Origin of the sequence: Streptomyces gilvus, assembly GCF_022513565.1 — a bacterium.
Taxonomy (GTDB): domain Bacteria; phylum Actinomycetota; class Actinomycetes; order Streptomycetales; family Streptomycetaceae; genus Streptomyces; species Streptomyces gilvus.
Window position 1 is genome coordinate 799,313 of the sequence record NZ_JAKWBE010000001.1, and the last position, 56,044, is coordinate 855,356.

Annotated in this window: 54 protein-coding genes and 1 pseudogene (1 of these 55 only partly in view); 31 read left to right on the top strand and 24 right to left on the bottom strand. The window is 71.4% G+C overall.

The window, feature by feature from the left end; translation table 11 throughout:
- Positions 1–15: 15 nt before the first annotated feature.
- Together MKW14_RS03620 and MKW14_RS03625 are read left to right on the top strand one after the other, a co-directional pair.
- Complete coding sequence (locus tag MKW14_RS03620; protein WP_240858947.1) at positions 16–240, top strand: hypothetical protein; 225 nt, start codon at positions 16–18, stop codon at positions 238–240.
- A gap of 59 nt (positions 241–299) precedes the next feature.
- Positions 300–782, top strand: a complete 483-nt coding sequence (locus MKW14_RS03625; protein ID WP_240858731.1) for a GNAT family N-acetyltransferase — start codon at positions 300–302, stop codon at positions 780–782.
- An 18-nt stretch (positions 783–800) separates the two neighbouring features.
- Here the strand turns inward: MKW14_RS03625 and MKW14_RS03630 are convergent, their stop codons facing one another.
- Positions 801–1,442 carry a LysE family translocator gene (locus MKW14_RS03630; protein ID WP_240858732.1) on the bottom strand — a complete coding sequence of 214 codons (642 nt, stop codon included), beginning with the start codon at positions 1,440–1,442 and terminating at the stop codon, positions 801–803.
- Positions 1,443–1,497: 55 nt separating this feature from the next.
- Positions 1,498–2,484, bottom strand: a complete 987-nt coding sequence (locus tag MKW14_RS03635; RefSeq protein WP_240858733.1) for a helix-turn-helix transcriptional regulator — start codon at positions 2,482–2,484, stop codon at positions 1,498–1,500.
- 98 nt (positions 2,485–2,582) lie between these two features.
- On the opposite strand from MKW14_RS03635, the gene MKW14_RS03640 reads away from it, so the two are divergent.
- Positions 2,583–2,984 carry a VOC family protein gene (locus MKW14_RS03640; RefSeq protein ID WP_240858734.1) on the top strand — a complete coding sequence of 134 codons (402 nt, stop codon included), beginning with the start codon at positions 2,583–2,585 and terminating at the stop codon, positions 2,982–2,984.
- Positions 2,985–3,017: 33 nt separating this feature from the next.
- Here MKW14_RS03640 and MKW14_RS03645 read toward each other — a convergent pair whose 3' ends face one another.
- Both MKW14_RS03645 and MKW14_RS03650 read right to left on the bottom strand, forming a co-directional pair.
- On the bottom strand, positions 3,018–3,554 hold the full coding sequence (locus MKW14_RS03645; protein ID WP_240858735.1) for a GNAT family N-acetyltransferase: 537 nt from the start codon (positions 3,552–3,554) through the stop codon (positions 3,018–3,020).
- A gap of 22 nt (positions 3,555–3,576) precedes the next feature.
- A complete protein-coding gene (locus tag MKW14_RS03650; protein WP_240858736.1) occupies positions 3,577–4,920 on the bottom strand; it encodes an amidase in 1,344 nt (447 codons plus the stop codon).
- 347 nt (positions 4,921–5,267) lie between these two features.
- Here MKW14_RS03650 and MKW14_RS03655 point away from each other — a divergent pair, with 347 nt between their 5' ends.
- A complete protein-coding gene (locus tag MKW14_RS03655; protein WP_240858737.1) occupies positions 5,268–7,118 on the top strand; it encodes a glycoside hydrolase family 20 protein in 1,851 nt (616 codons plus the stop codon).
- Positions 7,119–7,140: 22 nt separating this feature from the next.
- Complete coding sequence (locus tag MKW14_RS03660; RefSeq protein WP_240858739.1) at positions 7,141–8,682, top strand: alpha-L-fucosidase; 1,542 nt, start codon at positions 7,141–7,143, stop codon at positions 8,680–8,682.
- Between the two features lie 56 nt (positions 8,683–8,738).
- Here MKW14_RS03660 and MKW14_RS03665 read toward each other — a convergent pair whose 3' ends face one another.
- The 5 genes from MKW14_RS03665 to MKW14_RS03685 form a co-directional block, all read right to left on the bottom strand.
- Entirely contained in the window at positions 8,739–9,350 is a 612-nt protein-coding gene (locus MKW14_RS03665) for a DedA family protein (RefSeq protein WP_240858741.1), read from the bottom strand.
- 37 nt (positions 9,351–9,387) lie between these two features.
- A complete protein-coding gene (locus tag MKW14_RS03670; protein ID WP_240858743.1) occupies positions 9,388–9,909 on the bottom strand; it encodes a MaoC family dehydratase in 522 nt (173 codons plus the stop codon).
- A 55-nt stretch (positions 9,910–9,964) separates the two neighbouring features.
- A complete protein-coding gene (locus MKW14_RS03675) occupies positions 9,965–10,354 on the bottom strand; it encodes a TopoII/MutL transducer domain-containing protein (protein WP_240858745.1) in 390 nt (129 codons plus the stop codon).
- Between the two features lie 63 nt (positions 10,355–10,417).
- Entirely contained in the window at positions 10,418–10,960 is a 543-nt protein-coding gene (locus MKW14_RS03680) for a GNAT family N-acetyltransferase (RefSeq protein ID WP_240858746.1), read from the bottom strand.
- Between the two features lie 51 nt (positions 10,961–11,011).
- Complete coding sequence (locus tag MKW14_RS03685; protein WP_240858936.1) at positions 11,012–12,019, bottom strand: LacI family DNA-binding transcriptional regulator; 1,008 nt, start codon at positions 12,017–12,019, stop codon at positions 11,012–11,014.
- 248 nt (positions 12,020–12,267) lie between these two features.
- Between MKW14_RS03685 and MKW14_RS03690 the strand changes: the two genes are divergently transcribed.
- The 6 genes from MKW14_RS03690 to MKW14_RS03715 are packed head-to-tail and all read left to right on the top strand — an operon-like array spanning position 12,268 to position 21,711.
- Positions 12,268–13,560: an ABC transporter substrate-binding protein gene (locus MKW14_RS03690; protein WP_240858748.1), complete on the top strand. Its 1,293-nt coding sequence runs from the start codon at positions 12,268–12,270 to the stop codon at positions 13,558–13,560.
- Positions 13,561–13,566: 6 nt separating this feature from the next.
- Complete coding sequence (locus tag MKW14_RS03695; protein ID WP_240858750.1) at positions 13,567–14,460, top strand: carbohydrate ABC transporter permease; 894 nt, start codon at positions 13,567–13,569, stop codon at positions 14,458–14,460.
- The gene (locus tag MKW14_RS03700) at positions 14,457–15,362 is read left to right on the top strand and encodes a carbohydrate ABC transporter permease (protein WP_240858751.1); all 906 of its coding nucleotides are present in this window, start codon (positions 14,457–14,459) and stop codon (positions 15,360–15,362) included. Before MKW14_RS03695 ends, MKW14_RS03700 begins: the two co-directional genes overlap by 4 nt.
- 29 nt (positions 15,363–15,391) lie before the next feature.
- Positions 15,392–16,648: a glycoside hydrolase 5 family protein gene (locus MKW14_RS03705; protein WP_240858752.1), complete on the top strand. Its 1,257-nt coding sequence runs from the start codon at positions 15,392–15,394 to the stop codon at positions 16,646–16,648.
- Positions 16,645–18,660 carry an endo-beta-N-acetylglucosaminidase gene (locus MKW14_RS03710; protein WP_240858753.1) on the top strand — a complete coding sequence of 672 codons (2,016 nt, stop codon included), beginning with the start codon at positions 16,645–16,647 and terminating at the stop codon, positions 18,658–18,660. The genes MKW14_RS03705 and MKW14_RS03710 overlap by 4 nt, the downstream gene beginning before the upstream one ends.
- A gap of 30 nt (positions 18,661–18,690) precedes the next feature.
- A complete protein-coding gene (locus MKW14_RS03715; RefSeq protein WP_240858754.1) occupies positions 18,691–21,711 on the top strand; it encodes an alpha-mannosidase in 3,021 nt (1,006 codons plus the stop codon).
- Between the two features lie 12 nt (positions 21,712–21,723).
- Here the strand turns inward: MKW14_RS03715 and MKW14_RS03720 are convergent.
- A pseudogene (locus MKW14_RS03720) lies at positions 21,724–21,972 on the bottom strand (TetR/AcrR family transcriptional regulator); the annotation flags it as partial.
- Between the two features lie 57 nt (positions 21,973–22,029).
- Complete coding sequence (locus MKW14_RS03725) at positions 22,030–22,731, bottom strand: FadR/GntR family transcriptional regulator (RefSeq protein WP_240858756.1); 702 nt, start codon at positions 22,729–22,731, stop codon at positions 22,030–22,032.
- Between the two features lie 164 nt (positions 22,732–22,895).
- Here MKW14_RS03725 and MKW14_RS03730 point away from each other — a divergent pair, with 164 nt between their 5' ends.
- The 8 genes from MKW14_RS03730 to MKW14_RS03765 are packed head-to-tail and all read left to right on the top strand — an operon-like array spanning position 22,896 to position 30,698.
- Positions 22,896–23,966 (top strand): sugar ABC transporter substrate-binding protein, encoded by a 1,071-nt coding sequence (locus MKW14_RS03730; protein ID WP_240858758.1) that lies wholly within the window; start codon positions 22,896–22,898, stop codon positions 23,964–23,966.
- A complete protein-coding gene (locus tag MKW14_RS03735) occupies positions 23,963–25,480 on the top strand; it encodes a sugar ABC transporter ATP-binding protein (protein WP_240858760.1) in 1,518 nt (505 codons plus the stop codon). The genes MKW14_RS03730 and MKW14_RS03735 overlap by 4 nt, the downstream gene beginning before the upstream one ends.
- Positions 25,473–26,498: an ABC transporter permease gene (locus MKW14_RS03740; RefSeq protein WP_240858762.1), complete on the top strand. Its 1,026-nt coding sequence runs from the start codon at positions 25,473–25,475 to the stop codon at positions 26,496–26,498. The genes MKW14_RS03735 and MKW14_RS03740 overlap by 8 nt, the downstream gene beginning before the upstream one ends.
- Before the next feature lie 31 nt (positions 26,499–26,529).
- Positions 26,530–27,870, top strand: a complete 1,341-nt coding sequence (locus MKW14_RS03745; RefSeq protein ID WP_240858765.1) for an L-fuconate dehydratase — start codon at positions 26,530–26,532, stop codon at positions 27,868–27,870.
- Complete coding sequence (locus MKW14_RS03750; protein ID WP_240858766.1) at positions 27,867–28,622, top strand: SDR family NAD(P)-dependent oxidoreductase; 756 nt, start codon at positions 27,867–27,869, stop codon at positions 28,620–28,622. Before MKW14_RS03745 ends, MKW14_RS03750 begins: the two co-directional genes overlap by 4 nt.
- 2 nt (positions 28,623–28,624) lie before the next feature.
- Complete coding sequence (locus MKW14_RS03755) at positions 28,625–29,566, top strand: aldo/keto reductase (protein WP_240858768.1); 942 nt, start codon at positions 28,625–28,627, stop codon at positions 29,564–29,566.
- The gene (locus MKW14_RS03760) at positions 29,563–29,877 is read left to right on the top strand and encodes an L-rhamnose mutarotase (protein ID WP_240858770.1); all 315 of its coding nucleotides are present in this window, start codon (positions 29,563–29,565) and stop codon (positions 29,875–29,877) included. The genes MKW14_RS03755 and MKW14_RS03760 overlap by 4 nt, the downstream gene beginning before the upstream one ends.
- Positions 29,874–30,698 (top strand): amidohydrolase family protein, encoded by an 825-nt coding sequence (locus MKW14_RS03765; RefSeq protein WP_240858771.1) that lies wholly within the window; start codon positions 29,874–29,876, stop codon positions 30,696–30,698. Before MKW14_RS03760 ends, MKW14_RS03765 begins: the two co-directional genes overlap by 4 nt.
- Here the strand turns inward: MKW14_RS03765 and MKW14_RS03770 are convergent.
- Positions 30,695–32,113: a lipase maturation factor family protein gene (locus MKW14_RS03770; RefSeq protein WP_240858772.1), complete on the bottom strand. Its 1,419-nt coding sequence runs from the start codon at positions 32,111–32,113 to the stop codon at positions 30,695–30,697. The genes MKW14_RS03765 and MKW14_RS03770 overlap by 4 nt on opposite strands.
- A gap of 134 nt (positions 32,114–32,247) precedes the next feature.
- Here MKW14_RS03770 and MKW14_RS03775 point away from each other — a divergent pair, with 134 nt between their 5' ends.
- From MKW14_RS03775 to MKW14_RS03785, 3 genes are all read left to right on the top strand, one after another.
- A complete protein-coding gene (locus tag MKW14_RS03775; RefSeq protein WP_240858773.1) occupies positions 32,248–33,177 on the top strand; it encodes a DUF6777 domain-containing protein in 930 nt (309 codons plus the stop codon).
- Between the two features lie 91 nt (positions 33,178–33,268).
- Positions 33,269–35,356 (top strand): SpoIIE family protein phosphatase, encoded by a 2,088-nt coding sequence (locus MKW14_RS03780; RefSeq protein WP_240858776.1) that lies wholly within the window; start codon positions 33,269–33,271, stop codon positions 35,354–35,356.
- A 41-nt stretch (positions 35,357–35,397) separates the two neighbouring features.
- Entirely contained in the window at positions 35,398–36,261 is an 864-nt protein-coding gene (locus MKW14_RS03785; protein ID WP_240858780.1) for an Fpg/Nei family DNA glycosylase, read from the top strand.
- Between the two features lie 152 nt (positions 36,262–36,413).
- Here the strand turns inward: MKW14_RS03785 and MKW14_RS03790 are convergent, their stop codons facing one another.
- The 3 genes from MKW14_RS03790 to MKW14_RS03800 all read right to left on the bottom strand — a co-directional run bounded on the left by MKW14_RS03790 (position 36,414) and on the right by MKW14_RS03800 (position 38,435).
- The gene (locus MKW14_RS03790) at positions 36,414–37,067 is read right to left on the bottom strand and encodes a zf-HC2 domain-containing protein (RefSeq protein ID WP_240858781.1); all 654 of its coding nucleotides are present in this window, start codon (positions 37,065–37,067) and stop codon (positions 36,414–36,416) included.
- Between the two features lie 149 nt (positions 37,068–37,216).
- Positions 37,217–37,732 carry a hypothetical protein gene (locus tag MKW14_RS03795; RefSeq protein ID WP_240858782.1) on the bottom strand — a complete coding sequence of 172 codons (516 nt, stop codon included), beginning with the start codon at positions 37,730–37,732 and terminating at the stop codon, positions 37,217–37,219.
- A 157-nt stretch (positions 37,733–37,889) separates the two neighbouring features.
- A complete protein-coding gene (locus tag MKW14_RS03800; protein WP_240858783.1) occupies positions 37,890–38,435 on the bottom strand; it encodes a sigma-70 family RNA polymerase sigma factor in 546 nt (181 codons plus the stop codon).
- 202 nt (positions 38,436–38,637) lie between these two features.
- On the opposite strand from MKW14_RS03800, the gene MKW14_RS03805 reads away from it, so the two are divergent.
- On the top strand, positions 38,638–39,789 hold the full coding sequence (locus tag MKW14_RS03805) for a CapA family protein (protein WP_240858784.1): 1,152 nt from the start codon (positions 38,638–38,640) through the stop codon (positions 39,787–39,789).
- A gap of 35 nt (positions 39,790–39,824) precedes the next feature.
- Here the strand turns inward: MKW14_RS03805 and MKW14_RS03810 are convergent, their stop codons facing one another.
- The gene (locus tag MKW14_RS03810; RefSeq protein ID WP_240858786.1) at positions 39,825–40,205 is read right to left on the bottom strand and encodes a VOC family protein; all 381 of its coding nucleotides are present in this window, start codon (positions 40,203–40,205) and stop codon (positions 39,825–39,827) included.
- A gap of 307 nt (positions 40,206–40,512) precedes the next feature.
- Positions 40,513–40,998 carry a MarR family winged helix-turn-helix transcriptional regulator gene (locus MKW14_RS03815; protein ID WP_374116526.1) on the bottom strand — a complete coding sequence of 162 codons (486 nt, stop codon included), beginning with the start codon at positions 40,996–40,998 and terminating at the stop codon, positions 40,513–40,515.
- 73 nt (positions 40,999–41,071) lie between these two features.
- On the opposite strand from MKW14_RS03815, the gene MKW14_RS03820 reads away from it, so the two are divergent.
- Entirely contained in the window at positions 41,072–41,890 is an 819-nt protein-coding gene (locus tag MKW14_RS03820) for an alpha/beta fold hydrolase (RefSeq protein ID WP_240858787.1), read from the top strand.
- A gap of 307 nt (positions 41,891–42,197) precedes the next feature.
- Here the strand turns inward: MKW14_RS03820 and MKW14_RS03825 are convergent, their stop codons facing one another.
- Positions 42,198–42,614, bottom strand: a complete 417-nt coding sequence (locus MKW14_RS03825) for a pyridoxamine 5'-phosphate oxidase family protein (protein ID WP_240858788.1) — start codon at positions 42,612–42,614, stop codon at positions 42,198–42,200.
- Between the two features lie 100 nt (positions 42,615–42,714).
- Here MKW14_RS03825 and MKW14_RS03830 point away from each other — a divergent pair, with 100 nt between their 5' ends.
- Complete coding sequence (locus MKW14_RS03830; RefSeq protein WP_240858789.1) at positions 42,715–43,353, top strand: class I SAM-dependent methyltransferase; 639 nt, start codon at positions 42,715–42,717, stop codon at positions 43,351–43,353.
- 3 nt (positions 43,354–43,356) lie between these two features.
- Here MKW14_RS03830 and MKW14_RS03835 read toward each other — a convergent pair whose 3' ends face one another.
- Positions 43,357–43,818, bottom strand: coding sequence for a universal stress protein (locus MKW14_RS03835; protein WP_240858790.1), 462 nt, complete (start codon positions 43,816–43,818; stop codon positions 43,357–43,359).
- Between the two features lie 90 nt (positions 43,819–43,908).
- On the opposite strand from MKW14_RS03835, the gene lysX reads away from it, so the two are divergent.
- Positions 43,909–47,187, top strand: coding sequence for a bifunctional lysylphosphatidylglycerol synthetase/lysine--tRNA ligase LysX (gene lysX / locus MKW14_RS03840; RefSeq protein WP_240858792.1), 3,279 nt, complete (start codon positions 43,909–43,911; stop codon positions 47,185–47,187).
- Here the strand turns inward: lysX and MKW14_RS03845 are convergent.
- A complete protein-coding gene (locus MKW14_RS03845; protein WP_240858793.1) occupies positions 47,123–47,953 on the bottom strand; it encodes a hypothetical protein in 831 nt (276 codons plus the stop codon). The two genes, lysX and MKW14_RS03845, sit on opposite strands and share 65 nt — an antisense overlap.
- 235 nt (positions 47,954–48,188) lie before the next feature.
- Between MKW14_RS03845 and MKW14_RS03850 the strand changes: the two genes are divergently transcribed.
- Positions 48,189–49,028 carry a polysaccharide deacetylase family protein gene (locus tag MKW14_RS03850; RefSeq protein WP_240858795.1) on the top strand — a complete coding sequence of 280 codons (840 nt, stop codon included), beginning with the start codon at positions 48,189–48,191 and terminating at the stop codon, positions 49,026–49,028.
- Between the two features lie 30 nt (positions 49,029–49,058).
- Here the strand turns inward: MKW14_RS03850 and MKW14_RS03855 are convergent, their stop codons facing one another.
- Positions 49,059–49,721 carry a class F sortase gene (locus MKW14_RS03855; RefSeq protein ID WP_240858796.1) on the bottom strand — a complete coding sequence of 221 codons (663 nt, stop codon included), beginning with the start codon at positions 49,719–49,721 and terminating at the stop codon, positions 49,059–49,061.
- A gap of 332 nt (positions 49,722–50,053) precedes the next feature.
- On the opposite strand from MKW14_RS03855, the gene MKW14_RS03860 reads away from it, so the two are divergent.
- A complete protein-coding gene (locus MKW14_RS03860; protein WP_240858797.1) occupies positions 50,054–50,542 on the top strand; it encodes a hypothetical protein in 489 nt (162 codons plus the stop codon).
- A 117-nt stretch (positions 50,543–50,659) separates the two neighbouring features.
- Here MKW14_RS03860 and MKW14_RS03865 read toward each other — a convergent pair whose 3' ends face one another.
- From MKW14_RS03865 to MKW14_RS40815, 3 genes are all read right to left on the bottom strand, one after another.
- Positions 50,660–51,178 (bottom strand): hypothetical protein, encoded by a 519-nt coding sequence (locus MKW14_RS03865; RefSeq protein ID WP_240858798.1) that lies wholly within the window; start codon positions 51,176–51,178, stop codon positions 50,660–50,662.
- 199 nt (positions 51,179–51,377) lie between these two features.
- Complete coding sequence (locus MKW14_RS03870; RefSeq protein ID WP_240858799.1) at positions 51,378–52,142, bottom strand: bestrophin-like domain; 765 nt, start codon at positions 52,140–52,142, stop codon at positions 51,378–51,380.
- A gap of 15 nt (positions 52,143–52,157) precedes the next feature.
- Positions 52,158–52,286 carry a hypothetical protein gene (locus MKW14_RS40815; RefSeq protein WP_276618151.1) on the bottom strand — a complete coding sequence of 43 codons (129 nt, stop codon included), beginning with the start codon at positions 52,284–52,286 and terminating at the stop codon, positions 52,158–52,160.
- Between the two features lie 709 nt (positions 52,287–52,995).
- Here MKW14_RS40815 and MKW14_RS03875 point away from each other — a divergent pair.
- The 3 genes from MKW14_RS03875 to MKW14_RS03885 all read left to right on the top strand — a co-directional run.
- Positions 52,996–53,976 (top strand): SCO0930 family lipoprotein, encoded by a 981-nt coding sequence (locus MKW14_RS03875; RefSeq protein ID WP_240858801.1) that lies wholly within the window; start codon positions 52,996–52,998, stop codon positions 53,974–53,976.
- A 286-nt stretch (positions 53,977–54,262) separates the two neighbouring features.
- Positions 54,263–55,075, top strand: a complete 813-nt coding sequence (locus MKW14_RS03880; RefSeq protein ID WP_240858802.1) for an SAM-dependent methyltransferase — start codon at positions 54,263–54,265, stop codon at positions 55,073–55,075.
- Positions 55,072–56,044 carry the beginning of a putative bifunctional diguanylate cyclase/phosphodiesterase gene (locus tag MKW14_RS03885; protein ID WP_240858804.1) on the top strand. Its footprint extends 1,163 nt past the window's final position, so the window shows 973 of its 2,136 coding nt (coding positions 1–973); the start codon lies at positions 55,072–55,074; its stop codon lies beyond the right edge, outside the window. Before MKW14_RS03880 ends, MKW14_RS03885 begins: the two co-directional genes overlap by 4 nt.

Genomic DNA, 56,044 nt, shown 5'->3' on the forward strand with positions numbered 1-56,044 from the left:
GTCAGGAGCCGGACCGTGAAGTGGCCGGCACGCCCCGAGGGTGACCCGACACATAAGGAGTGCGCGGTGACACCGGAGAAGACGAATCGCGAACAGCGCCCCAAGGAACGCACGGAGCGCGCAGGCCGCCGGCCCGGCGAACTCGGCAGCCTCGACGTGTGGGCCCGGTCCGCCCCCATCCGCCTGGCGGGCTACGAGGACGACCTCGCCGAGCCGCACATCCTGCCCAGCGTCGACTGACGTCGCGCGAGCAGGAACCTCGCGATCGCCGACCGCATGGGCGTGACAGACTCACGCCCATGCAGATCAGACAAGCCGCGGCCGCGGACTGGCCGCGCATCTGGCCTTTCTGGCACCGTGTCGTCGCCGCCGGCGAGACCTACACCTGGGACCGGGACACCTCCGAGGAGGTGGCCCGGTCCTTGTGGATGGGGCCCGCCAAGCGGGTCTTCGTCGTCGAGGACGAGACCGGCGCGATCGTCGCCTCGGCCTTCGTCACCCCCAACTACGGCGGCCCCGCCGCCCGCATCGCCAACGCCGGCTTCATGGTCGACCCCGCCCACGCGGGCCGCGGCATCGGCCGCGCCCTCGCCGAGCACGTCCTGGCCGAGGCCCGGGCGGACGGCTATCGCGGCATGGTCTTCAACGCGGTCGTGGAGACCAACCCCGCGGTCAAGCTGTGGCTGTCCCTCGGCTTCACGATCCTGGGCACCGTACCGGAGGCCTTCGACCACCCGAGACACGGCAGGGTGGGCCTGCACATCATGTACCGGGCGCTGTAGGACCCCCACTGCTCGCGGTCAGTCCTTGCGGCCCGTCACCGCCACGGTCACGCCCAGGCCGATCATCGTCAGGCCGCCCACCCCGCCGACCAGGGAGAGGCGGCGCGGGGAGCGGGCGAACCAGTCGCGCGCGGTGGCGGCCACCAGCCCCCAGGCGCTGTCGGACGCGAGCGCGATGGCGTTGAAGACCAGGCCGAGCAGCAGCATCTGCGGGGTGACGTGCCCGCGGTCGGGCTCGACGAACTGGGGCAGTACGGCGGCGAAGAACACGATGGTCTTGGGGTTGGTCACGCCGACCGCGAACCCCTCCCAGAAGGTGCGCGGTCCGCTGTGGGGCACCGCCTCCGCGCCCGTGAAAGCGGCCCGCAGCGAACCGCGCGCACGCCACGCCCTGACGCCGAGGTACACCAGATAAGCGGCACCGGCCAGCTTGAGCAGCGTGAAGACGAGCACCGAGCGCTCCACCACGGACCCGATCCCGACCGCCACGGCCACGACCAGCAGATAGGCGCCGAGCGTGTTGCCCACGACGGTGATCAGCGCCGCCCGGCGCCCCTGCGCGAGCGCCCGCCCGATCACGAACAGGACGCTCGGACCGGGGATCACGATCAGCAGGAAGGACAGCGCGGCGAAGGCGAACAGACGGTCGGTGGACACCATGCGGCCATGGAAGCAGGGCGGGCGCCCCGCTTTCCAGTGGGTTTCCGTCGGCACGCTAGTCGGCGCTCGCGTGCTCATGGAGGCGGTCGGCCAGCGCCTGCACGAGCACGCGCAGCTCCGTGGGACGCTCGATGACGAACGGGCGGTCCAGGGCCGCCAGGACGGGCGGAATCCACTCCAGGCGTTCCGCCCGGATCCGGACGCGGACCCAGCCCGTGTGTTCGGCGTCGGTGTCCGGGAGCGGGGACACGGTGGCGAGGTGGGCGGGGAGGTGGGCGCGGACGTGCCCGACGTCGGCGCGGACCCGCAGGGACACCTCGTGCCTCCACGGCGTCCGTGCGAGGCCCTCCTGCACGGCGGCCACCGGATCGAACGCCCTCGGGACGTCGAAGGATCCGGGCCGGACGGTCATGGCGGCGATGCGGTCCAGCCGGAAGGTACGGGTCTCCCCGTCATCGGCGCCCGGGTCGCCGGCGGTCAGGTACCAGTGTCCCAAGTGGGCGACGAGGCCGTACGGCAGCACGGTCCGCTCGCTCTCGCGGCCGTGCCGGTCGGTGTAGGTGATCTCCACCGGGTGCCGGTGCAGCGCGGCCTCGGCGAGTCCGAGCAGGACGTCCGTCTCCGGCCCGGTGCCGGGACGGGCCGGCGCGGTGAAGCCGGCCGTGTCCAGCAGCGCCGAGAGCCGCCGGCCGAGGGGCTTCGGCAGGACGCGGCGCAGTTTCGCCGCCGCGCTCTCACCGGCCGCGGCGGACGCGGGGACCAGCCCGGTGCGCCGGGCGGCCAGCAGACCGAGCAGCACGGCCAGCGCCTCCTCGTCGGTGAGCATCAGCGGCGGCATGCGGTAGCCGGGGGCGATCCGGTAGCCGCCGTAGCGGCCGCGCACCGACTCGACCGGCACGCCGAGTTCCAGCAGGTGGCCGGCGTAGCGGCGGACGGTGCGTTCGTCGACGCCGAGGCGGGCGGCCAGGTCGGGGACGGTGCGGGTGCCGCCTCCCTGAAGGATCTCCAGCAGGGCGAGCACCCGGGCGGTCGATGTCGTCACCCGGCAAGTCTGCCTCGTATACCGGGCGGAACCTGTCCGGTATCGGTCCTAGCGTTCGGGGCGTGCCCTCATCCGGCACCTTTCTGACAGGAGCACTCATGAACTTCGTCTCGATCCGAGTGATCACCCAGGACGTCGCCCGCCTCGTCGCCTTCTACGAGCAGGTCACCGCCGCCCCGGCGACCTGGTCGACGCCGGACTTCGCCGAACTCGTCACGCCGTGCTGCACCCTGGCCGTCGCGAGCGAGCGCACGGTTGCCCTCTTCGGCGCCGACACCGCCCGCCCCGCCGCCAACCACACGGTGATCACCGAGTTCCGGGTCGCCGACGTCGACGCGGAACACCGCCGACTTCAGTCACTGGGCGTCGAGTTCGTCCAGAAGCCCACGACGATGCCCTGGGGCAACCGCTCCCTCCTCTTCCGCGACCCCGACGGCAACCTGATCAACTTCTTCACCCCGGTGACGCCCGAGGCGGTACGGCGGCAGGAACGAGCGTGAGGAGCAGGAGCCGTGAGGCGCCGGGCGTGCGCCTCAACGGGAGGTGAGAGCGATCCAGTAGCGGCGCTTGAGCCCGGCCTCGGTGCTGCGTACGTCCTCCAGGACACCACCGTTGCTCTCGATGGTGCGCGCCGAGCCGACGTTGCCGTCGTCGCAGGTGAGCAGGACCCGGTCAAGACCGAGCGCCGGCGCCTCGCGGAGAACGGCTCCCAGCGCCCAGGTGGCCAGTCCGCGCCTTCTGGCGGAGGGCCGGACGCTGTAGCCGATGTGTCCGCCGCCCTTCAGGAGAAAGGCGTTCAGATAGTGCCGCAGGTCGATCGCCCCGAGGTAGGTCCCGCCGTCGACGATCCACCAGTGGCTGGCGTGCACGCGCCCTTCTCCGACCGGCAGCGACCGGTCCGCCTGCTGGCGCAGCCGCTCGACCCAGGAGGCGAACCCCTCCGGGCTGTCGAGGTCCTCGTCACCCACCAGACGGAGCCCGGCCCCGTCCTGGTGAGCACCCGGCCACTCGTCACGCGCGGCGAGCCACGAGGAGTGCAACCGTACGGTGGGAGTGATCAGTTCGGCCATGTGAGGGACCGTAACAGCACTCTCAGTCCAGCGGTGCCGTCCGCTGCCACGGATGCAGCTTCTCCAGCTGCCGCGCCACCTCCAGCAGGGTCGCCTCCGAGCCGGGGCGGCCGACGAGCTGGACGGCGGTGGGGGCGCCGGAGGGGAGGGCGCCGAAGGGGACGGACATCGCCGGCCAGCCGGTGAGGTTCCACGGGGGCGTCAGGGGCGAGTAGGTGGTGTTGGCGAGGATGTTGGCCAGCCAGCCCCGCTCGTGCCAGGCCACCGCCTTGGGGGAGCGGCGGGCCAGCGCGGGGGTCAGCAGGACGTCGTACTCCTCGAAGAACGGCTCCATGCGGCGGCGCAGACGATCCCGGCTGTCACCGCCCCGGACGGAGCTCAGGAAGCGGCGGCCGACGGCCGCGTGCACCCGGGTGCGCCGGGTCAGCAGACGCCGGTCGAGGCCCTGGGCGTCCACCGCCGTGCCCGCCGTCCAGTGCGCGAGGGAGGTCGTGCTCAGCGAGGCGGGGTAGGGCGGGTCGGCGCGGCGCACCTGGTGGCCGGCCTTGATCAGGATCCCGGCGGCGTCCCGGGCGGCGGTGGCGTACGGCCGGCTGACCGTGACGCCGACCAGGGGACTGCGCAGCGACACGGCGACCCTGCGCATGCCCGGCTCGGACGGCCGCAGCGCGTCCGGGTCCGCCAGGACCGACAGCATCAGACGCGCGTCCTCGACCGTCGTGGCGAGCGGGCCGTTCTCCGACATGCCGAACCAGTCGCCGTCGCCGATGCCCGCGGGCACCACGCCGTAGCCCGGTTTGATGGTGACCAGGCCGCAGTTGGCGGCCGGGATGCGCAGGGAGCCCATGCCGTCGTTGCCGAGGGCGATCGGCGTGAAGCCGGCGGCCACCGCCGCGCCGCTGCCGCCGGAGGAGCCGCCCGCCGTGCGGGCCAGGTCCCAGGGGTTGCGGGCGGTGCCGTGCACGCCCTCGGTGGTGCCGAAGACGCACAGCTCGGGCACGTTCGTCAGCCCCACGACCACCGCGCCCGCCGCCCGCAGCCGGGCCACCGTGACATGGTCCTCTGCGGCCGGGGTGTCCGGCGTCGCGGCCGAGCCGACGCGGTTCGACTCGCCGCGCACGGCGAGGTTGTCCTTGACCGCCACCGGCACACCGGCCAGCGGCAGTTCGGCCAGATCGCCGCGCGCGCCCACCTCGTCGGCCTCGGCGAGCGCCTCCTCGGCCCGTACGACCCGGAAGGCGCCGACGCGTCCGTCGAGCCGCCCGATGCGTTCGAGGTGTTCGGCCACCACCTCGCGCGGCGTGGCCCGCTTCTCGCGTACGGCGGCGGCGATCTCGGCGGCGGTCCGACCGACCCAGCTGGTCACGGGGGCTCCTCGGGAGTGCGGTGCGTTGGCTACTCGTGAGTATGGAGTGCACTCTGCCCCGCCGCGCGCCCGGCGTCGAGAGCACCGGCGCTTGGACATTCGGACCGGTGTTGTTGGACTTTTCACGGGCCGCCGGTCACTGACCCGCAGGTCATCGGATCAATGGCGCAACTGCCCTCCCCGCCGGTGTCATTGACAGTCTCTTGAGCCCGCCCAATGATCAGACGTCCGATGAATGGGAGCCGCTCATGAGTCCCTATCTGTCAGCAAGGGGGCGCTGGTGATCGACGTACCCGGGGCCGCCCGTAAGGCGGGACAGCACGTGTGGGTGTTCAAGGTGGAGTGGCATGGGTGAGGTCAGGAAGAGAATCCTGCGGCTGCTCGGCGTCACGGCGGCCCTGACGTTGCTCGTGGCGCCGGGCCGGGCGGTCGCGCGGGACGCACAGCCGACAGCACCGGTCACCGTGCCGGCGCTGGCCAACTGGACGGCAGCGCAGGGAAGTTACGTGTACGGCAAGGGTGTCCGGCTGGTCGCCGACAGCCCGGCCGAGCGGCGGGTCGCCGACACCCTCGCCGACGATCTGCGCGCGGCGGGCCACGGCAGCGTCCCCGTCGTCCCGGGCGGCGCCCGCACCGGGGACATCGTCGTCGACGTACAGCCCTCCCGCGGCGCGCTGGGCGCCGAGGGCTACGAACTCACCGTCGGCAAGCGGCTGTCGGTGACCGGCGCCACCGAGACCGGCGCCTTCTACGGCAGCCGCACCATCCTCCAACTCCTCGCGCAGGGCGACCGGATACCGGCGGGACGGACCGTCGACGTGCCGCGCTACAAGGAGCGGGGCGTGGGCGTGTGCGCCTGCTACGTCCACGTCACGCTGCCCTGGCTGGAGAACCTGGTGCGCGAGATGGCGTACAACAAGCTCAACCAGCTGCTCCTGGAACTGAAGGTCAAGAGCGACGCGCATCCCGAGGCGAACACCTGGGGCTACTACACCAAGGACGAGATGCGCCGGCTCGTCGCCCTCGGCGACAGGTACCACGTGGAGATCATCCCGGAGATCAACTCGCCGGGCCACATGGACCCGTGGATCGAGAACCGCCCGGACCTGCAACTCACCGACTCCGACGGCAACAAGCAGCCCGCCCGCCTCGACGTCACCCAGCAGGCCGCCTTCGACTACTACACCGGCCTGATGGACGAGTACGCGCAGGTCTTCACCGCGAAGTCCTGGCACATGGGCGCCGACGAGTACATGCTCGGCTCCGACTACGCCAAGTACCCGCAGATGCTGAAGTACGCGCGGGAGAAGTACGGGCCGAACGCCACCCCGCAGGACGCGTACGTGGACTTCGTCAACCGCGTCCAGGCCTACGCGGCGAGCAGGGGCAAGCGGCTGCGCATCTGGAACGACGGGCTGACCGGCGCCAACACCGTGCCGGTGGCGGCCGGGACGACCGTCGAGCACTGGCTGAACGTCGCCGTGAAGCCCAGCGCGCTCATCGCCCAGGGCTACCAGGTCGAGAACGCCGCCTACTCGCTGTACCTGGTCCGCGGCGGGTTCCACAGCGACACCGGGTCCCTGTACGACCAGGGATGGGACCCCCGCAGCTTCGAGGGCGAGAAGGTGGCGACCGGCAAGGGCATCACCGGAGCGAAGATCAGCCTGTGGCCGGACAACGGCAGCGGCGAGACGGAGAACGAGGTCGCCGTCGAACTCTGGCCCGCGCTGCGGCACATCGCGCAGGCCACCTGGGGCGACCCGCACCCGGACGCCACATACGCCGAGTTCACCGCACGAGGGACAGCGGTCGGGCACGCCCCCGCCTGGCGGGACCTCACGCGGCTTCCGGTGGCGGACGGCACGTACACCTTCCGTGCCGCCGGACAGACCTTCACGGCCGAACTCGCCCGCACCGCCGACGGATACGCGAGCCTGCGGTCCCCCGACGGCTGCCTGGAGATCAGCGGTGGCAGGCTCACGCTCAACGCGCCCCTGCAGCCCGGCGTCGAGGCGACCTGGAAGAGCTGTGACGCCTCGAGCACCGTGCAGCGCTGGCAGGTGAACCGTGTCGCCGGCGGCTACGAGCTCGTCAACGCGATCACGCAGATGGCACTGACCGTGAGCGACGACGGCCGGATCGTCCAGTACCCGCCGGACCAGCGTCCACCCGCCGTCTGGCACCTCACCGCCCATTGAAACCGAGGAGTCCGATCCCCCCATGGCTCTCTCCAGACGCCTCTTCGTCACCTCCGCCGTCGCGTCGGTCTCCGCGCTCGCCGCACCGGGTCCTCCCGCGTTCGCGGCGAGTGCGCCCGGTGACCGCTCCCGCATCCCCGTCAGCCCCGACGACACCCCCGAGGAGCTGGTCCGCAAGGCCTCCCAAGTCCGGCCCACCGCACGGCAGATCGCCTGGCAGGCCCTGGAACAGACCGCCTTCCTGCACTTCGGCGTGAACACCTTCACCGGCCTTGAATGGGGCACCGGCGACGAGGACCCGAACGTCTTCCAGCCCACCGGACTGGACACCGACCAGTGGGCCCGCGCCCTGCGTGACGGCGGGTTCAGGCTGGCGATCCTCACGGTCAAGCACCACGACGGCTTCGTCCTCTACCCCTCCCGCTACACCGACCACTCGGTGGCGTCGAGCAGTTGGGAGGGCGGCCACGGCGACGTGCTGCGCTCCTTCGCCGACTCCATGCGCCGCCACGGCCTCAAGGTCGGCGTCTACATCTCACCCGCCGACGAGAACCAGTACCTGCACGGCGTCTACGCCAACGGCAGCGCCCGCACCGCCCGAACCATCCCCACCCTCACCGAGGGCGACGACCGCACCCCGGACCGCTACCACACCCTCCGAGCGACCGACTACGGCGCCCACATGCTCAACACGCTCTACGAGGTGCTCACCGAGTACGGTCCGGTCGACGAGGTGTGGTTCGACGGCGCCCAGGGCCACATCCCGCCCGACAAGGTGGAGAACTACGACTGGGACAGCTGGTACGCCCTGGTCCGCGCCCTCGCCCCGGACGCCGCGATCGCCGTGACCGGGCCCGACCTGCGCTGGGTCGGCAACGAGGACGGGCTGGCGCGCGAGAACGAGTGGAGCGTCATCCCGGTCAAGGAGAACCAGTACGGGCGCACCGACTGGGCGCTGTCGTACGACACCGCCGACGAGGGCAGCCGCGACGCGCTCGTGACCGCCCAGCCGAAGACGGACTACCTGCAGTGGTGGCCCGCCGAGTGCGATGTGTCCATCCGGGACGGCTGGTTCTACCACCCCGACCAACTCCCCAAGTCCGTGGACGACTTGACGAGGATCTGGTTCGGCTCGGTGGGCCGCAACTCGGTCCTGCTGCTCAACGTCCCGCCGGACACGGCCGGCCGGCTGCACGACACGGACGTCGTCCGGCTGCGGGAGTTCCGCGCCCGCCTCGACCGCGAGCTCCCGCGCGACCTGGCCCGGGGCGCCCGCACGACCCGTACCGCGGCCGCGGTCACGGTCGATCTCGCCGCCGAGCACGAGGTGGACCGCGTCCGTCTCGCCGAGGACGTCCGGCACGGCCAGCAGGTCGAGGGCTTCGTCGTCGAGGCCTGGCACGACGGCGCCTGGGTGCGGGCGGCCGCGGCCGGAACGATCGGCGCGAGCCGCATCCTGCTCCTGCCCAAGCCCGTCACGGCCCGGCGGTGGCGGGTACGGGTGACGGGTGCGCGGGGTGCCGTAAGGATCGCGCGGTTCGGGTTGTACCGGTCCGAGGTCTGACGGGGTACTCGGTCAGGGCGGTCACCAGGGCGTCGGCGACCTGGTGGCCGCCCGCGTCACTCCTCGCGGTCGCGGCGGTGGCGGCGGACCCGCCAGACGACCAGGGCCACGACCACCAACACGGCCACGACCAGCGCCGTGGTCCTGCCGATCAGGCCCTCGGCCCGCTGATAGGCGGCGCCCGCCGCGTAGCCGAGGACGGCGTTCCCGACACCCCAGACCAGGCCGCCGAGCGCGTTGTAGAGGAAGAAGCGGCGGTACGGCATGCCGGAGGCGCCCGCCATCGCCGGGACCAGGGAGCGGAAGAGGGCGACGAACCGGCCGATGAAGACGGCCGCCGGGCCGCGCCGGCGGATCAGGTCGCGCGTCCTGTCCGCGCCGTGGGCGTGCCGGCGCAGCGGGCGGCTGTGCAGGACCGGGGGGCCGAGGCGGCGGCCGAGCTCGTATCCGACGCCGTCCCCGGCGATCGCGGCCAGGACCACGGCGACGGCCAGCCAGACCAGGTCGACCACGCCCTGCCGGGCCAGCAGCCCGCCGACGATCACCGCGGTCTCGCCGGGCAGGACGAACCCGAAGAAGAACGCGTCCTCGGCGAAGACGAGGCCCACGACCACGATGTAGACCACGGGCCCGGGCAGATGCGCGAGCCAGTGGGTGACAACGCCCATCCGCCGCCTCCCTTCCCAGCGGCCGTCGAGTACCCCGTTACGGCGCGGAGGTCTCCTCGACCGGGTCCGGGCGGCGCAGCAGGAGGTTCATCGCGGTCATGGTGAGCACCGTCTCGCCGTGCTGGTTGAGCACCTCGATGCCGGTGTGGACGAGGCCACGGTCCGGCTTGGAGCGGGAGAGGCGGGCCGATCGGACGGTCGTACGCAGGGACAGACGGTCACCCGGGCGGACCGGCCGCACCCAGCGCAGCTCGTCGACGCCGGGTGAGGCGAGGCTCGCGACCCGGCTGACGTAGTGCTCGGCGTACAGGCGCATCATCACGCCGCAGGTGTGCCAGCCGCTGGCGATCAGCCCGCCGAAGGGGCCCTGTTCGGCGGCGCCCGGGTCGGTGTGGATGCTCTGCGGGTCGAACTCGCCGGCGAAGCGGAGGATGTCCTCCTCGGTCATGGTGATGCTGCCGTACTCGTGGACCGCGCCCGGCACGTAGTCCTCGTACCAGCGGTCCTCGACGGGCGCGGCGAAGTCCGTGTCGCTCAGCGTGGTGGTCGCGTCTCCCATGCGCCGCACGATAGCCGTCGTGACTCGTGCACAGGTCGGCGCCATCGCGCACCCGTCACACCGGCGTTCCGGCGATCCGGTCGGCGATCTCCCGGGCCCGCTGCGGGTGCTCCTCGAACCAGGTGTCGAGATGCTGCCGGACAGCCTCCGCGACGCAGGCCCGCACCTCCGTGTTGCCGAGCAGTCCGCTGATGGCGCCGAGGTACTCGACGCGGTCCAGCCTCAGCGACACGACCGCCGTCAGGCCCCGGCCGATCCGGTCGGCGATCACATCGGTGCCCGCGTCCACCGGCAGTCCCCGCTTGCGCGCGTACGCGGTGACGGCGGCCGTCACCCCGTCGCGGAACCCGTCCACATGCGTGCCGCCCTCCTGGGTGAACCGGCCGTTGGCGAAGCCCCGGACGTCCTCCGCGTCCCTCCCGGCGACCCCGCCGAGGCCGCTCACGCCCCCTTAGTGAACGCCTCCCGGGCCGCTGTTTTCACGGTCCTCGGCGCGGTTGCCGGGACACTAACTCTTCGCCTTCCGCTTCCACTCCTCGACCAGGAGTCCGAGCAGGACCTCGTCCAGGAACTCGCCCATCACCCAGGCCGCGGAGCGCAGGACGCCCTCGCGGACGAAGCCGTTGCGTTCGGCGGCGCGCAGCATCGCGTGGTTGTCGGCCAGTGTCTCGATCTGGAGGCGTCGCAGGCCGCGGACGACGAAGCCGTAGTGGCACAGGACCGCGACAACGTCGGTGCCGTAGCCCTTGCCGCGCGAGGACGGCACGAGGCCCAGCCCGATGTGGGCGAGGCGGTTGTGGTTGTCGATGCCCCAGAGCGTCGCGGTGCCGACCAGCGTGCCGCCCTCCAACTCGACCACGGAGAACGGGACATGCTCCTCCTTCATGTCGTCCGGCACGAGCCGCGGATCCTTGGAGCCGGGCGAGGCCGGCCGCCACGGCCCGCCTGCCGCCCGCGAGGAGTTGACCACGTCGTCGTAGAGCTCGGCCCGCAGCACCGTCATGTCGTCCTCGTGGCGGGCCCTGAGTCCCACCTTCTCGCCCTTCAGCATGCAGGCTTCCTATCCGACGCGGCGGACTGCGGCAATCCCCTGTGCGAGCACCTACCGTCGCGCCGCCCCCGTGCTGTCCCGGACGATGACCTGGGGCACCGGTACCCGTACCGTCCGGGCCGGGCCCCCGTCCAGCAGTGCCGTCAGTTCCCGTGCCGCCGTGCGGCCGAACTCCACGCTGTCGCGGGACAGCGCCGACAGCCACGGCTTGACCATCCGGCACAGGGCCGAGTCCTCCCAGGACAGCACCGACACCTCGGCCGGTACGGAGAAGCCCAGTTCGGCGGCCGTGGCCACGCCGGCCACGGCCATCACGTCGTTGTCGTAGATCAGGGCCGTCGGGGGAGCGGGGCGTCCCAGGACCCGGCGGGTGACGGCCGCGCCCTCCGCGTCGGAGTAGTCGGTGGTCACCGACTCCACCTCGGACAGACCCCGGCGCTCCGCCTCGGCGCGCAGCGTGCGGATACGGCGCTCGGTGTGCGCCAGACCGGGCAGACCCGCGATGTGCACGATCCGGCGGTGTCCGAGCGCGTACAACTCGTCCACCACCGAGGCCATCGCGCCCGCGTCGTCCGCCCAGACCGTCGACAGACCGGGGTGGCGTTCGTCGGGGGCGCCGCCGATCACCACGGCGGGCAGGCCGAGTTCGTCCAACAGGCCGGGGCGCGGGTCGGCGGTGCGCGGGTCGACGACGAGGACGCCGTCCACGCGGTGCTCGGCCCACCAGCGCCGGTAGACCGCGCACTCGTCGTCGACGTCCTCGACCACCTGGAACAGCAGGCCCAGATGCCGCTCCGCCAGCACCTCCTGTATGCCCGAGACGAGTTGGAGGAAGAAGGAGTCGACACCGAGGGTGTCCGCGGGGCGGGCCAGTACGAAGCCGACCGTCGCCGCGCCCTCCCCGGACAGCTGGCGGGCCGCCGTGCTGGGCCGCCAGCCCAGCTCCTCGGCGACCTGGCGCACCCGGTCACGGGTCCCCTCGGACACGCCCGGCCGGCCGTTGAGCGCGAAGGAGACGGCGCTCTGGGAGACCCCGGCGTGGCGCGCGATGTCCTTCATCGTCGGCCGACGCGCGGGCGACCGCTTGCCTGACACGGTGAATCCCCAATCAGCGTTCAACATTCAGCGTGCGGATTCAGGGAGGGTAGGCACTAATGCGGTTCAGCCGCAAGAACCTAATGCGCATTAGCAACTAATGCGATTAGCTCCTCCGGTTCCATTGACGGGCCGGTGAAACGGCATGCAGGGTCTGCGTCGTTGGCCAACCCCGCAGCACCGACCCCGTTGCCCAAGGAGGCCGTTCAGCCGTGTCCGTTTCCCGCAAAACCCTTGCCACAGCCGCCTTCCTCGCCCTCGTCCTGCCGCTCAGCGCGTGCGGCTCGGGAGGCGACAACGGCGGATCGGGCGACGCCTCCGGCAAGGTCGAGGGCGACATCACCTTCCAGACCTGGAATCTGCGCGCCAACTTCAGGTCGTACTTCGACGGCGTGATCGCCGACTTCGAGAAGCAGTACCCCGGCACGCACGTGAAGTGGATCGACCAGCCCGCCGAGGGCTACGCCGACAAGATCAGCGCCGACGCGGCGGGCGGCACCCTGCCCGACGTCGTCAACGTCTCCCCGGACCTCGTCGCCCCGCTCGCCAAGGCCGGCCTCGCGCTCGACCTCGACAAGGCGGCGGCCAAGTACAAGAAGGAGTACCTGGCGGGCGCCTGGGCCAGCCACCAGATCCCCGGCACGACCGGCACCTACGCCTTCCCCTGGTACCTCAACACCGGCCCGCTCTTCTACAACAAGTCGCTGTTCAAGAAGGCCGGACTCGACCCCGACAGCCCGCCGAAGACGTACGACGACCTCTTCGCCGACGCCCTGACCATGGCGCACAAGAGCGACGGCAAGGTCGCCACCCTCGCCAACGTCCCCACCATCGAGGACTTCGGCCGCTACGGCGTGGAGCTGATGAACAAGCAGGGCACCGCCTTCACCTTCAACGACACCAAGGGCGTCCAACTGCTCAGCAAGTACAAGGAGTTGTACGACGCCAAGGCGCTGGACCCGCAGGCGCTGACCGCCACCCCGGAGTCGTCGGGCAAGAAGTTCCTCACCGAGGCCGTCGCCATGAACCCGGGCAGCGCCCTCGACCTCGGCAACTTCAAGAAGCAGGCGCCGAACCTGTACAAGAACATCGGCATCACCGACCAGATCACCAGCACCGGCCACGTCAACATGTACGTCATGGGCGTGATGGTCAACTCCAGGACCAAGCGCACCCCGGCCGCCGTCGCCTTCGCGCACTACGTCACCGACGCCGAGCACCAGATGTCCTTCGCCAGGAAGGTCGCCATCTTCCCCAGCACCGCCGGCTCCCTGGAGGACCCCTACTTCACCAAGGAGGACGGCACCGACGAGACCCGGGTGCGGATCGCCGCCGCCAAGTCCCTGAAGAACGCGGTCAATTACACGCCCGTGCTGTTCAGCGACCAGATGAAGACGGCACTGCGCAACGAGGTGGCCAAGGCGCTGCAGGGCAAGGAGAGCCCCAAGGCGGCTCTCGACAACGCTGTCAAGGCCTGCGACACACTGCTCCAGCAGCAGGGTTAGCCCGCGATGACCACCTCCACCGTGACCCGGGTACGGCGCCAACTGCCGAGCAGCCCCTGGCTGTTCGCCGCGCCCGGGCTGCTGATCACCGGCGTGTTCATCCTGTACCCGTTCGTCTCCACGGTCGTCAACGCCTTCACCGACCGTCGCACCCTCGTCCCCGGGAAGTTCGTCGGGCTCGCCAACTTCCGTGAACTGCTGCACGACGACATGTTCTGGATCGGCCTGCGCAACAGCGCGCTGTACGTCGTCTGCGTCGTCCCCGCCCTCGTCGTCCTGCCGTTGCTGCTCGCACTGCTGGTGCGGAAGAACATCCCCGGCATCACCTTCTTCCGGTCCGCGTTCTACACGCCGGTCGTCGCCTCGATCGTCGTGGTCGGCCTGATCTGGGTGTGGCTGCTGGACGAACGCGGCCTGGTCAACTCCCTGTTGGAGACCGTCGGCGTCGGCCGGGTCGGCTTCCTCAGCGACCAGTGGCTGCTGCTGTTCAGCGCCATGGCGGTGACCGTCTGGAAGGGCCTCGGCTACTACATGATCATCTATCTCGCGGCGCTGGCGAACGTCCCGCGCGAACTCCACGAGGCCGCCTCCGTCGACGGCGCGGGCGCCATCCGCCGCTTCCTCACGGTCACCGTGCCCGCCGTCCGCTCCACCATGGTCCTGGTCGCCGCGCTCTCCTCGGTCGCCGCCTTCAAGGTGTTCTCCGAGGTGTACCTGATGGCGGGCCCCAGCGGCGGCCCGGCCGGCGAGGACACCACCCTGGTCATGCTGGTCCAGCGCACCGGCACCGGCCTCACCGGCCGCGTCGGCTACGCCTCCGCGATCTCGCTGGTCGTCTTCGTCGTCACCGTCGCGCTGATGCTGCTGGTGCTGCGCGCCGACCGGAGGGACGAGTCATGAGCGTCCTGCAGAAGGCACGGCCCGTCTCCCGGACCGAGGCCCCCCGCGAGCCCCGCGTCACCGACGAACACGGCCGCCGCATCCGGGTGGGGGAACTCGTCGTGCGGTACGTGCTGTTGCTCGCCGTCCTCGCGCTGACCGTCGGCCCGTTCCTGTGGCAGCTGTCCACCTCGCTCAAGGGTCCCACGGAGGACATCTTCAGCTCACCGCCGACGTTCCTGCCCGGCCACCCCACCCTGCACAACTACGAGCGGGTCGCCGACACCATCCCGGTGTGGGACTACGCGCTGAACTCGCTCAAGGTCGCCGCCGCCAACGTCGTCACCAACTGCGTCGGTTCGGCCCTCGCCGGCTACGCCCTGGCCCGGCTGCGCTACCGGGGCCGACGCGTCGCCACTCTCGTCTTCATCCTGGCGATGCTCGTGCCGGTGGAGGGCATCATCATCGCCCAGTTCACCACCATGCGGGAGCTGGGCCTGAACAACACCCTCATCGGCGTGGTCCTGCCCGGCTGCGTCGGCGCCATGAACGTGCTGCTGATGCGCAACGCCTTCCGCAACCTGCCGTACGAGATCGAGGAGGCCGCCTATGTCGACGGCGCCAACGTCTGGCAGCGGTTCCTGCGCGTCGCGCTTCCCTCGGTACGCGGCACCGTCGCCGTCGTGGCGATCTTCGCCTTCATGGGCGCCTGGGACGACTTCCTGTGGCCGCTGATCGTGCTCAGCGACCCGTCCAAGTTCACCCTGACCATCGGCCTCAACTACCTGCACGGCACCTTCGCCAACGACGAACGCCTCGTCGCCGCGGGCACGGTCATCGCCGTCGCCCCGCTGATCGCCCTCTTCGCCTGTCTGCAGCGGTACTTCTTCCGCGGGGTGGGCGAGGGGGCCGTCAAGGGCTGATCGCCGTCTACGAGTTCCAAGGACACCGCATGCCTCCTGCCGTGCGCTTCGGCGTCAACTACACCCCCAGCGAAGGGTGGTTCCACCACTGGCTCGACTTCGACCTCGACTCCGTACGCGCCGACCTCGACTCGATCGCGGCCCTCGGCCTGGACCACGTCCGGGTTTTCCCGCTGTGGCCGTACTTCCAGCCCAACCGCACCCTGATCCGCCCACGGGCCGTCGAACAGCTCGTGGCCCTGGTGGACGCCGCCGCCGAACGCGGCCTCGACGTCAACGTGGACGGGCTCCAGGGGCACCTGAGCAGCTTCGACTTCCTGCCCGCCTGGACCCGCACCTGGCACCGGCGCAACCTCTTCACCGACCCTGACGTCCTCGACGGCCAGGCCACCTATCTCCGCACCCTCGCCGCCGCCCTCGCCGACCGCCCCAACTTCCTCGGCATGACGCTCGGCAACGAGGTCAACCAGTTCTCGGCCGGCCCGCACCCCGACCCCGACCGGGCCTCCGCGGCGCAGATCGACGCATGGCTGGAACGCATGCTGACCGCCTGCGAGAAGGGCGCCCCCGGCAAGCTGCATCTGCACGCCGAGTACGACGCCACCTGGTACCAGGACGACATGCCGTTCACCCCCTCCCAGGCCGCCCGGCACGGCGCCCTCACGGCCGTGCACTCCTGGGTCTTCAACGGCACCGCTCAGCGCCACGGCCGTACCTCCGTGCCGACCGGTCACCACGCCGCCTACCTGATCGAACTGAGCAGGGCCTGGGCCGATGACCCCCGCCGCCCCGTCTGGCTCCAGGAGGTCGGCGCCCCCGCACCCCTGATCCCGCCCGAGCACGCCGCCGCCTTCACCGCGGCCACCGTCGAGGCCGCGCTGGACTGCCCCGACCTGTGGGGCATCACCTGGTGGTGCTCCCACGACGTCTCCCGCGACCTCGCCGACTTCCCCGAACTCGAATACGGGCTCGGGCTGTTGACGAACGACCGGCACCCGAAGGACACGGCACGCGTACTGGCCGACGCGGCGGCGCGCGACCACCGGGCTCCCGCCCCGCGCGCCACCGCGCTCGTCGTCCCCGCCGACCCGGGCGTACGGTCCCGCTGCGCACCTGGCGGCCCGGTCTTCGACGCCTTCTTCCGGCTGACCGCCGACGGCGCCCGGCCCACGACCGTCCTGGACACCCGCGCGGACGACGAGGACCACCTCGCCGTACGCGGCATCACCGAAGTCGTCACTCCCGAACAGGTACTCCCCACCCCACACGGAGGCACCAGCTCGTGAACCCCACCAGACGCACCGTCCTGCTCGCCGGCGCCGCGGCCGCCCTGCTGCCGCCCCTGCCCGCCGTCGCGGCGGCCCGCGGGGCCGACGCCACCGCCACCGCCACCCCGCCGTACGCCTCCTACTGGTACCCGGACTCGCTGCCCTCGGGCACGCCCGGCAGCGGCATCACCTGGCGCAGCCTGAAGTCCTGGACGGCCGCCGGTGACGCCGACCTCGCCTTCAACGCCGCGTCGGTGCCGCTCGCGCCTCGCTTCACCCCGACCCCGGCGAACACGACCGCCCGCTCCGGGCAGGCCCGCGTCCAGTCGCTGGTGTCCTTCGGACCGACCTCCGGCAACCCCTCCCAGGGCTCGGCCACCGCCGACTACTACGCCCTCACCCACTGGGCCTACCTCGACGAACTCGTCTTCTGGGGCGGCTCGTCCGGCGAAGGACTGATCCTCGCCCCGAACGCGCCCGTCGTCGACGCCGCCCACCGCCACGGCGTACCGGTCCTCGGCAACGTCTTCCTGCCGCCCACCGCGTACGGCGGCCAACTGCGGTGGACCCGGGACCTGGTGCAGAAGGACGCCTCCGGGCACTACCCGCTCGCCGCCCAGCTGGTCGCCGTGGCGGCGGCGTACGGCTTCGACGGGTGGTTCGTCAACGCCGAGACCGGCGGAGGCGACAGCGCGCTGGGCGCGGACATGCTGGGGTTCGTCAAGGAGCTGAAGGCGCTGGCGGCGGCCCGCGGACAGCGCGTGACCTGGTACGACGCGATGACCGTGAACGGGCCGGTGAGCTGGCAGGGGGCGCTGAACAGCCAGAACCAGGCCTTCTTCCAGGCCGCCGACGACATGTTCGTCGACTTCCGCTGGACGGCGGGCACCCTCGCCTCCTCCGGGACGAAGGCCGCCCAACTCGGCCGCAGCCGGTACGAGTTGTGGGCGGGCGTCGACGTCGAGTCCAACGGGTCGGACACCTCCGTCAACTGGGACGCGATCGTGCCGACCAGCAAGGCCCAGGTGACGTCGATCGGGTTCTACCGGCCCGAGTGGACCCGCAACCACCTGCCCGCCTCGCGGACGCCGGGCGACTTCCACGCGGCGGACGACCGGTTCTGGACCGGGCGGTCCCTGGATCCGTCCCGGCCCGACGCCGCTGACCCCTGGCGGGCTCCCGCGGTGTCGGTCGCGGACCGGTCGACGGTGAGCGCGCTGCCCTTCGCGAGCACCTTCAACACCGGGCACGGGCTGCGCTGGTACGAGGACGGTGCGGTCACCTCGGACGCCCCGTGGAACCATCTCGGCCTCCAGGACCGGCTTCCGTCCCGGCGGTGGGTGGTGCGGACGGAGGGGCAGCGGCCGGCCGTGTCCTTCGACTTCGCGGACGCCTGGCGAGGCGGCAGCAGTGTGCTGGTGACGGGTGAACCGGACGAGACGGTCGTCGTCGAGTTGTACGCGACACAGCTGCCGGTGGGTGTGAACACGGTTGTCGAGCTGACCTCGCGCACGGACGTCGGCAGTGTGAACGTCGAGCTCGCGGTGGCGACGGCCGAGCCGCGCACGCCCGGGGAGGCACCCTCGTACCACTACATGCCTGTGAACTCGGTCAACAGCTGGCAGACGGTGACGATCCCGCTCACCGGTCTGGCCTCCCGGACGGTGCACACACTCGCCGTGCGCCTCACACCGAGCGACGGCGGTCCGATGGCCTGGCGCCTCGGCGCCCTCGCCGTGCGCGACGCGCCCGTGACCCCCGCCGCCCCCTCCGACCTGCGCATCACGGCGGCCTCCGGCGGTGATCTGCGGTTCGCGTGGACCGCCGCCCCCGGTGACGTACGCCAGTACACCCTGCACCGCCTCCTCCCCGACGGCACCCGGCGCTTTCTCGGCGGCACCTGCCAGAAGGCGTACTTCGTCTCCGGCCTCCAGCCCGAACAGGGCGAGCCGGCCGCGCGGTTCGAGCTGCGTGCCGTGGGGGAGCTGTACACCTCGTCGGCCCCCGTCACCGTGACCCACCCCTGGTAACCGTCCGCCCCCAGCCTTGGAGCACCCCGTATGCATGACGACCGCAGCCTGGTCGAAGCCCGTCTCAAGCGCGTCCTCGAGGAGCGCATCCGGCCCGCCGTGTACCCGGAGTCCGTACCGCTGGAGGTGGCGGTGTGGCACGCGCCCGGTGAGCCGGTGCCGGTCGCGGAAGGGCTCGCGGCCGAGCCCGAGCCGATCACGGTGGGCGCTCGGTGGGGTGCTCCCTGGGGGACGAGCTGGTTCCGCGTCACCGGAACCGTGCCCGAGGCGTGGGCGGGCCGGACCGTCGAGGCCCTGCTCGACCTCGGCTTCGACGAGAACATGCCCGGCTTCCAGTGCGAGGGCCTGGTCTACCGGCCGGACGGCACCCCGGTGAAGGGCCTCAACCCGCGCAACCAGTGGGTGCGCATCGGGGCGCCCGTCGAGGGCGGCGAGGAGGTGCGCCTGCACGTCGAGGCCGCCTCCAACCCCGTCATCCTCGACTACCACCCCTTCCTGCCCACCGAGTTGGGCGACAAGGACACTGCCGGCAGCGAGCCGCAGTACACGCTTACCCGCATGGACCTGGCCGTCTTCGACGAGACGGTCTGGCAGCTGGTGATCGACCTGGAGGTGCTCGGCGAGCTGATGGCCGAGCTGCCCGTCGAGTCGGCCCGGCGCTGGGAGATCCTGCGGGCGGTGGAGCGGGCCCTCGACGCGGTCGACCTGCAGGACGTCAACGGCACGGCGGGCGAGGCCCGTTCACGCCTGACCGGGGTCCTGTCCGAGCCGGCCGCCGCTTCCGCGCACCGCGTCAGCGCCGTCGGCCACGCGCACATCGACTCGGCGTGGCTGTGGCCGCTGCGGGAGACGGTGCGCAAGGTGGCCCGTACGGCCTCCAACATGACGGCGTTGCTGGACGACGAACCCGAGTTCGTCTTCGCCATGTCGCAGGCCCAGCAGTGGGCCTGGGTGAAGGAGCACCGGCCCGAGGTGTGGGCACGGGTGAAGAAGGCGGTGGCCGACGGGCGGTTCGTGCCGGCGGGCGGGATGTGGGTGGAGTCGGACACCAACATGCCGGGCTCGGAGGCGATGGCCCGTCAGTTCGTGCACGGCAAGCGGTTCTTCCTCGACGAGTTCGGCATCGAGAACGAGGAGGCCTGGCTGCCCGACACCTTCGGCTTCGCCGCCGGACTGCCGCAGATCATCAGGGCGGCCGGGTCCAAGTGGCTGCTGACGCAGAAGATCTCCTGGTCCCAGACGAACAAGTTCCCGCACCACACGTTCCGTTGGGAGGGCATCGACGGCACCCGCGTCTTCACGCACTTCCCGCCGGTCGACACCTACAACTGCTCGATGAAGGGCGGCGAGATCGCCCACGCGGCCCGCAACTTCAAGGACAAGGGCGTCGCCCGGCACTCCCTCGCGCCCACCGGCTGGGGTGACGGAGGCGGCGGTACGACCCGGGAGATGGTCGCGAAGGCGGCCCGCCTCAGGGACCTGGAAGGTTCGGCGACCGTCGCCTGGGAGAGCCCGCGCGAGTTCTTCGAGAAGGCCGAGGCCGAGTACCCCGAACCGCCCGTCTGGGTCGGCGAGCTCTACCTCGAACTCCACCGCGCCACCCTCACCAGCCAGGCCAGGACCAAGCAGGGCAACCGCCGCAGCGAGCACCTTCTGCGCGAGGCGGAGCTGTGGGCGGCGACGGCGGCCGTACGGACCGGATTCCCCTACCCCTACGAGGAGTTGGACCGCATCTGGAAGACGGTGCTGCTGCACCAGTTCCACGACATCCTGCCGGGATCGTCGATCGCCTGGGTCCACCGCGAGGCACGGGCGACATACGAACGCCTGGCCGCCGAGCTGAACACCATCATCACGGCGGCCCAACGCGCCCTCGCGGGCGAGGGATCGACCCCCCTCCTCTTCAACTCCGCCCCGCACACCCGCCACGGTGTCCCGGCCGGGGGCGCCGGCACACCCACCACCGAGGGCGAGACGATCCGCACCCTCCGCCCCGACGGCGGGCACATCCTCGACAACGGCCTGCTGCGCGTCGAGATCGACGCCCGGGGCCTGGTCGTGTCGGCCCTCGACATCGAGGCCGACCGCGAGACCGTCGCCCCGGGCCGAGCCGCGAACCTGCTCCAACTGCACCCCGACTTCCCGAACATGTGGGACGCCTGGGACGTCGACGAGTTCTACCGCAACACCGTCACCGACCTCATCGACGCGGACGAGGTGGCCGCCGGCGGGGACGCCGGGTCCGTGCGGATCGTCCGTACCTTCGGCGCGTCACGCGTCACACAGGTGCTGTCGCTGCCGCCGGGGGAGCGGCGGTTGCTGCTGGAGACGGAGGTGGACTGGCACGAGACGGAGAAGTTCCTGAAGCTCGCCTTTTCGCTCGACGTGCACGCCGAACGGTACGCGTCCGAGACGCAGTTCGGGCACTTCCACCGCCCGACCCACACCAACACCTCCTGGGAGGCGGCCAAGTTCGAGGCCTGCAACCACCGCTTCGTCCACCTGGAGGAACCGGGCTGGGGGGTCGCGCTCGTCAACGACTCCACGTACGGCCACGACGTGACCCGTACCGTGCGCACGGACGGCGACCGCGGTACGACCACCACCGTCCGGGTCTCCCTGCTGCGCGCCCCGCGTTTCCCGGACCCCGAGACCGACCAGGGGTTGCACCGGTTCCGGCACGCGCTGGTGCCGGGCGCCGGGATCGGGGACGCCGTGCGTGAGGGCTGGCGGATCAACCTTCCCGAGCGGCGGGTCGACGGCGCCGGCGAGGTCGCGCCGCTGGTGACGGTCGACCAGGAGGCGGTCGTCATCACGGCGGTGAAGCTCGCCGACGACGGCAGCGGTGATGTGGTGGTCCGCTTCCACGAGGCGCACGGCGGCCGGGCGCGGGCCACCCTGACGGCGGGCTTCGCGGTCGCCGACGTCACGGTCACCGACCTGCTGGAACGCCCGCTGCCCCAGGCGCCCGCGCCACGGGTCGACGGCGAGCGTGTCGCCGTACGCCTGCGTCCCTTCGAGCTGATGACACTGCGGTTGCGGCGGGCCTGAGCACAGCGCCTGTCACGGCCACGTATGGGCGGTGATCCCGGCGAGGATGAGGTCGATCCCGGCGGCGAACTCGGCCCGGTCGTCGTGCTCGCGGAGCTGACCGGCGACGCCGCGGGTGAACGCGTACTGGTCGGGATCGAGTTCCTCCCACTCGGTCGCCACCGCGTCCAGGAACTCGGTGCGGTTCGTGCCCGGTTGGTGCGTCCGGGCGTCGGCCGCGTTCTGGCCCGCCATACCGAGGATGTAGTTCAGCAGCGATGAAACCTGTGAAGCGCAGCGGACCCCGGAGCCGCAGCCCCACGCCCGCCCGTCGTTCCGCTACTCCCCGAGCTGGGTTCGTAGCCACTGTTCCACTTCGCCCACGTGGGCGGCTGCTGCCGCGCGGGCCGCTTCCGGGTCGTGGGCGAGCAGGGCGCGGTGGATCGCCGCGTGTTCGCGGCGGGTGCGGGCGAAGGCGCCCTCTTCCTGGTAGCCGCGCCAGACGCGGGCGCGGAAGGTCCGCGACGACAGGCCCTCCAGGATCGCGGCCATGGTGTCGTTGCACGCGGCCATGGCGATCTCGCGGTGGAAGGCGAGGTCGTGGGCGAGGATCTCCTCGGGGTCGTCGGTGGCGTTCATCGCGGTGAGATGCTTCTCCACCTCGGCCAGCTGGTCCGGCGTGATCCGGGCCGCCGCCAGCGCCGTGGCCGTCGACTCCAGGATGCGGCGGACCTCCAGGAGCTCCACGAGACGCGGGCCCCGGGACAGGTCGGCCACGACACCGAACGTCTCCAGCAGGTCACCGGCCTCCAACTGCGTCACGTAGATGCCGGAGCCGTGCCGGGCCTCCAGTACCCCGAGCACCGTCAGCGCCCGGATCGCCTCCCGCATCGAGCTGCGGGAGATGCCCAGTTGGGACGCGAGGTCACGCTCGGTCGGCAGCCGCTGACCGGGCTCGAGACGTCCCTCGGCGATCATCGCCTTGATCCGCTCGATGGCGCGCTGCGTCACCGTGCCCTTCTGCGGGGCGGTCTCGTCCACGCCGTTCCTCCTGTCGCCGGTGCGCCGCAGTCTAACCCCGGGGGTGGTCCGACCAATACCGTCAGAAGAGGCGAAAAAATCGCGTCGGAGGGTGTTGTTTCCCGGAAGTGGTCTGATAAATATGCGGGCATCTGCTCGAACACGCTCAACGAGGAGCCGCCCACATGCCCGGCACGACAGCGCGCAAGCAGAACAGGTCACGGATCGTCGGCGCGATGGCTGCGGTCGTCGGCGCCTCTCTCCTACTCGCCGCCTGCGGCAGCACCAAGGACACCGGCTCCGGCAGCGCCGGAGGCGGCGGGACCGGCAAGGTCGGGGTGATCCTGCCCCTGCTGACCTCGCCGTTCTGGCAGTCGTACAACGACTACGTGCCGAAGATGGCCAAGTCCGAAGGCGTCGACGCGCTGAAGACGGTCAACTCCAACAGCGACCCCTCGCAGCAGATCACCGACATCAACAACCAGCTCAACCAGGGCGTGAAGGGCCTGGTCGTCGCCCCCCTGGACAGCGCCGCCATCGAGGCCGGCCTCGACCAGGCGGACCGCAAGGGCGTGCCGGTCGTCGCCGTCGACGTGGCGCCCGACAAGGGCAAGGTGGCCATGGTGGTGCGCGCCGACAACGTCGCCTACGGCACCAAGGCCTGCGACTACCTCGGCCAGCACGTCACCAGCGGCAAGGTCGTGCAGATCATGGGCGACCTGGCCTCGGTCAACGGCCGCGACCGCTCCCAGGCCTTCCGCACCTGCGTGAAGACGAAGTACCCCAAGCTCAAGGTCCTGGAGATCCCCGCCAAGTGGGAGTCGGACACGGCCGCCTCCCAGCTGGGCACCCTGCTCAACGCCAACCCCGACATCAAGGGCATCTACATGCAGGCCGGCGGCGTCTACCTCGCGCCCACCCTGCAGACCCTGAAGTCGAAGAACCTGCTGAAGACGGCCGGCCAGAAGGGCCACATCGTCATCGTCTCCAACGACGGCATCCCGCAGGAGTTCGACGCCATCCGCAAGGGCGAGATCGACGCGACCGTCTCCCAGCCCGCCGACGCCTACGCCAAGTACGGCATGTACTACATCAAGGCGGCGATGCAGGGGAAGACCTTCCAGCCGGGCCCGACGGACCACGACTCGACCATCGTCAAGCTGCCGAGCGGCATCCTCGAGGACCAACTGCCCGCGCCCCTGGTCACCAAGTCCAACGTCGACGACCCCAAGCTCTGGGGCAACACGGTCAAATGAGCGCTTCTGACAGCCCGGTCGTACCGCTTGTCGAGGCACGCGACATCGTCAAGCGGTACGGCCCCACCACCGCCCTCGCCGACGGCCGGCTCACCGTGCTGCCCGGCGAGTCCCACGCCCTCGTCGGCCGCAACGGCGCCGGCAAGTCGACCCTGGTCCGCGTCCTCACCGGGCTGGAGGCGCCTGACGAGGGCACGGTCCGTTTCGACGGCGAGCCCGCGCCCGCCCTCACCGACCGCGACGCCTGGCGCCGCAAGGTCGCCTGCGTCTACCAGCACCCCACCGTCGTCCCTGAGTTGACGGTCGCCGAGAACCTCTTCATCAACCGCCAGCCCCTCCAGCGCGGCTTCATCAGCTGGCGCAGGCTCCGCGGCGAGGCCGCCCGGCTCCTCGACACCTGGGACGTCCGCGTCGACCCCGACGCCCGCACCGCCGACCTCAAGGTCGAGGACCGTCAAATGGTGGAGATAGCCCGGGCGTTGAGCTTCGGCGCCCGCTTCATCATCCTCGACGAGCCGACCGCCCAGCTCGACAACCGTGAGATCGAGCGGCTCTTCGCCCGCATGCGCGGCCTGCAGGACTCGGGCGTCACCTTCCTGTTCATCTCCCACCATCTGCAGGAGGTGTACGAGGTCTGCCAGACCGTCACCGTGCTGCGCGACGCCCGCTGGATCACCACCGCCCCCGTCGCCGAACTGCCCAGGGCGGCCCTGGTCGAGGCGATGGCGGGGGAGTCCATCGAGGTGATCGCCGAACAGGGCCTGCGGGAAAGGGCCGTCGACGACACGGCCCCCGTCCTCCTGGAGACACGCGGGCTCACCTCGGAGGCGTACGAGAACGTCGACCTGACCGTCCGGCGCGGCGAGGTCGTGGGCCTCGCGGGCTCCAGCGCCAGCGGCAAGATCGAGCTGGCGGAGGCCGTCGCGGGCCTGCGCACCCCGACCGGCGGTACGGCCGAACTCGACGGCCGACCGCTGAAGTTCGGCTCGGTGCAGGCCGCCCTCGAGGCCGGCGTCGGCTGCGTGCCGCGCGACCGGCACGAACAGGGTCTGGTCGCCGGCATGAGCATCGGCGACAACTCCACCATGACCGTCCTGGACCGGCTCGGCCGCTTCGGCTTCATCGGCACCGACCGCAGACGCGGCTTCGCCACCGAGCTGATCGACCGTCTCGACATCCACGCCGAGGGTCCCGAGCAGCCGGTCTCCGCCCTGTCCGGCGGCAACGCGCAGAAGGTCGTCATGGCCCGCGCCCTCGCCTCCGACCCCAGGCTGCTGGTCCTCATCAACCCCACCGCGGGCGTCGACGTGAAGTCGAAGGAGTCACTGCTCGCCCGCGTGGACAGCGCCCGCGAGGACGGCACCGCCGTCCTGGTCGTCTCCGACGAACTCGACGACCTCAGGCGCTGCGACCGCGTCCTCGTCCTCTTCCACGGCCGTGTCGTCGCCGAGCACCCGGCGGGCTGGCGCGACCACGAGCTGATCGCCTCCATCGAAGGAGTTGACCATGGCTGACACCAAGGCTCCGCCGGTGAAGCCGGTGAGGGTGCCCGATGCTCGGTCGGCTCGCGCCGTGCTGTTGCGCCGCGCTCGCGAACTCGCCCTCGTTCCCGCGCTGTTGCTGCTCCTTCTGCTCGGCGCCCTGCTGAACGACTCGTTCTTCACCGAAGACACCCTGATCTCCATCCTGGCCTCCTCCGCCGCGCTCGCGATGGTGGTGCTCGCCGAGTCGCTGGTCCTCATCACGGGCAAGTTCGACCTGTCGCTCGAATCGGTGGTCGGCGTCGCGCCGGCGGTGGCGGCGCTCCTGGTCCTGCCGGCCGCCCAGGCCGGCTGGGGCACGGAACTGCCCGCCGGGCTGGCGCTGCTGGCCATCCCCCTGGTGGGCGCGGTCATCGGAGCCTTCAACGGCATCCTCGTGGTGAAGGTGAAGCTCAACGCGTTCATCGTCACGCTGGCGATGCTGATCATTCTGCGCGGGCTCCTGGTCGGCGCGACCAAGGGCAAGACGTTGTTCGGCATGCCGGACGCGTTCTTCTCGCTGGCCACCTCCACGTTCCTGCGCATCCCGCTGTCGGTCTGGGTCGCCGCCGCTGCGTTCGCCGTAGCCGGTCTGGTGCTCAAGTACCACCGTGTGGGCCGTTCGCTGTACGCCATCGGCGGCAACCTGGAGGCGGCCCGCGCCGCGGGCATCCGCGTCGACCGCGTCAGGCTCGGCGTCTATGTCGTCGCGGGTGTGCTCGCCTCGCTCGGTGGCCTGATGTACACCGGTTACGTGGGCGCGATCGGCGCCAACCAGGGCCAGAACATGATCTTCACGGTGTTCGCCGCGGCCGTCATCGGGGGCATCAGCCTCGACGGCGGCCGGGGCACCATGTTCGGGGCCCTCACCGGCGTGCTGCTGCTCGGCGTGGTCAAGACCATGCTCACCATGGCCCAGGTGCCGTCGTTCTGGATCGACGCCATCTACGGCGGGATCATCCTCGTCGCCCTCATGATCGCCCGCCTGACAACGGGCCGCGCCCAGGACTGACCCGCCCCAGCCCCCGACCGAAAGGCCCTCCGTGTCCCCGACGCCCGCCCGCATCACCGCGGTCGACACCCATGACATCCGGTTCCCGACCTCGCGCGAGCTCGACGGCTCCGACGCGATGAACCCGGACCCCGACTACTCGGCCGCCTACGTCGTGCTGCGCACCGACGACGAGGACGGTCCGCAGGGGCACGGATTCACCTTCACCATCGGGCGGGGCAACGATGTCCAGGTCGCCGCGATCCACGCGCTGCGCCACCACGTGGTCGGACGGTCCGTCGACGAACTGTGCGCCGATCCCGGCGCGGTCTACCGCGACCTGATCGGGGACAGTCAACTGCGCTGGCTCGGGCCCGAGAAGGGCGTGATGCACATGGCGATCGGCGCGGTCACCAACGCCGTGTGGGACCTCGCCGCCAAGCGCGCCGACAAGCCCCTGTGGCGGCTGCTCGCCGAGGCCGACCCGGAGTGGCTGGTCGGGCAGATCGACTTCCGGTACCTCACCGACGCCCTCACCCCCGTGGAGGCGCTGGAGATCCTGCGCCGGGGCAGGGAGGGGGCGGGTGAGCGCACGGAACACCTGCTGGAGCGCGGCTACCCCGGCTACACCACCTCCGCCGGCTGGCTCGGCTACAGCGACGAGAAGCTCACCCGGCTCGCCGCCCAGGCCGTCGCCGACGGCTTCACCCAGATCAAGCTGAAGGTCGGCGCCGACCTGGAGGACGACATCCGCCGCTGCCGGGTCGCCCGCTCGGTCGTCGGACCGGACATCCGCATGGCCATCGACGCCAACCAGCGCTGGGACGTGGCGGAGGCGATCCGCTGGACCAAGGCGCTGGCCGAGTTCGACCCGTACTGGATCGAGGAGCCCACCAGCCCCGACGACGTCCTCGGGCACGCCGCCATCCGTGAGGCCGTCGCCCCGGTGAAGGTGGCCACGGGCGAGCATGTGCAGAACCGGATCGTCTTCAAGCAGCTGCTGCAGGCCGGCGCCCTCGACGTCGTCCAGATCGACGCGGCCCGCGTCGGCGGCGTCAACGAGAACCTCGCCATCCTGCTGCTCGCAGCCAAGTTCGGCGTCCCGGTCTGCCCGCACGCCGGCGGCGTCGGCCTGTGCGAACTCGTCCAGCACCTGTCGATGTTCGACTACGTGGCGGTCACCGGCACCACCGAGAACCGGGTCATCGAGTACGTCGACCATCTGCACGACCACTTCCTCGACCCGGTGGTGATCCGCGAGGGCCACTACCAGGCACCCACCGCGCCCGGATTCTCGGCCGCCATGCGTCCCGAGTCGATCGCGCGGTACACCTTCCCCGACGGCGACTTCTGGGTCGCCGACCTCGACGAGAAGAAGGGACAGGCGGCATGACCGACTTCGAGGGGCTGAAGGCCCTGGTCACCGGCGGAGCCTCCGGCATCGGACGGGCCACGGCCGAGCTCCTCGCCGCCCGCGGCGCGCAGGTCGCCGTCCTGGACCTGGACCCGTCCCCGGTGGAGAAGCCGCTGCTGGGTTTCCGCGCCGACGTCACCGACGACACCTCCGTACGAGAGGCGGTGGCCGCCGCGGTCGCCGAGCTCGGCGGGCTCGACGTGGTGGTCAACAACGCGGGCATCGGCGCCCAGGGCACCGTCGAGGACAACGACGACGCCGAGTGGCACCGGGTCCTGGACGTCAACGTGGTCGGCATGGTGCGCGTGGCCCGCGCCGCGCTGCCGCATCTGCGCGCCTCGCGGCACGCGGCGATCGTCAACACCTGCTCCATCGCCGCCACCGCCGGCCTCCCGCAACGCGCGCTCTACAGCGCGACCAAGGGCGCCGTGTACTCGCTGACCCTCGCCATGGCCGCCGACCACGTCCGCGAGGGCATCCGCGTCAACTGCGTCAACCCCGGTACGGCGGACACCCCGTGGATCGGCCGCCTGCTGGACAAGGCCCCCGACCCGGCCGCCGAACGCGCCGCCCTGGAGGCCCGCCAGCCCACCGGCCGCCTGGTCTCCGCCGCCGAGGTCGCGGGCGCCATCGCCTACCTGGCCGGCCCCCTCTCCGGCGCCACCACCGGCACCTCCCTCGCCGTCGACGGCGGCATGCAGGGCCTGCGCCTGAGGCCGGTGGGCCAGTGAGCATGCCCCACGGACTCGGTTTCGGAGCGGCCGGCATCGCCGGCCTCTACACCGAGGTCACCGACGAGCAGGCCTACGAGGCCGTCTCCGCCGCCTGGCAGCGCGGCATCCGCTACTACGACACCGCACCTCACTACGGCCTCGGCCTGTCCGAACGCCGCCTCGGCGCGGCCCTGCGCGAGCACCCGCGTGAGCAGTACACGCTCTCCACGAAGGTCGGCCGCCGGCTGGAGCCCTCGTCCGACGGCGGGGACGACCTCGCGCACGGCTTCGCCGTCCCCGCCACCCACCGCCGGGTGTGGGACTTCACCGCGGACGGCATCCGCCGCACCCTCGACGCGAGCCTGGAACGGCTCGGCGTCGACCGCGTCGACATCGTCTACCTCCACGACCCCGACGACCACGCCGAACAGGCCTTCCGGGAGGCATGTCCGGCGCTGGAGAAGCTCCGCTCGGAAGGCGTGGTCGGCGCGATCGGCGCGGGGATGAACCAGGCGGAGATGCTCACCCGTTTCGTCCGCGAGACCGACGTCGACGTGGTGCTGTGCGCCGGCCGCTACACCCTGCTCGACCAGAGCGCACTCACGGACCTCCTGCCCGCGGCCGTCGCCCGGGGCGTCTCGGTGGTGATCGGCGGAGCCTTCAACTCGGGCCTGCTGGCGGATCCGAAGCCGGGGGCGACCTACAACTACGCGGCGGTGCCGGCCGAGTTGCTGGACCGGGCCCTGCGCATCCAGGAGGTCGCCGAGCGGCACGGCATCACCCTGCGGGCCGCCGCCCTCGCCTTCTGCGCGGCGCACCCGGCCGTCACGAGCGTGCTGGTGGGAGCCCGTTCGGCGGCGGAGGTCCACGACTGCGCCGACCAGTTCGCGACGCCGGCGCCCCCCGCTTTCTGGCAGGAGCTGCGGGAGACCGGTCTGCTGAACACGGAGGACCCGTCATGAGAGTCGCCCTGCACACCAAGGTCCGCGCGGACCGCGTCGCCGAGTACGAGGGCGCCCACCGCGAGGTGCCCAAGGAGCTCACGGACGCCATCCGCGCGGCCGGCGCGAGCTCCTGGACCATCTGGCGCAGCGGCACCGACCTCTTCCACGTCCTGGAGTGCGAGGACTACGCCCGGCTCCTCGCCGAACTGGAGAAGCTGCCGGTCAACATCGCCTGGCAGGCCCGGATGGCGGAGCTGCTGGACGTGGTGCACGACTACTCCGCCGAGGGCGCGGAGGCCGGCCTGCCCGTCGTCTGGGAGCTGCCATGACCGTGGACGCACACCACCACGTCTGGGACCTGGCGGTCCGCGACCAGGACTGGATCCCCGAAGACAGCCCGCTGCGGCGGACGTTCACGGTCACCGACCTCGAACCCGAGGCGCGGGCCGCCGGGATCGACCGCACGGTCCTGGTCCAGACGGTCACCGTGCCGGAGGAGACCCCCGAGTTCCTGGAGCTGGCCGCCGCGCACGACCTGATCGCCGGTGTGGTCGGCTGGACCGACCTCACCCGTCCCGACATCGCCGACGAACTGGCCCGGCTGCGCGAACTCCCCGGCGGCGCGTACCTCAAGGGCGTCCGCCACCAGGTCCAGGGCGAGCCGGACCCCGAATGGCTGCTGCGCCCGGACGTGCGCCGGGGCCTCGCGGCCGTGGCCGCGGCGGGCCTGGTCTACGACCTGGTCGTCCTGCCCCACCAACTCCCCTCCTGCACCAAGGCGGCCGCGAGCCTCCCCGAACTCACCTTCGTCCTCGACCACTTGGGCAAACCCCCGATCGCCTCGGGCGCCCTCACCCCCTGGTCCACCGACCTGCACGCCCTCGCCGCCCGGCCCAACACCGTGGCCAAACTCTCCGGTCTGGTCACGGAGGCGGACCCCGCCGCCTGGACCACCGACGACCTCCGCCCGTACACCGAGACGGCCCTGGAGGCCTTCGGCCCGGACCGTCTGATGTTCGGCTCGGACTGGCCGGTGTGCACCGAGCGAACGCCCTACGGGCAAGTCGTCGACGCGGCCCGCCAGTTGACGTCCCCGGCCGAACACGCCCAGCTCTTCGAGACCACGGCCGCCCGCGTCTACGGCCTCTAGACCACCACCCCCGTCAGCCGCGTGGGCGGCAGATACTCCCGTACGTAGGTCCGCTCCCAGCACGCCCCCGTCTCCCGCAGCTCCCGCCAACTCGTGTACCGGTAGCGGAAGAGGCGGGCGCGGATGTAGCGGGGCGGGGCGTCGGGCGGGAAGGGGGAGCGGCGCAGCAGGCGCAGGGTGTCGCGGTCGTTCTCCAGGAGTCGTTCCACCAGGGCGCCGAACCAGGAGCCGGCGTACCCGGGCGACAGCGCGGCGAACCACATCAGCCAGTCCAGGCGCAGATGGTAGGGCGCGAACTGGCGTGGCCAGTGCCGTGGATCGCCCGGCTTGCCCTTGAACTCGTACTCCCGCCAGTCCGAGTCCTCCCGCGGTACGTCGTCGTCGGTGCCCTCGATCACCACCTCGTACCGGAACCGGCTGACGCTCCCGAACGCTCCATAGGTGTTGACCAGATGGAGCGGATCGAAGGAGCGGTTCATGATCTGGCGGCGGGAGATCATGTTGCGGACGGGGTGGTAGCTCAGCGCCGCGAGGAGGACGGCGACGGCCGGCACCAGGACCTCGTACCAGAGCGGGGTGACCGGGAGCGTGGACGGCGCGTCGTCGGGGAGCCGCAACGCGGAGGTCGCCAGCACGATGGTGATCCAGTTCAGCCAGGAGAAGTTGCCCGACAGGACCAGCCACAGCTGGGTGACGATCATCAGGGACGCCGCGGCCGTGGCGATCGGCTGGGGTGTGAACAGCAGGACGGGCACCGCGAGTTGGGTGACATGGTTCGCGGCCACCTCCACCCGGTGCGCGGGCCTGGGCAGATGATGGAAGAACCAGCTCAGCGGGCCCGGCATCGGCTGGGTCTCGTGGTGGTAGTCCAGGCAGGTCAGCTTCCGCCAGCACGCGTCACCGCGCATCTTGATCAGCCCCGCGCCGAACTCGACCCGGAAGAGGATCCAGCGCAGGAGGAACAGGACCACCACCGGCGGGGCCACCTCGTCGTTGCCGAGGAAGACCGCCAGGAACCCCACCTCCAGCAGCAGGGACTCCCAGCCGAACGCGTACCAGGTCTGGCCGACGTTGACGATCGACAGATACAGGGCCCAGGGGATCAGCCACAGCACCATCCCGGCCCAGAGCGGGACGTACGAGTCCAGCCCGGCGAGCAGCGCCGCCGAGAGAGCGCAGCCCGTCCAGGCGCAGACCGCGAAGAAGCGGTCCGAGTAGTGGAGTTGGAAGAGGCTGGGAGCCTGCCGGAAACGCACCCGCTCGACGAACCGGGGGACCGGCAGCATGCCGCGCTCGCCCATCAGCGCGCGGAACTGCAGGGCCGCCGTCAGGAACGCCACCAGGTACACGCCGGCCAGGGCCCGCTGGAAGACCAGCCGGCTCATCCAGTACTCGGGTGCGGTGAACCAGTCCACGGCCGTGCGCTCCTCACTTCATTGTCGCGCCGAACCCTATGTCACTCTCCGTGTAACCCTCCTCCGCTTGCGTAACCCAAGTGAGTGAAGCAGACAATAGTGACGAATTTCCTGGTCTGAGGCTGGAGGACGAGGTGCGGACAGTCACCGGAACCCTCGCCACCGCCTGCGCACTCGCGGCGGCACTCATCGCCGTCGGCTGCGTCGGCAGCGGCGGGACGGACACCGAGGCGCGCGGCGAGGTCTTTCTGCAGCCGGCCGCGGACCGGGGACCGGACCCGTTCACCCCGTCCACGGCCGCCACGACGACGCCCCCGTCCGCCGCCGCCCGTGCGGCGCAGGCGGCGGGTGCCCCGCGCAGCGCACGGGCCCTCTCGGGCGGCACCCCCGGGCTGTACGGCGGAACCGCCGGCGTCGGCAGCTGCGATGTGGACCGGCAGATCGCCTACCTCACCTCCGGCCCGGCCAAGGCCCGCGCCTTCGCCCGGGCGGAGGGCGTCACCGAGGCGTCCGTCCCCGACTTCCTGCGCGGTCTCGCGCCGGTCGTGCTGCGCGCCGACACCCGGGTCACCGACCACGGCTTCCGCCACGGCCGGACGACGGACTTCCAGTCCGTGCTCCAGGCCGGCACCGCCGTCCTCGTCGACGACCGGGGCGTACCGCGCGTGCGCTGCGCCTGCGGCAACCCCCTCACTCCGGCCGTCGCCGAACGCGGCCGCTTCGGCACCCAGGGCTGCTCCTGGTCCGGCTTCCGGCCCGGCCAGGTGATCGTGGTGACCCCGGCACCCCGGGCGATCACCAGCGTCACGATCATCGACGTCGTCGACGGCACCTGGATCGAACGCCCCATCAGCCACGACGTGCACCACGACCACGTCATACCGCCACCGGTCCGGGAGACCCCGGCGACGATGCCGACCCCGGCCCCCAGCCCGGACGCCGGCGAACCCGGCACAGGCATCGCCGCGCCGGCCGGCGTTCCGACGGCGACGGTCGCTCCGCCCCCGACGCCCGGCCTGACGACCACCGTCTTCGACAGCCCCACGGACGTCTTCGACGGCTGAGCGGTCATCCGCGACCGCGGGACGGGCACTCGTCGCAACAATCCGGTTCCTCCCGGTCGAAGAATCAGGCAAACCCTGGCAAGGTGGCCCCATGGTTGATCGGGGAGCGAGCGCCCTGTCACTCCCGGACGACTGGCCCGCCCATCCGGACCCGATCCTGGCGCTCAACCAGATGGGCAGTTTCGACTGGGACCTGGACAGCGGCCTGTTCCACATGGACGCCCAGGCCCACGAGGTCTTCGACGTGCGCCCCGACGAATACGACGGCAACCCCGGGAGCCTCAACGTCCGGGTCCCGCCCGCCGAGGCCTACCGTCTCGACGCCCTGGTCGCCCAGGCCATGAAGGACGGCAGCGAGAACTACGGCGCCTACTTCCGCATCCGCCGCCGCGACGGCAGCCTGCGCTGGACCCACACCCAGGGCTACATCCGGCGCGACGAGACCGGCCGCCCGCGCCGGATCATCGGCATCGTCCGGGACGCCACCCAGGAACTGATCGAGAGCGCGTCCCGGCAGGAGCAGGCCGCCCAGGACGAGGCCCGGCGCCGGCAGACCAACGTCGTCCAGCTCACCACGGCCGCCCTCGCCCACGCCCGCACCGTCCAGGACGTCATCGACGTCCTCAAGGACACCCACGGACTGACCCACCTCGGCGCGACCAGCCTGGTGATGGGCCTGGTCGAGGCCGGCCGGATCCGGCTGATCGCCGAGGGCCCCGAGGGCAGCTTCGTCCCCGGCACCCTCGTCACCGGCATCGACGAGCCCTACCCGATGAGCGAGGTGGTGCGCACCCTCAGCCCCCGCTTCATCGAGTCGCCCGAGGAGTTCGCCAAGGGGTTCCCCATCCTGTGGCCGCACATCACCGACCTGAACATCACCTCGGCGGCCTATCTGCCGCTGATCGTCCAGGCCCGCCCGATCGGCGCCATGGGCCTGCTCTACAGCGACCGACGCGGCTTCTCGCCCGACGAACGCAACGTGCTCGTCGCCCTCGGCAGCAGCATCGCGCAGAGCCTGCAGCGGGCCATGTTCTACGAGCAGGAGAAGGACCTCGCCTCCGGTCTCCAGCAGGCCATGCTGCCGCGCACCATCCCCAGCGTGCGCGGCGCCGACGTGGCCGTCCGCTACCGCGCCGGCACCGCCGCCGGCTCCCTCGCCCGGGACATCGGCGGCGACTGGTACGACCTGATCCCACTGCCCGGCGGCCGGGTCGGGGCGGTCATCGGCGACGTCCAGGGCCACGACACCCACGCCGCGGCCGTCATGGGCCAGCTGCGCATCGTGCTGCGCGCCTACGCCGCCGAGGGCCACACCCCGGCGGCCGTCATGGCCCGCGCCTCCGTCTTCCTGCACGAACTCGACACCGACCGCTTCGCGACCTGTCTGTACGCGGAGGCCGACCTGTCGACCGGGGTGGTGCAGGTGGTGCGGGCCGGGCACATCGACCCGCTGATCCGGGAGGCCGACGGCCGCTGCCGCCGTGTCCCCGTCGAGGGCGGGCTGCCGCTCGGCCTGTCCGCCGAGTTCCGCAGCCTCGAATACCCCGTCGGCACCCTCGAACTCGACCCCGGCAACACCCTCGTGCTGTGCACCGACGGCCTGGTCGAACAGCCCGGCGCCGACCTCGACGACGGCATGCGGACCCTGACCGCCCTGATCGCCACCGGCCCCGACGACGTACGCGATCTCGCCGACCGCCTCATCGACGTCGCCGAGGCCCGCGCGGGGGACGACGACGTGGCCCTGCTCCTGCTGCGCCGCCGCGGACTGGACACCCCGCAGTCCGGCGGCCGGCTCCAGCAGCACGTGGCACCCGGCGACCCCGAGGCCCTCACCCAGGCCCGGCACATGATCCGGGCGGCGGTCCGCGCCTGGGGCGCCGCGGACCGCGCGGACGAGGTCGAACTGGTCGCCGACGAACTGATCACCAACGCGCTGATGCACACCGAGGGCGCGGCGATCGTCACCCTCAGGGTCCTCACCGGCGGCGACCGGCGGCTGCGCGTCGAGGTGGAGGACTCCTCCAGCGCCCTGCCCCGGCGCCGCGAGGCGGGCGAGTCGGGGGTCTCGGGGCGCGGGCTGATGCTCGTCGACCTGCTCACCGACGCGTGGGGGGTGGAGGCGCGCGGCGGCGGCAAGTGCGTGTGGTGCGAGTTCGTCGTGCCGGGGCAGGACTGAACCCGCGTGGCGTTGTCGGTGCCGGGTGGCACTCTGGACGTATGCCGGAACTCCCCGAGGTGGAAGCGCTCAAGGACTTCCTGACCGAGCACCTGGTCGGGCACGAGATCGTGCGGGTGCTGCCCGTCGCGATCAGTGTCCTGAAGACCTACGACCCGCCGCCGACCGCCGTCGAGGGCCGCGAGGTCACCGCCGTGCGCCGGTACGGCAAGTTCCTCGACCTCGTCACCGACGGCGGCCCGCATCTCGTCACCCACCTCGCCCGCGCGGGCTGGCTGCAGTGGAAGGACCGCCTCCCCGACGGCCCGCCCCGCCCCGGCAAGGGCCCCCTCGCACTGCGCGTCGCCCTGGAGACCGGCGAGGGCTTCGACCTCACGGAGGCCGGCACCCAGAAACGCCTCGCGGTGTACGTCGTCCAGGACCCCCAGCAGGTCCCGGGCCTCGCCCGTCTCGGCCCGGACCCGCTCGCCGACGACTTCGACGAGCAGACCTTCGCGGGGCTGCTGAAGGACGAGAGACGCCAGATCAAGGGCGCCCTGCGCGACCAGAGCCTCATCGCCGGGGTGGGCAACGCCTACAGCGACGAGATCCTGCACGCGGCGAGGATGTCGCCGTTCAAACTGGCCGCGAGCCTCACACCCGAGGAGACCACCCACCTCTACGCGGCCCTGCGCACCACTCTGACGGAGGCGGTGGAACGCTCGCGCGGCGTCGCGGCCGGCCGGCTGAAGGCCGAGAAGAAGAGCGGCCTGCGGGTGCACGGCCGCACCGGCGAACCCTGCCCGGTGTGCGGCGACACCATCCGCGAGGTCTCCTTCAGCGACTCCTCGCTCCAGTACTGCCCCACCTGCCAGACCGGCGGGAAGCCGCTCGCGGACCGCAGGATGTCACGGCTGCTGAAGTAGCGGGACGTCCGGGGCCGGAGCAGCGGACGCAGGCCCGGATGGGTCTCGCCGTGGTCTCGCCCAGGTGGAGCCGCGCGGCGATCGACAGACCGGCTGGGCGAGGAGTCGGCGGTGCGGCTGCCGCGCACGGAGCCAGTGAGCGGATCCAGCCGTCAGTGCGGCTGCAGGGTCACCAGGTGCTCGCCTTGGGCCGTGCGTACGTCGTAGCGGGCGATCTCGCTCATGTGCATCGAGGACGTGCCCCGCATGGTGATCGGGCGGGCGTCGTGGCTGGGGACGGTCCAGCTGGTGAGGATCTGCTCGGAGCCGTCCCGGCCGACGGCGACCAGCCGGCAGGAGCGCGGGCCCGCGCCGTCCTTGATCTCGAGCTTGACGTCACTGCCCGAGTAGTCGTCGGCCGTCGTCACCCTGGCCCACACCCCCGACTTCGCGTCGGTCGCGGCGATCCGCGTCATTCCGTCGTCGCCGCCCTTGGCCGCCATCGCGATGCCGGGCCCCGCCGCGGCGACGGCCACCGAGGCGGCCAGGCCGTACAGGAACCGCCGCCGCGTCGCCTTGTGGCGGGCCGCCACCGCGCCCATCAGCCGGTCGAGCAACTGGGGGCCGGGCCGGGTCATCGGGCTCACGAACCGCGGTGTCGCCCGGCGATACAGCATCATCTGCCGGGCGACGGGCCCGAATTCGGTCACGTGTGCGGCGCAGCGCGCGCACTCCATGAGGTGGTCCTCGAAGCGGAAGGCGTCCGCCTCGTCCAGCACGCCGAGCGCGTACGCGGCGACGTCGCGGTGCGTTTCCTGGGACCTCATGCCGAATCCTCGTGCCGTTGGGTGCGGGTGGGGTGACTCCTTGCTCCCAGGTACGCACCAGACCGCGGATTCACTCAAGCCACACGGAGAATCGCAACCAAGGGATTCGTAGCGGCCCGGCCCCCGGATTGGTCCGGATCGCAACGAATCTAAAAAAGATGGATGGCGAGATGGCCCAGCGGCAGACCGAGCTGCCAGGCCTTCGTCCACACCTTCGGCCCCTCGTCCTCCCCGACCACCCCGGCACCACCCGGCACCGCGTTCAGGTCCGGCGCGAGCAACTCGGTCTCCTCCAGCCAGCGCCAGGCCGCCTCGGCCAGATCCAGGTCGGGCGCCGGGGCGCCGGATTCCACCGCTTCGGCGTACAGGTCGGCCATGCGTTCGCCCACCCAGTCCTGCCACGGCTGGTCGTACGCCGTCAGCGACAGCCAGGTCTCCAGCTGCGAGACCACCCGGATGCCGGAGAGTTCGCCGTCCGTGTCCGAGAGGAAGACGGTCAGCGCCAGCGCGTCACGCCCGGCCCGGAACTCCATGGACGTCGGCGGCATCAGATCGCCCGTCCTGAGCAGCTCGTCGGCGATGTACTCGGCGTACAACCAGGCCATGGGGACGACCAGTTCACCGTCTCCGGCGCCGTCCGTGCTCTCTTGACCTCTGTGCAGCATCCCTTCCTGCCTTCCTCCGGTGCGTGCTCGTCGCCCGGCTCCGGGGCCCGGACAAGGACCCCGAGCCCCCCAGTCCGGAACACGGATGAGGACAGCCGATTACTCAACCGGGGTCCTCAGCAAGGCGCTTTACGGAGGTTTGACTGAGCCGTTGGTTTCACCGCAGGTCGGCCGCGTATCCGGGAAGCACCCGGCGCAGGGCGCGCAGCGCGTAGTACGCGCGGGACTTCACGGTACCGGGCGGAATCCCGAGGGTTTCGGCGGCCTCCGCCACACTCGCACCCTGGAAGTACACGAGCACCAGGACTTCACGGTGCTCCGGAGTGAGTGTCTTCACAGCCTCGCGTACGTCGAGGGTCGCGGCGGCCCGCTCGGCGTGGTCGCCGATGACCCGCGCGTTCTCCAGGACCGCGTCCCCGACCTCGGCCGGCCGGGCCTGGCGCGCGCGCCGCGCGTCGATGGCGAGCCGCCGTCCGACGGTCAGCAGCCAGGGTCGTACGGACTCGAAGTCGTCGGCGCGCAGGGCCTCGGGGTGCTGCCAGGCGCGGACCAGGGTCTCCTGCATCAGGTCCTCGGCGCGCTGCAGGTCGCCGTCACACAGCCGGAGGAGGAAGGCGAAGAGGGGCCGGCCGTGCTCCCGCTGCACTGCGGCGAGCTCGTGCTCGGCGGTCGTCCCGTTCGTGAGGGTGGTTCCGGCCGTCATGGCCGTATGGCATCGCAGGGTGCCGATTTCGCACAGGGTCCGCACGGGGATCTGCGGCGGACGGTCGATCGCGTCGACGAACGGTTCGACGAACGGTCGCCTCCCGAGCGCCGGACGGGCTAATCGGCGTGCCGGAACCGGCTGCGGGGCCGGTCACCTTCGTACCGTTTGTCGGTAAATATGACCACTCTGGGGTGAGCTGATGATTGCACGCAGACGACAGGTTGCCCTGGCCCTCACGGCCGTCCTCGCCGGGGGCGCCGCCTGCCAGGCCCAGCACCACCGAGCGGCGGTCCACGCCGGACATCCTGCCCCGCCGGCCGCCCGCGGCTTCACGCTCGTCGCCTCCGGCGACATCCTGCCGCACGGCTCGATCATCGACCGCGCACGCTTCGACGGCGGTGGCCGCGCGTACGACTTCGGTCCGATGCTCGCCGGGGACGGACCCGTGGTCTCCCGCGCCGATGTGGCGCTGTGTCACCTGGACACCGTCTTCGGCGCGAACGGCGACGACACCGGCCACCCCTCCGTCAAGGCCCCGCCCGAGCTGGCGCAGGCCCTCGCCGCCACCGGCTACGACGGCTGCTCCACCGCCTCCGACCACACCCTCGACGACGGCGCCCAGGGCGTCCACCACACCCTCGACGTGCTGGAGGCGGCAGGAGTACGGCACGCGGGCTCGGCCCGCACCGAGGCCGAGGCGCGCACCGTGACCCTGTTGCGCGCGGGCCCGGCGAAGGTGGCGCACCTCGCCTACACCTACGACACCCACGGAATCCCCCTGCCGCCGGGCGAGCCGTGGGCCGTGGGCCTCCTCGACGAGAACCGGGTCGTCGCCGACGCCCGGGCAGCCCGGCGGGCCGGCGCCGACGTGGTCGTCGTCTCCCTGCACTGGGGCACCGAGTGGCAGGACGCCCCGGATGAGCAGCAACTCGCCCTGGCCAAGCGGCTCACCGCCGCCCGCACGGGCGACCGGCCCGACATCGACCTGATCCTCGGCACCCACGCCCATGTCCCGCAGGCGTACGAGAAGGTCAACGGCACCTGGGTCGTCTACGGCCTGGGCGACCAGATCGCCGGCGAGATGTACGACAACGACGGCCAACAGGACCCGCGCGGCAACCAGTCGACCATCGGCCGCTTCACCTTCGCCCCGCCGGCCAGGCCGGGCGGCCGCTGGCAGGTGACCCGGGCCGAGTTCGTCCCGCAGACGTTCGACATCGACGCCGGCCGGGTGGTCGACCTCAACCGGGCCCTGGAACAGGGCGCCGACGTGACGGCGGCACGCGACCGCATCCGCGACGTCGTGCTCAGCCGGGGCGCGGCGAAGGACGGTCTGGTGATGGGCGAGTGACGGACGCGCCCGTACCGCGGGCGCTCATCGCGCCGTCACGCCCAGACGTTGGCCTGCGCCTTGAAGGTCTCAGGGTCCGTCTCCACGGGCAGCACGCACATCAGATGACCGCCGGGTGCCCGCAGTACGCGGCCCTCCTGCCACCGCGACACCTGCTCGGCACCCAGTTCGATCAGGCGCGCGGTTTCCGCCTCGACGTCGTCGGTCTCGATGTCCAGGTGGATGCGGGGAGCGTCGTCGACGGCCTGAACCGCCATGACCAGCCCGGGCAGGGCCTGGTGGAGCGTGGTGAACTCCGGCGCCGGCGGAAACGGCCGGGCGGTCACGCCGAGAGCGGCCGACCAGAAGTCCGCCGCACTGGCGGCCTCGGCCTCGGGCGTGTCGATCAGAACGGCGTAGACGCGGCTTCTGTGCACGGAGTCTGTTCCCTTCGCGATGACGTGGTGTGACGCGGCACCAGTGTCCGTCATGGCGGGAGAGGGGAAAGCCCCGGCTGGACGGGGGAGGCCAGCCGGGGCCGTAGGTGGTGGATCGCGGAGGGCGGTCGCCTCTCGGCGGGGTGCTCCATGGGGCTTCAGCCGGACGATCGTCCCCATGGGCTGTAGGTGAGGCCCGGGGACACTGTCCCCTCCGCAGCCACGTAGACATGAACGGCCGACCGGCCCCGGTTGTTCCGCCGTCGACGCCCGCCGCGACGTGACGTGGCGCACACGGTCCGGCGGGTCACTCGACGTCCACGTGGTCGAAGGTCTTGAGCATCTCCTTCAACACCCGCACACATGACCGCAGTTCCGCCTCGGTGAGATCCCCGCCGACCTGCCGGTTCAGGGCGTGCTCGCGTTCGAGGATCGTGTCGATCATCGTCTCGCCCGCCTTGGTGATCCGGATCAGCGAGGACCGCTGGTGGGCGGGGTTGGGGATGGCCTCGACCCACCCCTCGGCCACCGCGTCGTTGACCATGCGCTGCACGAACTGCCGGGTCAGCGCCATGATCCGGCCCATCTGGGGCACCGTCATGGACCCGTAGCGGCGCAGCAGGACGAGCACGGAGCGTACGCCGACCGAGACGCCCTCGACCTGTTCGCCCTGCTCGACCTTGCGCAGGCCGCGGCGGTAGAGCGCGCCGATCAGGTCGAACACCTCGGAGACGCGGTCTCCGAGCTCGTCGGGGGAGAGGGGGGCGTCCCGGGGAGCGTCATCGTCGTTCACCCGGACATCATGCACCCGGACCATCATGACAACTTGGTTGTCAAAGCTGGAGATGTGTGACACCTTGGTTGTCATGATGGTTGCTTCCGAACTGAGCTACTTCGCGTCCGCCGACGGCGATCTCGCCTACCTCGACACCGGATCCGGAGACCTCGTGGTCCTCCTCCACTCCGGCTACGTCGACCACCGCCTCTTCGACGACCAGATCCCCGCCCTCGCCGCGGCGGGCTACCGGGTGATCGCGCCGGACGTCCGCGGCCACGGCTGGTCCGCCAACGCGAGCGAGCCCTTCCGCTGGGCCGACGACCTCGCCGGACTGCTCCGGCACCTCGACGCCGGCCCCGCCGCCCTGGTCGGGGTGTCGATGGGCGGCGCCATCGCGGGCGACACCGTGATCGAGTACCCGGAACTGGTGCGGGGCGTCGTCCTCGGCGGCGCCTCCGTCAGCGACTTCCGGTACACCTACGATCCGACGCAGAAGGTCGTCGCCGCCTCCGCCGTTGCCCTGAACGCGGGTGACGTCGAGGGCTGGCTGAAGGTGTTCCTCCGATCCGTCGCCGGCCCCTTCCGCACCGCCGACGACATCGACCCGCGCCTTCTCGACAGCCTGCGCGAGATGGCCCTGCACACCATCGCCAAGCACACCCCCGGTGAAACGAACTGGCACGTTCCCATGGCCGGCACCTGGCCCCGGGTGCCGAAGATCGACGTCCCGGTGCTCACCGTCAACGGCGCGCTCGACTCGCCCGACCTGATCGCCGACGCCGAACTCTTCGCCTGTACGGTCCTGAGCGGGCGCTCCGTGCTGGTCGAGGGCGTCTCGCACTTCCCGAACCTGGAGCGGCCCGAGGAGTTCAACGGTCTGCTCCTCGACTTCCTCCGGGGCCTGTGACCACCGCCAACGCCCTGCCGGCGCCTACCGCTTGTGGGAGTAGCCGACGCGAGCACCGCGTGGCTTGGCCACGGTTCCGGCCAGGGTGCTGAGTTTTCCGGGGAACACCTCGCAGACCCCCGATGCCCGCGTCGATGATGCCGCCTAAGCCTGTTCAGCAAGGGGGGTCGGCAGTAGTTTGTCGCGCAACCACTCGCAGCGCTCTCGGAGTTCCTCGTATGAGCAGCGACAGACCGGCCCTGACGCCTCTTCAGACACGGGCGACCACCGCCCAACAGGCCGCCACCCCGACGGCCCCCGACGGCCCTCAGGGCCCGACGGCATAACTCAGATCCTGCGCCTGGAGCGACGCGGGCCGCACCCGCAGCCACACCGTCCCCCTCACCGCGGGATCGCCGTACAGATACCGCACGAACCGCTCGTCCCACCGGTCCTCGTCCGGCCCCAGATAGCGAGCGAGCTTCCGCCGCCCCCGCGCCACGTCGAACGGCAGCAACTCCGCCCGCCCCCGCGCGATCACCTGGCGTACCAGCCCCGTCTCCACATCGCACTCGTCCACCACGAGCGCCACCCGCGGATCGTCCCGGACCTGCCCCGCCAGCCGAGCCCACGGCCCGGTCAGCACCCAGAACGCCGCGTCCTCCCACAAGAACCACACGGGCCGCACGGTGGGCCCGTTGGTGGCGATGCGAGCGGTCAGCGGCCGCAGCAGAAAGGAGTCCACGTCAAAGGGGTGAGAAGTCACCCCGGCATCATCGACCGCCCCCGCCCCACTGAACACCGACCACCGACCTAGGTCCACGGCCCGGTCTATGCTCCCCCGCATGACCGGACAGCTCGTCTACTGGAACGGCCCCGGTGCCGCCAAGACGTTCACCCACCCGGTGCACTCCGCTTGGCCGGCGCGAGCCGGCAGGCAGGCCCGGATCCTTGACTACGGCTGTGGATACGGGCGGGTCATGGCCGAGCTGGCGGAGCAGGGCTTCTCCGATGTGCGCGGGGTGGATCCGTCCGCCGCCCTGATCGCCCGGGGCCGCCGCATACGACCGGACCTGCGGTTCGAGGTGCTGGAGTCCCCGCCGACGTTGCACTGCGCGGCGGCGAGCTTCGACGTCGTCCTGTTGTTCGCGGTGCTGACCTGCGTCCCCGACGAGCAGGACCAGCGGGCGCTCGTGGCCGAACTGGGCCGGGTCCTGGCACCGGGCGGGCTGCTCTATGTCAGCGATCTGCTGCTCCAGGACGACGACCGCAACCGGGACCGCTATGCCGCGCACGCCCGGCGGTCCGGCGCTCCTCACGGAGTCTTCGTCACCGACGACGGCGCCGTGTGCCGGCACCACGGCATCGGGGATCTGCACGCCCTGCTGGCGGACCTGGAGCCGGTGGACGAGCGTCGTATCGACGTCGGCACCATGAACGGCCACCGGTCGCGGGCCGTGCAGCTGCTCTGCCGTCGGCGCTGAGCCCTACGGCACCACCGTCACCGGCCAGCGCCCCGTCTTCACCAGGCGGACCGCCACCGAGCCGACGATCCGGTGGCCCGCCTGTTCCGAGGCGCCCACCACCACCGCGTCCGCCCGCAGTTCGTCGGCCGCCTTGACCAGACCGCTGTAGGGGTCGCCACGGAAGGTGTGGAACTCCCAGCGCACGTCGAATATCCCCTTCAGCCGCTCGGTCCCCTCCCGGATCTGCGTCTTGATGTCCTCGGCGATCTCGCCCGTCGTCTCCGCCACCGGCGCCCCCATCGCCGCGCCCGCCGCCATCACCGGCTGCACGTAGACGACGGCGAGAAGCGCGCGCTGACGCCGGGCCAGGCCGCCGGCATACGCAGCTGCGCGCAGCGAGGAATCGGAGCCGTCCACTCCGACCACGATGACCTTCGGCCCGTCCGTACCCCGCTCGAACTGGTGAGAGTGCTGTTCCGTCACGGCTGCGAGGCTATCGGAAACCGCAGGTCCCACCGCCGCGCGGGCCCCTTCGACGGGCGCCTGGGCCGGGCTCTTCCTACAGTCGGAACCATGAGTGCCACAGCGCAGGCATCCCCGCCCAAGGACGGCGCGGGCCGGACGCGCCCGCCCGGCACCGGACGGCTGAGCCGGGTGCCCGAGGGCTTCGCCGCCTTCTTCGGCGCCCTCGGCCTGCTCTGCGCCCTGCTGGCCCTGATCCCGCCGCTGCGCGCCCTGCTCCGCCCGGTCGTCCGCTTCCTCGACCTGCTGATCGTCCCCATCAGCGCCAACCTCGCCTACGCCGTCTTCCTCTTCCTCCTGGCCGGCGCCACCGCAGCCCGCAAGAAGATCGCCTGGTGGCTGGTCGTCGTCTATCTCGGCCTGGTGGTCCTGACCGACGCCCTGGGCGTGTCCCTCGGCCTGTACGCCGCCTCCCTCCCGTCCCTCGTCGTCTGCGGCCTGCTGCTCGTCCTGCTGATCGTCGCCCGCGGGGAGTTCTACGCCGCCTCCCGCCGCGCCGCCGTCCGCCGCGCCGTCGGCGTCCTGCTCCTCGGCCTGGCCCTCGGCATCCTCGCCGGCTGGGGCCTGGTCGAGCTGTTCCCCGGCACCCTGCCCCACGGCCAGCGTCTGGCCTGGGCCGCCAACCGCGTGTGCGGCGGCCTCGTCTCGGCCGAGTCCTTCGACGGCCGCCCGCCCCGCGCCCTGTTCTTCCTGCTCGGCCTCTTCGGCGCCCTCGCCCTGCTCAACGCCGCCGCCACCCTCTTCCGCTCCCAGCGCATGGAGTCCGCCCTGCACGGCGACGAGGAGCCCCGCATCCGCGCCCTCCTCAAGGCCTACGGCGAGCAGGACTCCCTCGGCTACTTCGCCACCCGCCGCGACAAGGCCGTCGTCTTCTCCCGCAGCGGCAAGGCCGCCGTCACCTACCGCGTCGAGGCCGGCGTCTGCCTGGCCAGCGGCGATCCCGTCGGCGACCCGGAGGCCTGGCCGCACGCGATCGCCGCCTGGCTGGACGTGGCCCGTCTGCACGCCTGGGTGCCCGCCGCCATGGGCGCCTCCGAGGACGGCGCGAAGGCCTACGCCCGCGCCGGACTCGGCGCCCTCCAACTCGGCGACGAGGCCATCCTCGACGTGGCCGACTTCGACCTCGACGGCCGCGACATGCGGGTCACCCGGCAGGCCGTGCACCGCGTCCGCCGCACCGGCGCCACCACCCGCATCCGCCGCCACGCCACCCTCACCGACGAGGAGATGGAGGAGGTCGTCGACAAGGCCGACGCCTGGCGCGACACCGAGACCGAACGCGGCTTCTCCATGGCCCTCGACCGGCTCGGCGACCCCGCCGACGGCGACTGCCTCCTGGTGGAGGCCATCGGCGCGGACGGCCGGCTGCTCGCCCTGCTCTCCTTCGTGCCCTGGGGCCGCGACGGCATCTCCCTCGATCTGATGCGCCGTGACCGCAGCGCCCCGAACGGCGTCATGGAGTTCATGGTCGCCGAGCTGTGCGCCGCCGCCCCCAAGTTGGGGGTGCACAGGATCTCCCTCAACTTCGCCGTCTTCCGCTCGGCCTTCGAGGAGGGCGCCCGCATCGGCGCCGGCCCGGTCCTGCGGCTGTGGCGGCGCCTGCTGCTGTTCTTCTCCAAGTGGTGGCAACTGGAGGCGCTCTACCGCTCCAACGCCAAGTACCAGCCCGAGTGGTATCCCCGCTTCATCTGTTACGGCGACACGGGCGCCCTGGCCCGCATCGGCCTGGCCTCCGGGATCGCCGAAGGTTTCGTTTCCGTACCGTCCCTGCGCAAACTCTGGGGAAAAGGGCACTCGAAGGGCGCGTCCAGGCCCGTCACCACGGAAGGCCTGCCGTCGCTGTCGGCGCTCGGCCTCGCCGGAGGGGACGAGGCCGGGCCCGACGACCCCTTGGCCGGCCTGCCCGAACAGGTCCGCGTCCGCCACCACAAGCTCGACAGGCTGGCCGCCGACGGCACCGACCCCTACCCGGTCGGCATCCCGCGGCGCACCCACACCCTCGCCGAGGTCCGGCCCGGCGACGACGTCACCGTCGCCGGGCGGATCATGCTCGTCCGCGACTTCGGCGGCATCGTCTTCGCCGTGCTCCGCGACTGGTCGGGCGACCACCAACTCGCCCTCACCCGCGAGCGGTCCGGCCCCGCACTCGACCGCTTCACCGCCGACACCGACATCGGCGACCACATCAGCGCCACCGGCAGAGCGGGCACCAGCGACAAGGGCGAACCGACCGTCTTCGTCACCGGCTGGCAGCTGATCGGCAAGTGCCTGCGCCCGCTGCCCGACAAACGCCGGGGACTGGCCGATCCCGAGGCCAAGGTCCGGATGCGCTATCTCGACCTGGTGTCCAGCCCCGAGGCCCGCGAGGTGATCCGGACCCGCTCCACGGCCGTACAGGCCCTGCGGCAGGGGCTGTTGAGCCGCGGCTACCTCGAGGTCGAGACGCCGATGCTCCAGCAGATCCACGGCGGCGCCAACGCCCGCCCGTTCACCACCCACATCAACGCCTACGACCTCGACCTCTATCTGCGCATCGCCCCCGAGCTGTACCTGAAGCGGCTGTGCGTCGGCGGGCTGGAGAAGGTCTTCGAGATGGGCCGCACCTTCCGCAACGAGGGCGTCTCCTACAAGCACAACCCCGAGTTCACGATGCTGGAGGCCTACCAGGCGTTCGCCGACTACGACGTGATGCTCGACCTCGCCCGCGAACTCGTCCAGGACGCGGCCACCGCCGCCTTCGGCGCACCGGTCGCCCACAAGGACGGCAAGGAGTACGACATCTCCGGCGCGTGGCCGGTCAAGACCGTCTACGGGGCGATCTCGGAGGCACTGGGGGAGGAGATCGACGCGGACACCGAACTGGAACGGCTGCGGGGGCTGTGCGACCGGGCGGGTGTGCCGTACACCGCGGACGACGGCCGTGGCGACGTGGTCCTCGAAATGTACGAACGCCTGGTCGAGGAGAGGACCCAACTCCCCACCTTCTACAAGGACTTCCCGACGGACGTCTCCCCGCTCACCCGCCGGCACCGCACCGACCCGCGGCTCGCCGAACGCTGGGACCTGGTCGCCTTCGGTACCGAACTGGGCACGGCCTACTCCGAGTTGACCGACCCGGTGGAACAGCGCCGCCGTCTGACCGCCCAGTCCCTGCTGGCCGCCGGCGGCGACCCCGAGGCGATGGAACTGGACGAGGACTTCCTCGACGCCCTCGAATACGCGATGCCCCCCACCGGTGGTCTGGGCATCGGGGTGGACCGCCTGATCATGTTCCTGACGGGCCGGACGATCCGGGAAACCCTGCCCTTCCCCCTGGTCCGCCGCCGCTGACCCCGCGCAGCAGTCCCAGATCCCCGCCCCACGCGTCGAGCACCGGCCCGTGCCCGGCTGCACGGGCGAGCGGCTCGATGTCCCGGAACAGAGCGCGCTGGGTCTCCGGATCCCCGTCGGCCAGAATGCGGCGCACCACCGGCAGCAGCCGCCCGACGTCCCACCGCTCGTCGCCGAGCGGCCGGCGCTCGAGCTCCCACCGCAGGTACTTGTTGTACGGCCGTACCCGCCGGTGCAGCGCGAACAGCGTCTCCAGCGCGTACGGGACGCTCTCGGCGGCGTCCAGGTGTCCGAGCGTCTCCCGCCCGTCCCGGTAGCTCTTCAACGAGCGGTAGGTCTGGTTGACGTAGGCGTCGAGGCACCCGGCCGCCGTCGTGTGCGCCTCCTCGTCGTCCAAGGTCCGCTTGCGGTCGAGGATCGCGGTGATTCCCCCGTCCAGCCGGTCCAGCAGCACCTCGGCGTGCACGTACGCGTACCGGCTCCAGGCCTCGGGAGGAAACCCGCGCCGACGGAACTCCTCCAGGGTGAGCACCACCAGATCCAGGTGCCCGGAGCGGAACCCGTCCAGCTCGCTGAGCGGGGAGGCGCCCCACTCGCGCAGGACGACGTGCAGGTCGTGGTCGGAGCGGACGGTCGGCATGCCGTCGTGCACCTGGGAGCCGCTGAGGACCAGACCGACGACTCCGGGGTCGTCGCAGGCCCGCCTGACGAAGGCGGCGACGGTGTCGTCGGGGCCGTCACCGAGGACGGGAGGCGGTGTGGGCACGGGTGATCTCCGGATGTCGGGCGTGAGCGGCCTGCGGCCGCGCTGGGGCCGGTGCGCGTCTGCGGTGCGAGGAGCGCCGCGGGAGATCACTTCACGGGACGGACGCTAGCCGGAACAGCCGTCCGGGGAAAGCGAATTGTGGGGCGGCGCGGTGCTTGGGCCGAGTGGGTGGTTTCCCGGGGCCGGACCGGTGTCGCTGGGGGGCGTCGGTGTGGTGCCGGGCGAGTCATGACTCATGAAGAAGGATCAGTTCCTCACGCGGCGCCGGGCGTTGCTCGCCGGGGCCGCCGCCCTGGGCGCGGCCGGCACCGCCGGCGCGCTCGCGCTGCGCGGGGCAGAAGGGCCGGCCCGCAGGGCCGCCGCTCCCGCCGCCGGCCCGGAGGCACGCGCCGTGCTCAACCCCTCCGCCTACCGTCTGCAGCCCCTGACCGGCTACGGACCCCCGCAGGCCGCCCACGCCCGGCCCCCGGTCCTGCACGAGCCGTTCCTGCGCATGTCCGGCCGCGGTCGCACCATGCTGCTGACCTTCGACGACGGACCCGACCCCCGCTACACCCCGCACATCCTCGACACCCTCGCCGAGCACGAGGTCCACGCGACGTTCTTCGTGTGCGGGGAGCAGGCCGACTGGAACCGCGACCTGCTGGCCCGGATGGCCGACGAGGGGCACGTCGTCGGCAACCACACCTGGTCCCACCCCCTGCTGACGACGCTCACCCGCTCCCAGATCCGCAGCGAGATGAAGCGCACCAGCGACGTCATCGAGGACGCCTACGGCGAGAGGCCCCAGTGGTTCCGCGCCCCCTACGGCGTCTGGAACCGGGCCGCCTTCCAACTGGGCGCCGACCTGGGCATGGAACCGCTCGCCTGGACGGTCGACACCCTCGACTGGACCAGGCCCGGCACCCGCAGCATCGTCCACCGGGTCGAGGACGGCGCCGCCCCCGGCGTGGTCGTGCTCTCGCACGACGCCGGGGGCGACCGTTCCCAGAGCGTCCGGGCGCTCAAGGAGTATCTGCCCGAGCTTCTCGACTCCGGTTACCACCTCACCGTGCCCTGGCGCCCCGACGCATGAGCCCGATTTCGTCCGTCCGGTCGGGAATCCTCAGCGGACCTCGACCAGACGGGCGAAGACGACGACATTCCCGTCGTATCCGTGCTGTTTCGAGAAACCGCCGCCGCAAGTGATGACGCGGAGTTCCGGGGCGCCCTTGGAACCGTATACGCGGTCTCCGGGGAAGTTGGCCTTCGCGAAGACCTCGATTCCGTAGATCTCGAAAACGGCCGTCTTTCCGTCCTTCCGCGCGACCTCGACGCGATTTCCCTTCTTCAGGGCCCCCAGGCCGTAGAACACGGCGGGGCCCTGTTTGTTGTCGACATGGCCGACGACGACCGCGGTCCCCTTCTCGCCGGGTGAGACCGCGCCGGTGAACCAGCCCGCCAGGTTCGGGTCCTCCGGCGGGGGCGCCGCCACCCAGCCGTCGGGGTCCAGACCCACCGGCATGACCGGCGCGTCGACCCGGATGGCCGGGATCCTGACCCGGTCGGGCTGGGCGTAGGGCAACGCCTGGACGCTGCGGAAGGTGCCGGGGACACGACTGTCCGCCGCGGCCGCCGAGGCGGGCTGCGGCGGACCCACGTCGAACTCCCCCGAACCGTTCCGGATGAGGGCGAGGCCGGTCAGCAGAACAAGCGCTATCACGCCCCAGGGAGCACGCTTCTTCGGGCGCAGCTCCTCCTCTTCCTCGGCCAGCTCGAACGCAGACATTCGACTTTCCCCTCTCGACGCGGCCGTCGCCCCGTCATTCGCGCATACGAGAACGCTAAGTGGCGTGCGCGAAACCGGCGACGGGTGAGGCGCGAACGGGTGCCCCGCGTGTCTTCGGTGCGCCATCCGGGTTGCCGTCCCCAGGAATTTTCTGACGGCGTGTGACCTGCGCTGATGTCCGATGGTGCGGTAATCGGTCGGCGTGTCCTCTCACCAGGACGGACCAGCGCCGAAATGCGCGCGCGTGCACGGCGTCTGAGGGTCTTTCTGGGAGACGCTTTCTCGCCGATCGACCGGGGACGGGTCCCGGGGCGTCTTCCCCGGAGGATCACATGCGTACCACTCGTGCCCTGGCGGCGTCCGCCGCCGCGGTCGCCGTCCTCGGGATCGCCGCCCCCGCGTCCGTCGCGCGGGACGGCATGCCCAGCCCGAGCAACATCGTGGCCCTGCCCAGCGTCATCGCCCGGGGCGGACAGCTGACCATCACCGTCAACAACTGCAGCACCCCCGCCACCGCGAGTTCGGACGCCTTCCGGCCGATCCAGCTGACCTCGCGCAACGGCACCCTGGCGACCGGCACCGCGACCGTCAACCGTGACGCACGCCAGGGATCGCACAGCATCAGCGTCGTCTGCGCCAACGGCACCGTGATCAACCCCGCGGCCTTCTCCGTCATCGGCGGCGTCCAGGGCGGTCTCGGCGGCAGCAGCTCCAGCGGGGCCACGCCCACCGACGTGGCGATCGGCGGCGGACTGGTGGCCGCGGCCGTCGTCGGCGGCGGGTTGTTCTGGATGCGCCGCAGGGCGGAGCGCAGGATCTGACCCCGCACCCCTCGGAAGGACCGACTCACCCCTCGGGAGGACCGCTTCGGAGGACCGACCGCACGTGAAACGCCTTGGCCCCGGATTCCGTCGAGGATCCGGGACCAAGGCGTCGCGTCAGGAGCCGCGGCGCTGCGAGAAGTGGTAGGCCGCCCCGACGGAGCCCAGGATGAGCGCGGCTCCCATGCCGATCTCCTTCAGGTCGAACCCGGCGATGCTGCCGCCCTCACCGGCCTGCACGGCGCGGTGGGGATCGACGGGGTTCACCGGTACGGGCGTTGGGCCCACCGGACGGCCGCCCGCGATGGTCAGCCCCGTCGAGCCGCTCGCCCCGTCACAGGTGAACGTCACCTGGTAGACCGCCCCCGGGCTGGCGTCCCAGTAGACGGTCGCCGTGGCCACGGAACTGCCCCGGGGAATGGCGACGGTGTCGAACACCGCCGAGCTCACCGTGGCCGGTCCTCCGCAGCCGCCGTCGCGCTGGAGTCGCAGCGCGACCTCGCCGCCCGGGGCGACGCTCGAGGGCAGGACGCTGAAGCCGAACGGTGTGATGGTGCCGGCGAGGGCGGCCGGCGCGCAGAAGGCGAGGGCGCTGACGCCCAGCAGTGCGGCCGCAGCGACGCGTATCGCGCGCATGGTGGATCCTCCGGTCCCCGAGGAGCAGCCGCGGACCTTTTCCGCTGGCGCCACAAATGCACCTCGATGACCGAAACGCTAGGAACGGGTGTGCGCCTACGCGATCGCAGTCAGGCGAATGGGGCATATGTGTGGGCCACCCGGGGGACACGCACGGCGTGGCGGGTGTCGTCCGGGTGGCCCCTCGGGTGAGGGCCTGTCAGCCCTTGATGTGCGGGAAGAGAGTGAGGAAGGGTTCCGCCGAGGCGGTGATGCCGCGGCTGTAGGGCGCGTCGAAGTCCCAGATCAGGAACAACAGGAAGGCGATCAGGGCGGAGAACAGCCCGGCCAGGACCAGTTCGCGCCCGGTGCGCCGGATCTGCAGCGCGAAGATCATCCCGATGGTGACGACGGCACCGGACAGCAGCCCGAACCAGACCACGCCCGGCATGGTGGCCCCAAGTGAGTCCGCGCGGGCGGTACGCGCCTGATCGGCAGCGGTCACCTGGTCCAGCAGCGGCTGGTAGGCCTGCCCCTCGAAGTCGTTCTTCGGCTGGTAGTCGGTGACGTCCTCGCGGATGCGCTGGAAGAGCTCGTCACCGCGCGCGGTGACCTTCCCGTGGTCCGCCATCGCCTTCCAGTCGACCGCGACGACGTGTCCGGCATAGGCGTTGACATCGGCGCGAATGTGGTCACGGACGTCGGGCGGGTAGACCCGTACCCGCTGCGAGATCTCGTGCAGCGCCATCGCCTCCGCCTGCACATGGTCCTGGGCGGCGCTGCGGCCCTCCCAGACCCCGGCGATGGCCAGGCCCAGGACGATGGCGTACACCACGCCGATCCACATCGTCATGTACTCGATGACGTCCGGGGTCTCGCTGGGGTCCTCGTCGTCGGGTGCCGCCTTGTGCCGTACGAGGGTGATGACGACCACCACGACGCAGGCGGCCAGCATCGCGAGGGTGAGAACAAGCCAATCCGGCAAGGGGTGCCTCCAGATTCAGCGCGGGCGCAGCGCGGCGACGGCGATCGCGGCCGGTGCGGTGATGAGCAGGACGAAGGTGAGCGGCGACGGGCCGTCGTGCGCGGGCCGGTGCGGAGCCGGCGGGCGGTAGTGCGGATAGCTCACCGGGGTCACGGACGGGCGCGGCGTCGGCTTCGGGGGCGGAGTCGGTGCCGGCGGGGGAGGCGGGGGTGGGGTCGGGCGCGGAGCCACGTGCCGGGGCGGCGGCGGAACGGGCTTCGGGGTGGGCTTGGGGGTCGGGGGCGGTGTCGGTCTGGGCGTGGGCCGGGGTTTCGGGGGTGGGGTGGGAGTGGGCGTCGGGCTCGGGCACGACGGCGTCGGGGTCGGTGGCGGAGGGGGTTTCGGACAGGCCGGAGGTGTCGGCCAGGACGGGCTTCCGGCGACCGCCACCGCCTGGATGCCGTCCGGGCCGGTCGAGGCGTACGCGCAGGCGTCGGCGGCGGCCGGTGCGGCCGGTGCCCCCACCAGCAGCCAGGTCAGCGCGACCAGCGCCAAGGCCCGTGCGGCGAAGGCGGTTTGGGTCGGTTCGGGTCCATGCACGACCGAGATCATGAGCCCTGTCGGGCGCCCCCACGCCGGAGGAGGCTGGGATTGGCCCGATCGAAGGATTACGGGCGTACTCGGGTTTGACCGGCGCCACTTCGTGGGTCCGTCGATGCGGACGCGCGTGCGAGTCGGGGTGGCGGTGGCACGGGTTCCGAAAAGAAATTTGTGAGGCGATTGAACACAACCGCTGGTCCCATGCGTACCCATGCTCGTGCGGCGGCGCAGCAGGGCGCTGCAACACCCTTGCGATTATGGGGAGTTGTTGACGATGAAGACCTCCTGGCGGAGCGCCTCCATGGTGGTGGGCGCCGCGGCCATCCTGGCTCTGACGACCGCGTGCGGCCAGGAAAGCGGTACCTCTTCGGTGGGCAGCCAGAACGTCGGCGCCACCGCGCCGGCCGGCGGTTACGGCAGCGTCGGCACCAGCACCGGTGCCGGTGCCGGGACCGGGGCCAGTGCGAGCCCGAGCAACGGCTACGGCGCCGACGGCCAGCAGGGCGCGGCCGGCCAGAACGCGCCCGCCGGCCAGCTCGCCGTGACCCAGAACGCCGAGCTGGGCAAGGTGCTGACCGACAGCGCCGGTCTGACGCTCTACCGCTTCGACGAGGACACGGCCGAGCCGCCCAAGTCCAACTGCGAGGGCGACTGCGCCAAGGCCTGGCCGCCCGTCTCCGCGGACGACGCCTCGGCCGGCGCCGGCATCGACAAGTCCCTGCTCGGCGAGGTCACCCGGCCCGACGGCACCAAGCAGCTGACCATCAGCGGCTGGCCGGCGTACCGCTACGCGAAGGACACCAAGGCCGGTGACATCGCGGGCCAGGGCGTGGGCGGCAAGTGGTTCGCGCTGGCCCCCACCGGCAAGAAGGCCACTCTGGCGAGCCTGCCCGGGCTGTCCGTGCGCAAGGACCCCAAGCTCGGGGACATCGTCGTCGACAAGAACGGCATGACGGTCTACCGGTTCATCAAGGACCAGGCCTGGCCGAAGGTCATCTCCAACTGCACCGGTTCCTGCCTGGAGAAGTGGCCGGCCGTCGCGCCGGTCGACCCCGGCGACACCAAGGGCATCGAGAAGAAGGGCCTGATGGGCTTCACCCGGCCCGACGGCGTCAAGCAGATGACGGTCGACTGCTGGCCGGCGTACACCTTCTCCGGCGACACCAAGCCGGGGGACACCAACGGTCAGGGCGTCGGCGGCACCTGGTACGTCATGGCCCCCTCCGGAAAGCCGATCGGCGCGCCGAAGAAGTAGGCGTCACCTCCCCAGGGTTGATCGCACCGAGGCGCGTTCGATCGCAGGTCCGCCCCCTCCGCACCGCACGGAGGGGGCGGACCGCTTTTGGCGTGCGGCCCACGAGCGGCTTGTTGACGTGCCGCCCGAGGCGCGGCCGTTTTGTCGCGTTTGGCCGGGCGAATGCGGCACGTGCCGCAGGCGGCGACCGGGAACGGATGGTCAATTTCCGTTTCGGCTCGCCCCGTTGGCAGGCGATCAGTAGCCTCAGCTCGAACACCGGATCGCCTACGCCTTGGAGAGATAGATGGAGCGTCCCGCCTGGGCCCCCCGGAGCATCGACATCTCGGTGCCGAGCGTCTCGCGGATCTACGACTTCTACCTGGGCGGTTCGCACAACTTCGAGGTCGACCGGGAAGCGGCCCGCAAGGCCATGGAGTTCATGCCGGGACTGCCCAAGATCATGCAGGCGAACCGGGCGTTCATGCGGCGCGCGGTGCGCTTCGCCGTCGACGAGGGCATCGACCAGTTCCTCGACATCGGTTCGGGCATCCCGACCTTCGGCAACGTCCACGAGGTGGCCCAGGCGGCCCGCCCCGGCGCGAAGGTCGTGTACGTCGACCACGACCCGGTCGCCGTCGCCCACAGCCAGGCGGTCCTCGTGGGCAACGAGGACGCCGGCGTGATCGCCGCCGACCTCCGCAAGCCCCAGGAGATCCTCGCCGACGCCGAAGTGGGGCGGCTGATCGACCTGAACCGGCCGGTGGCGCTGCTTCTCGTTGCCATACTGCACTTCGTGGAAGACGCGGACGACCCCTACACGGCGGTGGCCCAGCTGCGCGAGGCGCTCGCGCCCGGCAGCCTGCTGGTGCTCACCCACGCCTCGTACGAGGGAATCCCGTTGCCGCCGGAGCGGGCGGAGGGCGCGGTGGACGTGTACAAGGACATTCGCAACCCGCTGATCATGCGCTCGCGCGACGAGATCGCGCGGTTCTTCGAGGGGTACGACATGGTGGAACCGGGATTGGTGCCGCCGCCGCTGTGGCGGCCGCAGGAGGCACCGGAGGACGAGGATCCGTATGCCTTCTCCGGGTTCGCCGGCGTTGGGCGCACGGCGTGATCGCGGAGCCGGACGGGCCGGAGGACAGACTGCGCCGGTTCGCGACGATCTGGAGCCGGGCGGTGTTCCCGGTGACCTCCACGTCGCTGACCCGGCCGGAGTTCGAGGAGCGGCTCCTGCCGCTGGCCCGGCGGTTGAGCCAGGCGCTGCACGCCCGCCCGCTGGACGCGGACGAGGGCAGGGCGGTCGGCGCGGGCCTGGTCACCGCGCACTGCACCGACCCCGAGGCGCTCAGCCGCACCCTCGACTGCGTCGACGCCTACCTCGTGCTGTACTGCGGGGCCGGCGGCGACCAGGAGGAACTGCGGGCGCGCTGCTCGCGGTTGCAGCACGCCATGGCCGCCGGGTTCGCACAGGCGCTGCGCGAGCGGACGCTGGCCGAGCAGGAGGCCATCTCCGCCGCCGCGCTGCAGGCACAGGGCGTGGTGGCGCAGGCGCTGCACGCCACCGAGGCCCGCTTCCGCGCGGTGTTCGAAGGCGCGGCCATAGGGATCGGCATGGCCGACCTGGAGGGCAACATCCTCCAGGTCAACGGCGCCCTGCTGCGGATGTTCGGCCACTCCGAGCAGAACCTGCGCGCCCGGAACGTCAAGGAGTGGACGCACCCCGAGGACGCCCCGCAGACCTGGACCCTCTACGAGGAACTCGTCCGCGGCGAGCGCGAGCACTACCACCTCGAGAAGGCGTTCTACCGCCCTGACGGAACGGTCCTGTGGACCAACCTCACGGTCTCCCTGCTGCGGGACGCGGACGGCAACCCGCAGTACCAGCTCGCGCTGATGGAGGACACCACCGAGCGCCGGCTGCTCAACCTCCGGCTGCGCTACGAGGCCACGCACGACGCGCTCACCGGCCTGCCCAACCGCACCTTCTTCTTCGAACGCCTGGAGAAGGCGCTCGGCGCCGGCCAGAGCCAGCGCTTCGGCCTGTGCTACCTCGACCTCGACGGCTTCAAGACCGTCAACGACA

Excerpts from the sequence above, each read along its gene's own strand:
- MKW14_RS03625 (WP_240858731.1), top strand. The coding sequence starts at position 300 with ATGCAGATCAGACAAGCCGCGGCCGCGGACTGGCCGCGCATCTGGCCT.
- MKW14_RS03630 (WP_240858732.1), bottom strand. The coding sequence starts at position 1,442 with ATGGTGTCCACCGACCGTCTGTTCGCCTTCGCCGCGCTGTCCTTCCTG.
- MKW14_RS03640 (WP_240858734.1), top strand. The coding sequence starts at position 2,583 with ATGAACTTCGTCTCGATCCGAGTGATCACCCAGGACGTCGCCCGCCTC.
- MKW14_RS03645 (WP_240858735.1), bottom strand. The coding sequence starts at position 3,554 with ATGGCCGAACTGATCACTCCCACCGTACGGTTGCACTCCTCGTGGCTC.
- MKW14_RS03655 (WP_240858737.1), top strand. The coding sequence starts at position 5,268 with ATGGGTGAGGTCAGGAAGAGAATCCTGCGGCTGCTCGGCGTCACGGCG.
- MKW14_RS03660 (WP_240858739.1), top strand. The coding sequence starts at position 7,141 with ATGGCTCTCTCCAGACGCCTCTTCGTCACCTCCGCCGTCGCGTCGGTC.
- MKW14_RS03665 (WP_240858741.1), bottom strand. The coding sequence starts at position 9,350 with ATGGGCGTTGTCACCCACTGGCTCGCGCATCTGCCCGGGCCCGTGGTC.
- MKW14_RS03670 (WP_240858743.1), bottom strand. The coding sequence starts at position 9,909 with ATGGGAGACGCGACCACCACGCTGAGCGACACGGACTTCGCCGCGCCC.
- MKW14_RS03680 (WP_240858746.1), bottom strand. The coding sequence starts at position 10,960 with ATGCTGAAGGGCGAGAAGGTGGGACTCAGGGCCCGCCACGAGGACGAC.
- MKW14_RS03685 (WP_240858936.1), bottom strand. The coding sequence starts at position 12,019 with ATGAAGGACATCGCGCGCCACGCCGGGGTCTCCCAGAGCGCCGTCTCC.
- MKW14_RS03695 (WP_240858750.1), top strand. The coding sequence starts at position 13,567 with ATGACCACCTCCACCGTGACCCGGGTACGGCGCCAACTGCCGAGCAGC.
- MKW14_RS03700 (WP_240858751.1), top strand. The coding sequence starts at position 14,457 with ATGAGCGTCCTGCAGAAGGCACGGCCCGTCTCCCGGACCGAGGCCCCC.
- MKW14_RS03705 (WP_240858752.1), top strand. The coding sequence starts at position 15,392 with ATGCCTCCTGCCGTGCGCTTCGGCGTCAACTACACCCCCAGCGAAGGG.
- MKW14_RS03715 (WP_240858754.1), top strand. The coding sequence starts at position 18,691 with ATGCATGACGACCGCAGCCTGGTCGAAGCCCGTCTCAAGCGCGTCCTC.
- MKW14_RS03730 (WP_240858758.1), top strand. The coding sequence starts at position 22,896 with ATGCCCGGCACGACAGCGCGCAAGCAGAACAGGTCACGGATCGTCGGC.
- MKW14_RS03735 (WP_240858760.1), top strand. The coding sequence starts at position 23,963 with ATGAGCGCTTCTGACAGCCCGGTCGTACCGCTTGTCGAGGCACGCGAC.
- MKW14_RS03740 (WP_240858762.1), top strand. The coding sequence starts at position 25,473 with ATGGCTGACACCAAGGCTCCGCCGGTGAAGCCGGTGAGGGTGCCCGAT.
- MKW14_RS03750 (WP_240858766.1), top strand. The coding sequence starts at position 27,867 with ATGACCGACTTCGAGGGGCTGAAGGCCCTGGTCACCGGCGGAGCCTCC.
- MKW14_RS03755 (WP_240858768.1), top strand. The coding sequence starts at position 28,625 with ATGCCCCACGGACTCGGTTTCGGAGCGGCCGGCATCGCCGGCCTCTAC.
- MKW14_RS03760 (WP_240858770.1), top strand. The coding sequence starts at position 29,563 with ATGAGAGTCGCCCTGCACACCAAGGTCCGCGCGGACCGCGTCGCCGAG.
- MKW14_RS03765 (WP_240858771.1), top strand. The coding sequence starts at position 29,874 with ATGACCGTGGACGCACACCACCACGTCTGGGACCTGGCGGTCCGCGAC.
- MKW14_RS03780 (WP_240858776.1), top strand. The coding sequence starts at position 33,269 with ATGGTTGATCGGGGAGCGAGCGCCCTGTCACTCCCGGACGACTGGCCC.
- MKW14_RS03785 (WP_240858780.1), top strand. The coding sequence starts at position 35,398 with ATGCCGGAACTCCCCGAGGTGGAAGCGCTCAAGGACTTCCTGACCGAG.
- MKW14_RS03790 (WP_240858781.1), bottom strand. The coding sequence starts at position 37,067 with ATGAGGTCCCAGGAAACGCACCGCGACGTCGCCGCGTACGCGCTCGGC.
- MKW14_RS03795 (WP_240858782.1), bottom strand. The coding sequence starts at position 37,732 with ATGCTGCACAGAGGTCAAGAGAGCACGGACGGCGCCGGAGACGGTGAA.
- MKW14_RS03800 (WP_240858783.1), bottom strand. The coding sequence starts at position 38,435 with ATGACGGCCGGAACCACCCTCACGAACGGGACGACCGCCGAGCACGAG.
- MKW14_RS03805 (WP_240858784.1), top strand. The coding sequence starts at position 38,638 with ATGATTGCACGCAGACGACAGGTTGCCCTGGCCCTCACGGCCGTCCTC.
- MKW14_RS03820 (WP_240858787.1), top strand. The coding sequence starts at position 41,072 with ATGATGGTTGCTTCCGAACTGAGCTACTTCGCGTCCGCCGACGGCGAT.
- MKW14_RS03830 (WP_240858789.1), top strand. The coding sequence starts at position 42,715 with ATGACCGGACAGCTCGTCTACTGGAACGGCCCCGGTGCCGCCAAGACG.
- lysX (WP_240858792.1), top strand. The coding sequence starts at position 43,909 with ATGAGTGCCACAGCGCAGGCATCCCCGCCCAAGGACGGCGCGGGCCGG.
- MKW14_RS03850 (WP_240858795.1), top strand. The coding sequence starts at position 48,189 with ATGAAGAAGGATCAGTTCCTCACGCGGCGCCGGGCGTTGCTCGCCGGG.
- MKW14_RS03855 (WP_240858796.1), bottom strand. The coding sequence starts at position 49,721 with ATGTCTGCGTTCGAGCTGGCCGAGGAAGAGGAGGAGCTGCGCCCGAAG.
- MKW14_RS03860 (WP_240858797.1), top strand. The coding sequence starts at position 50,054 with ATGCGTACCACTCGTGCCCTGGCGGCGTCCGCCGCCGCGGTCGCCGTC.
- MKW14_RS03865 (WP_240858798.1), bottom strand. The coding sequence starts at position 51,178 with ATGCGCGCGATACGCGTCGCTGCGGCCGCACTGCTGGGCGTCAGCGCC.
- MKW14_RS03875 (WP_240858801.1), top strand. The coding sequence starts at position 52,996 with ATGAAGACCTCCTGGCGGAGCGCCTCCATGGTGGTGGGCGCCGCGGCC.
- MKW14_RS03880 (WP_240858802.1), top strand. The coding sequence starts at position 54,263 with ATGGAGCGTCCCGCCTGGGCCCCCCGGAGCATCGACATCTCGGTGCCG.